Raw genomic sequence first — 55977 nt, 5'->3', positions numbered from 1 at the left:
CTTAGCGGCACCCAACTTTGGCGTGCAGGAATGGTCTGGGATCGAACCGCCCAATTTTGTGATTCAGAATTTAAAGGGACCTTACGGAGCACTGTTAGAAGTGTTTCCGGGGCTGCCGGAATTTAAAGATGGATATGTGTACGCCAACGATAAGCCAGGCCTGGGCGTGGACATCAATGAAAAAGAAGCTGCGAAATATCCCTGTGAAAACACGGTAGTTACCTGGACCCAGACCAGGCGCCGGGATGGAGCATTGCAGACACCTTAATAATAGAAGAAATAAGGAGGAGACAAACATGAAGTCTTGTGTGATTACCAGCCCATTTCATTATGAGATCCGGGAAGTACCTGTTCCGGAGCCGGGGGACAATGAAGTGTTGATTCAGATGAAGTCCGCCGGTGTGTGCGGAAGCGATTTACATATTTACAGGGGAGAAAATCCCTGTTCCAGCTATCCTCTGGTCCCTGGACATGAGAATGCAGGAATTGTGGCAAAAGCAGGAAAAAATGTTACCAGTGTCAAAGAAGGAGATCATGTGGTCGTGGACTTGATTATTACCTGCGGCCGGTGCTATCAGTGCACCCACGGAAGAGAAGAAGTGTGCGAGCATGTTCTTGTAAGGGGAAGCGGAACAGATGGCGGCTGGAGGGAGTATTTTACAGCGCCGGAGGATGACGTCTATAAAATTGATGAGAGCATCCCATGGAAGGACGCTGCCCTGATTGAGCCGGTTGCCATTGGCGCCCACTGCACCAGGCGGGGCCGGATACAGGCCGACGATACGGTGTTTATCCTTGGGACCGGAACCATTGGAACCATTATCCTTCAGGCGTGCAAGGTCATCGGTGCAAACGTGATCTGCTGTGACAATGATCAGGATTCCCTGGAACGGGCAAAAGATTTCGGAGCAGATCATATCATCAACAGCAGGACTGAGAACCTCATAGAGCGGATTGGGGAAATCACAGGCGGGCATGGCTGTACCGCAGCATTTGATTCCGCCTGTTTTCCCGGAAGCTTAACCATGCTGATGCAGCCTGGCATTGTCTGCAATGCAGGGAGAGTGATTCCCATGGGATTTTCAGATAAGCCGGAAAGCTTCAGTCAGGCGGACATCAATAAGCGGGAGCTGGATATCATCGGAAGCCGCATGAGCGCTTACCAGTTTAAGCCTGTGGCGGGAAATATGGCCGAAGGCAAATACCGGCTGGAAGGCCTGGCCACTACATTTGTTAAATTCAGCGAGATTGAGAAGGTCTTCCAGAACATGGAGAACCCGGATCCGGCTGTTAAGAAAACCGTAATTTTATTTGATTAAGGGAGGATAAATGATGATTTCCAGTAAATTTGATGTGACAGGAAAACACTGCATCGTAACAGGAGGGGCCCAGGGGCTGTCCCGCGGAATGGCAGAAGGTCTTTTAGAAGCAGGCTGCAAAGTGGTACTCGTGGATGTGCAGGAAGAAAAACTAAAGCAGGTGGTGGCTGAGTATCAGGCAAAGGGTTATGAAGCGTACGGGGTAGAAGGTAACCTGGCAGACCGGGAAGATTTAAAACGCATTTTCAATGAATCAATGGAAATTCTTGGAGGGAGGCTGGATGTACTCATCCCTGCAGCGGGAATCCAGAGAAGGCATCTGCCGGAGGAATTCCCCATGGATGAGTGGGATCTGGTTGTGGACATCAATTTAAATCATGTGTTCCTTATGATTCAAAAAGCCCTGAAGGTTATGCTTACACAGCCTGAAGGGGGAAAGATCATTACCATCGGTTCCATGGTTACCTGGTTCGGAGGGACTATGGTTCCGGCTTATACAGCCACCAAAGGTGCCGTATCCCAGCTGACCAAGAGCCTGGCCGTGGATTGTGCAGGGCGCAATATCAACATCAACTGTATCTGTCCTGGCTATATGGACACCGAAATGTGTGCCAATATGACTCAGGCAAGAAAAGACGAATGTACCGTAAGGATTCCGGCCGGGAGATGGGGAACACCGGAAGATTTGAAGGGACCGGTACTGTTCCTGGCTTCCTCCGCATCCGACTACCTAAATGGAACCACAATTCCCGTAGACGGCGGTTATCTTGTAAAATAAAAGAAGATTTCTTACAGGAAGCGGTATGAGAACCGCTTCCTGTTAATGTTAGTATCATATACAAATACCCCCTCTCTTTATAGGTGGCTCGTCATTTTACCCGCAGTACTTAATAGGTAATTTGACCAAAATACCATATATTTCCAATTAAAAATTTGGCTGACAAAATCCAAATATTAATAAAAATTAAGTTGAATTATAATGATTTGTTGCTATAATGAAAATGTCGACAAGTTTTTTACTTATAAAGTCTGAACAAAGAGGGGATAACCATGAAAAGGCTAAATAATTTAAAAATATCCACGCGATTAAACAGAGTTTTTATCGTGTTGGTTTTAATCATCTTTATTTCATCTACATTTTCACTCATTAGTTTTCGTACAATTGGAAGCAATATGAAAACTTTTTTTTATGTCCAGTATGAAACCACAAAGAAACAGATGGAAATCCGTAAAGACGTACAGACCATTAATAAAAGGCTTCTTTGGGTCATAATCAGCAATGATGCTTCAGTGACCCAGGAGCAGAAAAAAGATCTTGATGAACGTTTTGAAAAGATCAGCAGCTACATATCTGTGATCAATACCAATTTAGGAAAAGGAAGCGACCAGAGCTTTGTAACGGCATTTGAGCAATTCAAAGAAGATGCTTACAGTATGCTTGAGCTGTTGGAAAGCGGCAAAAATAAGGAAGCCATGAATTATTACAGCGCCACATTTAATTCCGCTTCCGAAGCGCTGGCAGATTCTCTTGATTTAATCGGAACTGCATCGGATAAGGATGCATTGGCGAAATATGAAACCAGCGTAGTTGTAGAGAATCTGGCAACGGCATTACTGGCTGTTTTTTCCATTATTTCTCTGGTTCTTGCCATATTCCTTGCTAAGCGCCTGACAAAGAGCATCGTAGTTCCATTACAGGAAATCGAGATGGCTACCAAAGATATCGCAGAAGGAAATCTGCATACAGTCATCACCTATGAATCCGGGGATGAGATTGGTCAGATGGCCCAGGGATTAAGAACCTCTATCAACAAAATCGCAGGTTACATCGAGGATATTGACAATGTAATGGAAAGCATGGCAAACGGGAATTTCAATGTTGGTTTTACCAATGAATTTATTGGAGATTTTAAGAATATCGAAAACTCCCTTGAACGTTTTACCCTTAAGATTTCCAGAAGCTTTGAAGAGATTGCCGTTTCTGTAAGTCAGGTTTCAGGAGGGTCCGCACAGATTGCAGAGTCTGCACAGTCACTTGCAGATGGCTCTGCCAATCAGGCAGGCATCATAAGAGAACTGTCTGAGACCGTAACGGATATCACCAGACATATTTCAGAAAATGCTCAGAATGCTGTAGAAATCAACGATGAAGTGGAAGAAGTTACCAGAAAGATTTCTTATGGGAATGAAAAGATGCAGGAGATGGTTGGTGCCATGGATTCCATCAGAAAGACTTCTCAGGAAATCAGCAAGATCATTCAGACCATTAATGAAATTGCATCTCAGACCAATCTTCTTGCCTTAAATGCTTCCATTGAAGCGGCAAGAGCAGGAGAAGCCGGAAAGGGATTCTCTGTGGTTGCCAATCAGGTCAGCCTGCTTGCCGGGCAGAGTACAGAAGCGGCAAACAGTTCCTCCCAGCTGATAGAGGCTTCCTTAAAGGCAGTGGAACAGGGAACCGTAGTGGCAGATGCCGCTGCAAAAGAACTTGGAATCGTGGTAGAAGGAACAGATTCTATTAAGAAGAAGATCGGCAGCATTGCTTCTGCATCAAGTGAGCAGGCTGAATCCATCATACAGATCGACAGCGGAATCAGCCAGATCGCACAGGTAGTTGATACAAATGCGGCTACAGCTGAAGAAAATTCAGCTGCCAGTGAAGAACTGACAGGTCAGGCTCAGACCTTAAAGGCCCTGACCGACCAGTTCCAGTTAAGGAATTAAAAAGCGAGTTAGCGACAAAGGTCTTTTGACTAGGGTACAGTCAAAAGTCCTTTGTTTATTTTTAAAATACCATAAAAAGACCGCTGCCCTGCTGATGTTGTTTGTCAGCCGGGCAGCGGTCCATTTAATCTATGTAAATTCCGGAAGCCCATTGCTGTACTCCGGCCTTTTTTTTAGGTTGAGCCGGCAAAGAAGCCATTCAGTGCAACTCCGCCGACTTAGTTAAAACATATGTATGGAAGCTCTCTGACCGCTTTGTGTTTTTTTCTATGTTTATGAAATTATCATACAGGAAAAATGTGAAGGAATTTTGACCAGGTTCTAAAGAAATTATGAAATGAATGAAGAAATTATGACAGAAATTGGAAAAGTATACATGACGCCGCTGCAGATACTATCCTATAGTAGAAAATTTCCCATTAAGCAAAATCAGTATTGAATGATAAAACAAAGTATGGTATTTATATAGTAGTTAGCTAAAACTAACTAAAGCGGCCATACCGAAAGTACTGCAGCCGTTCCGAAGGGACAATGGGAAACAAATTAAGACTGTGGAGGTACGGATATGTTACTTGAAAGGCAACTAATTGAATATTGTTCCCCAACATTAGCATCAATCAAGACAGCAGGCCTGTTCAATCATTCCTTTTCATCAGAAGAAGAACTGGAAAAGCAGCTGGCCGTCTTAAACAGCCAGCTGGGAGAGAAAGGGATCGCGCTGTTGTCGTTATCCAGGCGCAGAAACAAAGCGCTTATCTATGTCTATCGGAAATCCCATCTTGAGGCTGATTTGAATCGGCCGGGGGTAAGTAAGTTTCTTCGGAAATACGGTTATGAGCACATGGAAATAGAATATGTACTCGGCAGGCTTATTGAGCGGCTGAAGCAGGAAGGGGCATTTCCCCATGAGATCGGGATTTTCCTTGGTTATCCGCTTGGCGATGTGATCGGATTTATCCGGAATGCAGGAAAAAACTGTAAATGCATCGGCTGCTGGAAGGTATATTGCAATGAGTGCGAGGCTGTTAAAACATTTGCCAGGTATCAAAAATGCAGGGCTGTTTATGCACGCCTTTGGCAAAATGGAAGAACTGTCTGGCAGCTTACCGTAGCTGCCTGAACAAATAAATAAAAAGAAAGAGGTAGGATAAGATGAGTAAAGTTGCAGTTGTTTATTGGAGTGGTACCGGAAATACAGAGGCAATGGCCCAAAAGGTTTTAGAAGGTGCAAAAGAAGCAGGAGCAGAAGCTTCTTTATTTACGGCAGCGGAATTTGGCGCAGATATGATGGATGAATATGACAGTGTGGCATTCGGCTGCCCTTCCATGGGCAGCGAGGAATTGGAAGACAGCGAGTTCGAGCCCCTGTTTCAGAGCTGCGAATCTAAGCTTCAGGGAAAGAAAATCGCATTATTTGGCTCTTACGGCTGGGGAGACGGAGAATGGATGCGAAATTGGGAGGAAACCTGCAAAGGAGATGGTGCAGCATTGGTTCATGACAGCGTGATCTGCAATAATGCCCCCGATGGAGACGGAGAGGCCGAATGCAGGGATCTTGGAAAAGCATTGGTTTAATATCAAAAAAATAAGAAATAAAAGAAACATGGGTGTAAACCGGATTTCCGGCGCTTCACCCATGTTTCTTTATTTTTCTGTTATAAAAATCAGGTTTCAAAACGCATTCTATGACCTATCCGGGAATCGAACCCGGGTTTCCGCCGTGAGAGGGCGGCGTCTTGACCGCTTGACCAATAGGCCGTTTTTCTGTGCCATTTCTGACAGCCTCATTATAATACCATAGGAAATTCCATTTGTCTACACCTTTTTTTATAAAATAAAAAATTTGTCAAAACCGGAATTTATATGCTATACTTCTTCATAAGCAGGAAGGAAGCAGGGAGGGCATTAAAGTGGAACTTAAAAAACGTGAAATTCAATACGATTACTTAAGAGCTCTGGCGGTCTTTGCCATCATTATGGTTCATGCCATTCCGGCTGAAACGCTTAATTCCAGGCAATGGCTGTTATCGGCAGCCCTTATGCCTGTGCTCCTGGCTTTTGTCGGCATTTATTTTATGCTCAGCGGCATGTTCATTCTGAAATCCGGAACAGAGGATATTCCGAAGTTTTACCGGAACCGGTTCCAGACTATTTTTGTTCCCTTTGCATGTTACAGCGGAATCTATTACTGGTATTATAAGTTATATCTGGGAGAAGAGAGCCTTTCGTGGCAGGAGCACCTGGCGGCTTATATGAAGGGACTTCTGACGGGGACCATCCCCATGGCCTCCCATATGTGGTTTATGTATGTTATTCTGGCATTATACCTTTGCGCCCCTTTCCTGGCCCGCATGCTGAAGGCCATGAGCGACAGGGAATTAAAGATTTTTCTGGGCCTTATGCTGGTGGTTCAGGGCCTTTGCACTTATCTGCCGGCTTTGGGCCTGGAAGTGGGAGAGAGTCTGCAATACATGGTATTCAAGGGCTGGGTTATTTATTTCATCCTTGGCTATGCATGCAGGAGACTGTATCACAGCGGACATTATTTGCCTTTTGCGATCCTGGGTATTGCAGGTTTTGGTATAACCATGTTCCAGAAATGCTTTATGCCGGACTTTACCCCAGGCATCCATGACCTGGCCCCGGCTATGATTGCCATGGCATTGGCCATCTTTCTGTTTTTTGAATCTTTCGGGAATGTCAGGATACCTGTCCTCGTAAAGGCCGCCGGCTTTGTAAGCCGGTACAGCTATTCCATTTATCTGATCCATTATCTGGTTTTGGGACAGTTTGTGAGGGGGCTGGTGGAGAGGACTTCCATAAGGCATTATTATGTGCCAAGAATCCTTTGTGAGACAGCCCTTACGTTTCTGGTTTCCCTGATTGCTGCCTGGATTCTTGATGAAACGATCGTAAAGCTTCTCAAAAAGGCAGTTGGCGCAGGTTATTATAATAGGAAAAACGGATAAGAAGGGGGCGTGGATATGGCTCAGAGAAATAGCTGTGAATATTGCATGTATTATCATTATAATGAAGAATATGAATGCTATGAGTGTGAGATCAATCTGGACGAGGATGAGATGATGCAGTTCTTAAGTAATTCTTATCACGGATGTCCTCATTTTCGGTTTGGGGATGAATATACGATCGTAAAAAAACAGATATAGAGGGGAAAGATCCATTTGGACCCCTAAAAAAGGGAGGAGCCGGTATTCCCTCGAGAAATACCGGCAATTATGAAAAAAATTTTATCTCAAAGTATGTTGGCAACATCTTTTTCTGATGGTTTTAGTATATCGGTTAAATATGAAGAATATTTGGCCAGGTTGTAAAAATATTATGACCAGATTGTGAACAATGGACAGGGAAACCGATATCCGGATAGATTTATTAATCCCTGAAATGGTAGCTGTCCAACAGCTGATTCTTCATATGCCAAAGCTCATTGGACAGATCCACATGAACCTCGTGGGGATTTACGAGGCGGCGGGATTCATCCCAGAGTGTAGCCAGCTCCTTTCTGCAGTAAGACTGGATGTTCATTACCGAAGGAGATGGATAAACACACTCCCCGCCTTTGAATACCTGGACCAGGAGATCCCGGATGGTATAGGTGTTGGGCGCCAGATGGGTTTTCTTCCATGTCTCAATGGGGTCAAAGAGGAGCATGGAATGATTTTCTTTGAAGATTTCCCCTTCCAGACAAATTAAATCTGCAATAATCTTGCCGGTTTCCCGGCTGTAAATCCTCTTGATTGCCTTGTTGCCCGGGTTGGTGATCTTCTCGGCATTTTCGGAAAGCTTGATTTTAGGGGCAAATTGGCCGGTCTTTTTATCCATGACAGCTGCCAGCTTATAGACGCCGCCAAAGGAAGGACAGTCCTTGGAGGTGATCAAATTGGTTCCGACCCCCCAGGAGTTTATGGCAGCTCCCTGGATTTTAAGGCTGTTAATCAGGGTTTCATCAAGATCATTGGAAGCGGAGATGACTGCATCCGGGAATCCGGCCGCATCAAGCATCTTCTTAGCTTTTTTGGAAAGGTAAGCCAAGTCTCCGCTGTCTAGACGGATGCCGTAAGTGGAAAGAGGAATGCCGGCATCCCGCATCTCCTTAAATACTTTAATGGCGTTGGGGACGCCGGACTTTAATGTATCGTAAGTGTCTACCAGCAGAATGCATGCGGCAGGGTAGAGCTTTGCATAGTTCCGGAATGCGGTCAGTTCATCCGGAAAGCTCATGATCCAGCTGTGTGCGTGGGTTCCTTTTATGGGAACACGAAACATCTTGCCTGCCAGAACGTTGGAGGTACCGATACAACCGGCGATCATGGCAGCGCGGGCACCGTAAATTCCGGCATCCGGTCCCTGGGCACGGCGAAGGCCGAATTCCATAACACCGTCACCGGCTGCCGCGTATACCACCCGTGCTGTTTTGGTTGCTATCAGGCTCTGGTGATTGATGATGTTTAATAAGGCTGTTTCAATTAACTGGGCTTCCATAATAGGGGCGATGACTTTTACCAGGGGTTCACGCGGGAATACGACTGTTCCCTCCGGGATGGCGTAGATGTCGCCGGAAAATTTAAAATGATGCAGATATTCCAGAAAATCCTCTTCAAACAGGCCGGTGGATCTAAGGTAATCCACATCGTCCCGGTCAAAATGGAGATCTTTGATGTATTCAATAACCTGTTCCAAGCCTGCGCAGATCGCATACCCGTTACCGCCTGGATTATTGCGGTAGAAGGCATCGAATATTACGGTCTCGTTGGCATCTTTCTCTTTGAAATACCCCTGCATCATGGTTAACTCATAGAGGTCAGTTAATAAAGTTAAATTGCGCTGGCTCATAATTTCTCTCCTTTTACTAGTCCTTTTCGCACATTATACCATAATTTTACAAAAACACAATGGGATTGATAAAAAAATAACGATCAGAATTGAAATATTTGTGACATACAAATTTTGCTAAATAATTAAATAATCAAAATAAACTAATACAATTAGATAATTAATAAATAATTTATTGTTTATTAATAAAAAAGTCTTGCAAAATAAAGCCGGATGATATATAATAAAGCCATCAACAAAAGAAAACAAAATCAAAACCATTTTCAGATTGTGTCGGAAGATGGCAGAAAAAAGGAGGTCGATTCCACCAAAACCATAAATTCCGCCTGATTTACCGAAAAAGTAAGTTCAGGCAACAGATCCGGCCGTTAAACTTTAGCAGCCAACCATATCAGGCGATGGATAAATGCGAAAGCATGGATGAAGCCGGGATAAAAAGTCTAACAATCTCTTATATGCCTATAGTTTGTTATAACTTCAGAGGAATATTCATCGTATGAGTCATTTGATTCATCCGGATTGGATTTTCATTCGGTAGCTGTTAACATGATAGAAGAATGAAAGCGACGACGCAGAGCACCAGATTGTAGAGGACGGTTTAAGCCAGAGGAAACGGAAAAAATTCATATAGAGCATCCAAAGAATGCCGCAGTAAAATACAATTAAGAGAGGTATTTCGAAACCAATGGATGAAAACGTGTAGAACGGGTACCGAATTTCATGAAAATATGTCGGTACCCGTTCTTACTGGTCATACCTGACCGGGAAAATAAAAATAACCTTGACATTTCATTTCTTAATCCCTATAATTAGAAGACATATACGAATACAATAACCATATTTAATAGGAAGAAAAACTTTGATGGAGACAGTAGGTCTGTGCGAAATTTCAAGAGAGCCGGGGAGGGTGGAAGCCTGGTAAGAGTAGCATGGATTCGAATATCACTCCGGAGTTTCCGGCTGAAGGCGTTGGCAATAGGTCAGGACGTATTTTCTGCGTTAAGGGAAAGCATATGTTGGTATGCGGTAATAGGTGGTGTAACGAAGATAAGTGCAGCTTTCGTCCTGATTACGGGATGGAAGCTTTTTTATTTTACAGGAAAGTTCTCCGAACTCCCCTGTAAAATAAAAAGCACTCTGTGCAGGATGCACATGACGCTTAAGAGGAAGGTGTCACTGACGTGACAGCGCGTCAGCGCCAGAGTCTGATAAGTCAGACTCTTTATTATATGAAAAAGAAATGGAGGTCGCTAAAGATGTACAGGAAAGTCCCTGCAGACTTGAATTTTGTAGCGAGAGAAAAAGAGGTTGAAAAATTCTGGGAGGACCGTGACATTTTTAAAAAGAGCATGGAAAACCGGAAGGAAGCGGAAACGTATACGTTCTATGACGGTCCGCCGACTGCCAATGGAAAACCCCATATCGGGCATGTGCTGACCCGCGTCATCAAGGATATGATTCCAAGATACCGCACAATGAAAGGATATGACGTTCCCCGTAAGGCCGGCTGGGATACCCACGGACTTCCGGTCGAGCTGGAAGTAGAAAAGATGCTGGGCCTTGACGGCAAGGAACAGATTGAGCAGTACGGTCTGGAGCCATTTATCAAGTATTGTAAGGAAAGCGTCTGGAAATACAAGGGCATGTGGGAGGACTTTTCAAAGACCGTAGGCTTCTGGGCCGACATGGATGACCCATATGTAACTTATGAGAATGATTTTATTGAATCCGAATGGTGGGCTTTAAAGCAGATATGGGAAAAGAGCCTTTTGTATAAGGGCTTTAAGATCGTTCCCTACTGTCCGCGCTGCGGTACCCCGTTATCCAGTCATGAGGTGGCTCAGGGATACAAGGATGTAAAAGAACGTTCTGCCATTGTACGGTTCAAGGTAAAAGGAGAAGATGCCTATATTCTGGCATGGACAACAACGCCATGGACCCTGCCTTCCAATGTAGCTCTCTGCGTAAATCCGGATGAGACGTATGTGAAGGTACAAAACGGAGACTATACCTATTATCTTGCAGAAGCTCTGTGTGAAAAGGTTCTGGAAGGAGACTATACCGTATTAGAGAAATACGTCGGTAAGGACCTGGAATATAAGGAATATGAGCCGTTATTTGATTTTGTAGAACCGAAAAAGAAAGCCCATTATGTAATCTGTGACCATTATGTTACGCTCACCGACGGTACCGGTGTGGTTCATAACGCTCCGGCCTTTGGTGAGGATGACTTGAGGGTATGCAATAAATACGGTCTCCCATTTATACAGCTGGTAAATGCAGCCGGAGAGATGACCAAAGAAACCAAGTGGGCAGGAATTTCCTGTAAGAAGGCCGACCCAATGATATTAAAGGATCTGGAAGAGAGAGGACTTTTATTCTCCGCACCTGTGTTTGAGCACAGCTATCCACACTGCTGGAGATGTGATACTCCTCTGATCTACTATGCAAGAGAATCCTGGTTCATCAAGATGACAGCAGTTAAAGAAGATATGATCCGTAACAACAACACCATCAACTGGATTCCGGAAAGCATCGGAAAAGGCCGCTTCGGTGACTGGCTGGAGAATATTCAGGACTGGGGAATCAGCAGAAACCGTTACTGGGGTACTCCTCTTAACGTGTGGGAATGTGAATGCGGACACCAGCACCCCATCGGAAGCATAGAGGAATTAAAGAGCATGTCCCGCAATTGCCCGGACGATATTGAGCTCCACCGTCCCTATATCGATGCGGTGACCATTACCTGTCCGGAGTGCGGTAAGCAGATGAAGCGGGTTCCGGAGGTGATCGACTGCTGGTTTGATTCCGGTTCCATGCCATTTGCGCAGCACCACTATCCATTCGAAAACAAAGAACTGTTCGAGCAGCAGTTCCCGGCAAACTTTATTTCCGAGGCTGTGGACCAGACGAGAGGATGGTTTTACTCCCTCCTAGCCATTTCAACCCTTATTTTCAACAAGGCGCCTTATAAGAACGTAATTGTTTTAGGACATGTCCAGGATGAGAACGGGCAGAAGATGAGCAAATCCAAGGGAAATGCGGTAGACCCGTTTGAAGCGCTGGAAACCTACGGAGCAGATGCGATCCGCTGGTATTTCTATGTCAACAGTGCGCCCTGGCTGCCGAACCGCTTTCACGGGAAAGCTGTAATGGAAGGCCAGCGTAAATTTATGGGCACGCTTTGGAATACCTATGCATTCTTTGTGCTTTATGCGAATATTGATGAATTTGACCCGACGAAATATACATTGGAATACGGGAAGCTTCCGGTTATGGATAAATGGCTTCTATCCAAGTTAAATACCTTAGTCAAAGACGTGGATGCCTGCCTGGACGGATACCAGATTCCGGAAGCAGCACGGTCGCTTCAGGAATTTGTTGACGATATGAGTAACTGGTATGTCCGCAGAAGCAGAGAGCGTTTCTGGGCAAAGGGCATGGAGCAGGATAAGATTAACGCTTATATGACTTTGTATACCGCTCTCGTTACGGTAAGCAAGGCGGCTGCTCCGTTTATTCCGTTCATGACCGAGCAGATTTATCAAAACATGGTATGCAGCGTGGATAAGACCGCACCGGAGAGCATCCATTTATGCGATTATCCGGCTGCAAATGAGGCCCATATTGATAAGCAGCTGGAAAGCGATATGGATGAGGTTTTAAAAATCGTAGTCATGGGCCGTGCAGCCAGAAATACGGCCAATTTAAAGAACCGCCAGCCGATCGGCCAGATGTTCGTAAAGGCTCCTCATGCCCTTCCTGTGTTCTATCAGGAGATCATTGAGGAAGAGTTAAACGTGAAAAAGGTGGTATTTACCGATGATGTGAGAGATTTCACATCCTACAGCTTCAAACCCCAGTTAAAGACCGTGGGACCGAAATACGGCAAGCAGTTAGGCAGCATCAAAAAAGCCCTGGGAGAGATTAACGGCAACGAGGCGATGGACACCCTGAATGAAAAAGGCGCCCTTACCTTTTTATTTGACGGAACAGAAGTTGTGCTCACCAGGGAAGACTTACTGATCGATACCGCACAGATAGAGGGCTATGTATCCGAGGGAGACAATACGATTACCGTTGTGCTGGATACCAATCTGACAACAGAGCTTGTGGAAGAAGGCTTTGTCCGGGAGCTGATCAGCAAGATTCAGACCATGCGCAAGGAAGCGGGCTTTGAGGTAACAGACCACATTCTGGTATCCTGCAGGGACAATGAAAAAATAACCGATATATTAAAGGCTCACGAGGAAGACGTGAAAGGGGAAGTACTTGCGGAGAGCATTGCATTTGAAAGAACGGCCGGATATGTGAAAGAATGGAACATCAACGGCGAAAATGTGACCTTAGGCGTGGAGAAGTTTCAGTAACGGTTAGGAGGCTTAAGTGGAATGAGTATGGGATTTGACAAGGAAACCTTTAAGAAAAGCGTTCTGTTCAATATGAAGAACGTGTTCCGCAAGACGGTTGAGGAAGCGGCTCCGGAGCAGATGTATCAGGCGGTTGCGTATGCGGTAAAGGATGTCATCATTGACCAATGGATCGCGACCCATAAGGAGTATGAGAAGCAGGACGTGAAAACCCTGTACTACTTATCCATGGAATTCCTGATGGGCCGTGCCCTTGGCAACAACATCATAAGCATTATGGCGCAGCAGGAGGTAAGGGAAGTTCTCGATGAGCTGGGCTTTGACTTAAATGCCATTGAGGACCAGGAGCCGGACCCGGCTCTCGGTAACGGGGGGCTGGGCCGCCTGGCGGCCTGCTTCCTGGACTCCCTGGCCACGTTGGGATATCCGGCCTATGGCTGCGGCATCCGTTACCGTTATGGCATGTTCAAGCAGAAAATTGAGAATGGTTACCAGACCGAAATCCCGGATAACTGGCTGCAGAATGGTTATCCATTTGAAATCCGCCGTGCGGAATATGCAACCGAGGTAAAATTCGGCGGCTATGTAAACACCGTATGGGAAAATGGAAGACAGCGGTTTGTACAGGAGGGCTATCAGTCCGTCCGCGCCGTTCCCTATGATATGCCGGTCGTGGGGTACGGGAACAATGTGGTGAATACCCTGCGCATCTGGGATGCGGAAGCCATTCATACCTTAAACCTTGATTCCTTTGACCGGGGCGACTATCAGAAGGCCATGGAACAGGAAAATCTGGCCAAGACCATCGTAGAAGTCCTCTATCCCAACGATAACCACGATGCAGGAAAAGAACTCCGCTTAAAACAGCAGTACTTCTTTATCTCCGCCAGCGTGCAGAGAGCGGTTATGAAGTACATGGAAAAACACGACGATATACATAAGTTCTGCGAAAAGGCCGTTTTCCAGTTAAACGATACCCATCCAACGGTAGCGGTCCCGGAGCTTATGAGAATTCTTTTGGATGATTACGGCTTGAGCTGGGAGGAAGCATGGGAAATAACCACCAGGACCTGTGCCTATACCAACCACACCATCATGTCGGAAGCTTTGGAAAAATGGCCCGTAGAGCTCTTCTCCAGGCTGCTTCCGAGAATCTATCAGATCGTGGAGGAAATCAACCGCCGGTTCCAGCAGCAGATCCAGCAGATGTATCCGGGAGACCAGGAGAAAATCCGCAGGATGTCCATCATTTATGACGGGCAGGTCCGAATGGCCTGCCTGGCAATTGTGGGAGGTTTTTCGGTAAACGGCGTTGCCAGGCTCCACACCGGGATTTTGAAGAACCAGGAATTAAAGGACTTCTACCAGATGATGCCGGAAAAATTCAACAACAAGACCAACGGCATCACCCAGAGACGGTTCCTGCTTCACGGAAATCCGCTGTTAGCTGACTGGGTTACGAAAAAAATCGGCAATGGCTGGATTACCGATCTGCCTCATATCCACCGCCTGGCCGATTATGCAGAAGACCCTAAGTGCCAACAGGAGTTCATGGATATCAAATACCGGAATAAGGTGCGCCTTGCAGACTATATTAAGGAGCATAACGGCATTGAGACAGACCCCGGATCCATGTTCGATGTGCAGGTCAAACGTCTTCACGAATATAAACGGCAGCTGATGAATATCCTGCATGTGATGTATTTATACAATCAGCTGAAGGATGATCCGAATCTTGATATGGTTCCCCGGACCTTTCTGTTCGGAGCAAAGGCAGCAGCAGGCTACAGGCGTGCAAAGCTGACCATCAAACTGATCAATGCAGTGGCTGATGTCATTAATAACGATAAAAGCATCGGCGGTAAGATCCGGGTGGTTTTCATAGAAGATTACAAGGTATCCAATGCGGAGATCATTTTTGCTGCGGCTGATGTCAGTGAACAGATCTCCACGGCCGGCAAGGAGGCCTCAGGGACCGGAAATATGAAATTTATGTTAAACGGTGCCCTGACCCTTGGAACCATGGATGGGGCCAATGTGGAAATCGTAGAGGAAGTGGGAGAAGAAAATGCCTTTATTTTTGGCATGTCTTCCGATGAGGTGATCCGTTACGAGAACGAAGGCGGTTATAATCCCATGGAAATTTTCAACAGCAGCGATGAGATCCGCAGGGTACTGATGCAGCTCATAAACGGCTACTATTCCCCACAGGATCCGGAATTGTTCCGTGATATTTATAATTCCTTATTAAATACCCAGAGCAGCGGCCGCGCGGATGCTTATTTTATTTTAAAGGACTTTCCTTCCTATGCGGAGGCCCAGCGCCGGATCGGTCAGGCGTACCGGGATGAAGCGGGGTGGGCAAAGGCGGCCATTTTAAATGTGGCGTGCAGCGGCAAGTTTACTTCAGACCGCACCGTTTTAGAATATGTAAGGGATATCTGGCACCTGGAAAAAGTAAAGGTGGAAACGCTCCGGAAGTGATTCCGGGGCGTTTTTTTGCATATATTGAACAAGGGGGTGATGGTTTGCAATGGTAAAAAAAGCAGTTATGATGTGCATTCTGGCGCTGTTATTTCCATATATTATTACCCTGGCCTGGACCGGAAAAATTGAGGAGCAGAAAAAGGTTCCTATCATGACCAGCGGAAAGAAAATTATTCTGGACCGGAAGGGCGGGCAGTCTTATATGGATGTGGAGGAATATCTGCCGGGAGTGGTGGCAAAGCAGATGCCGGCCGATTACGGAAAGGAAGCACTGAGAGCCCAGGCAATCATTGCCCGGACATACATATACGGGAAAATGAACGGTCAGAATGAGATAAAGGAATCCGGGCTCCACATGGAATATTTAGAGGAAAAACAGATGGAAAAGCTGTGGGGAAGCGAGTCTTTTATAGCCAGCTACCAGGCGGTGGAGGATGCGGTCCGCTCTACGGCTGGGACAGTCATGATGTATGACGGGAAGCTGATCGATCCCTTGTTCCATAGAGCCAGCACAGGGAAAACAAGGGCCGGTGATGAGAACCATCCCTACCTGCAGTCCGCAGACTGCAGTAGAGATGTGGAAGCCGAAGGATTCTTGACGGTGGCAGCCTTTAGCCGGGAAGATTTTGCCGGTAAAATCAATCAGATTTCAGGGGCTGTTCCGGTAACGGCAGAACAGATACCGGAAAGCTGCCAGATCATTCTTCGGGATGAAGGCGGATATGTGGGGCAGGTCCAGATTGGAACCAAGGTTTACACAGGCGAAGAAATCCAGTATGCACTGGGTCTTCCATCCCCGTCCTATGGGTTTGAGGAATACGAAGGGGGAGTCCGTGCGGTCTGCCAGGGAATCGGCCATGGATACGGGATGAGCCAGTATGGGGCCAGATGCAAAGCAGAGGAGGGATGGACGGCGGAAAAAATTCTCCCTTATTTTTATAAAAATATTGTTTTGATTTCTGAATAACTCTTTCACTCTTGGTAAGAATATTATCGAGGTGATAAACGTGAAGGAGAAAATAAGTCAATTGTTCAAGGATAAAGTATTCCTTGTCCTGTTGGTTCTAGGCCTGCTGACTATAGTAGCTGCAGCAGGAGTCATTACCGTTCAAAGAGGAAATGGTGGAGGAGAGAGTCCTTATCTGGAAGTGCCGGATCAGGGCGATATGATTGCTGAAGAAACCGTCCCCCAGGAAACACAGGTAGCCGTTGCAGGGGATTCCAATGCAGCGCAGAATATGGAAGAGGAAATGCAGGAGGCAGATTCCCCGAAGGCCACTGCACAGCAGGAAACAGAAGCGCCGGCGGTGAAGGCCGGAACAGACAAGAGCTCGGCTAAGTCTCTGGTACTTAATTTTAACGATGCGACCAGAATGGCCTGGCCAGTACAAGGAAATGTTATTTTAGACTACAGCATGGAGTCCACGATTTACTTCCCGACTCTGGATCAGTATAAATGCAATCCAGGTTTAGTCATTCAGGGAGATGTAAGCACTCCGGTTGTAGCGCCTGCCAATGCCAAAGTGCAGGAAGTCGGTTCCAATGAAGAAATTGGAAGCTATGTTGTCTTAAATATGGGCAACAATTATACGGCCGTCTGCGGTCAGTTAAAAGAACTGCAGGTCGTGGAAAATGAGTATGTCAAAGAGGGTCAGGTTCTGGGCTATGTGGCTGAGCCTACCAAGTATTATTCCGTCGAAGGTGCCAATGTATTCTTTGAATTAAAGCACGAAGACAAAGCCATTGATCCGCTCGATCATATGCAGTAAGCCAAAACAGGAAACCTCAGGAAAAAAGTTATAAAAAAATAATAAATTGTTCATACGTGATTAAGAGTCATCTGCTATACTAAAACCGAAAAATCTACGGGGAGTGTGGCTATGAACATATTGTTTTTTTTAACACCTAAGAATGAGGTGGCTTATATTTATGAGGATGAATCTCTGCGCCAGGCGCTTGAGAAGATGGAGTATCATAAATACTCCGCAGTACCTGTTATTAACAGACGGGGCAAATATGTAGGAACCATCACCGAAGGGGACATGCTTTGGGGGATCAAGAACAAATTTAACCTAAGCTTAAAGGAAGCGGAGCATGTGACGGCAGCGGCAATCGACAGAAGGTCAGACAACCGACCCGTATATGCGGATTCCAATATGGAGGACTTGATTGACAAGGCATTAAACCAGAATTTTGTACCGGTGGTGGATGACCAGAAGAATTTTATTGGAATTATCACCCGTAAAGATATCATTCGGTATTTCTACAATAAGTCCCAGGAGGTGCAGCAGCAAGTGGTGAACTGCCAGGCTGTTGCCGGTAACTGAGATTTGAAATAAAAAAGCGTTTCCTGCCCATTACCTGGCGGGAAGCGCTTTTTTACTTCATTTACGCGGGCAGCGAGCCGGGCGTGTTTCTTCCGGTTTATGTACGTCTCATTTTTTCTTTTTCTTCTGCCAGGAGCGGAAGGGATTCGGTTAAGGAAGCGCCAATAACTTTAAGAAGCGTGTCTTTTTCCAAAGTGGGGGAATAGTAAAATCCCTGCTGGTAATTGCAGCCGGCGGCCGTTAAGGTCCGGACCTGGTTTTCCGTCTCCACACCTTCTGCTATGATATTTAAATTTAAGTCTTTTGCCATGCGGACCAGACCTTCCATGACGTAACGGGACTTCGGGTTTGTTTCAAGCTGCCAGACGAACAGGCGCTCAAGCTTTAAGGAATTCACCGGAAGTTCCAGGATGGTGGAAATTCCGGAATAACCGGAACCGAATTCATTGAGAATCAGTTCCACTCCCATTTCCTGCAGTTGCTGAAGCATGACATTGATATTTAAATACGCCATGGTCAGTGCGCTTTCCTGGAATTCCAGGGCCAGTTTGCCTTTTGGAATCCCATAGGACGCCATGATTCTCTTCATTTCATCAGGAAAATCCTCCTGCAGAAAGAGAACCGGGGAAACGGGAAGGGCGATGGAATCAAATTCCCTGCCCATTTCAAGCAATTCTGAGATGCATTGGGCCACCTTTTCCAGTGCATAGTATAAAATGGCGCGGATCTGTCCGGAATCCTCTGCCACAGGCAGGAACTCACCTGCACCGATCAAACCAAGTCCCTTGATGAAAATCCGCATATAGAGTTCTGCTCTGGGAAAGGTTCCGCTATCCGTATGAAACGTAGGCCGGTATCGGACTTCCACTTCTTCTTTTTCCAGAGCGGTCTTTAAGTACAGGGCAATGGTCTGCCGGCGTTTTAGCTGCTTCTGCAGGGTGCTGTCAAATACAACCGCCTGATTGGGTCCGATATCCTCTGCTTTTAATACGGCTAAGTCTAAACATTTTAACATCTGGTCCGGATCAGCTGCGTGACCGGGATAGGAGCAGATGCCCATCTGAACGGAACACAGACAGTCAGTCCCATTGACCTTCCAGGCACGGTCAAATTTTCCTGCGATCTCCTCGGCAAGCTCCAGGGCCTGCCCCTGCGTATATTGATCCAGAATGATGAAAAATTCCACTCCGATATAGTGATACACATTTTTACCGGTCAGTACTTTTAAATAGGTAAGGATCTGATCCAGAAGGTTTTCACAGTAATCATAACCGAATACCTGATTCAGCCGTTTGAAATTTTCGATGTATAGCTTTAACACGGTTCCGCGGCCGTCCGAGTTTAAGTCCGAGCTTAAATGTTTATAAAAGGCATCCCGTTCCAGCTTGTTTTTTAAAGCTGTCTCCTCAGTCTTTTGTATATCCGGTTTGACTGGGGGAACCGGATCTGTTTTTTTATGAAACCAACTCAAATGGATTACCTCCTGTTCATTGGCTCTCTGATTTCATTGTATTATAAAAGCAGGGTGAAATCAAGAAATAATTGGAAGGAGAATAAGAGGCATTATTCTGAAAATAGAGAGAATAATATGATTAATGCAAGTGATAAAGAACGTTTTAAGAAAAAATAAGAGGTGAAAAGAATGAAATCGATTTGGACAGAAACAACTGTCATTCCCCGGCGTAATCCGCTGGCCGGAAATAAGAGGACTGAGGTTGTGGTCATAGGGGCAGGATTGGCAGGGATACTGACGGCTTATTATCTGCAAAGGCATGGACTCCATGTGGTCGTCCTGGAAGCCAACCGGATCGGAAGCGGACAGACCGGATTTACAACGGCAAAGATCACGTCCCAGCACAATCTGATTTACCAGAAGCTGGAGCGGACGATAGGAGAAGAGACTGCAAGGCTGTACGGAAAGGCAAACCAGCTGGCAGTAGAGGAGTATGGAAAACTGATCAAACGCCATTCGATCCAGTGCCATTATGAGACAATGGATGCGTATCTGTATTCCGTGCAGGAGTCAGAAGTGCTGTTAAAAGAGGCAGAGTGTGCTGCCAGGCTCGGGCTGCCCGCATCCTTTGTCAGGGAGACCGGCCTTCCTTTTCCGGTTCACGGAGCGGTGCGTTTTACCAGGCAGGCACAGTTCCACCCTTTGGAATTTATAAGGGATATATCGGCAGGCCTTACGGTCTATGAACGGACAAGGGTCACAAAGGTACAGGGGCATGAGGTGGTGACGGACAGAGGAGTGGTAAAGGCGGAAAAGGTGGTATTTGCCTCCCATTATCCTTTCGTTAATATTCCGGGATTTTATTTTGCAAAAATGTATCAGGAAAAGAGTTATGTTCTGGAGCTTGAGCCGGTAGCGTCCCTGCACGGTATGTATCTCGGAATTGATTCCAGGGCTTATTCGTTCCGAAAAGCCGGTGATAAGCTGCTTTTGGGATATGGAAGCCACAGGACCGGAAAGGCGCCCGGTGAGAATCCTTTTACTGCTATGAAGCGGGCAGGGGAGCACCTGTTCCCAGAGGCCAGGGAATTGGGAAGATGGACTGCACAGGACTGCATGACTTTGGACGGGATTCCTTATATAGGGACCTTTTCCTCCATCAGGCCGGATTGGTACGTTGCTACCGGCTTTGGAAAATGGGGCATGAGCTCATCCATGGTGGCAGCAAAAATGTTAAGCACTCAGATTACAGGAAAAAAGACGCCGTATGATGGGGTATTTTCCCCACAAAGACATCATCTCCGGGCATCTGCCGGAAGACTGGTTTCCCATGGCCTGGAATCCGTAAAGGGGCTTTCGTCCGGCGCAATGCCTGGAGCAGTGAATTGTCCCCACATGGGCTGCCGTTTGACCTGGAACCGGTATGATAAACGCTGGGAATGTCCCTGCCATGGTTCTTCTTATGAGATTGATGGAAAAATATCAGCTGGCCCTGCACAACAAAGCATTCCTTTCATAGATTGATATTAGAAACTTCCCAAAAATGAAAGGAGTCATACATCCTATGGAGTGTTATACAAAACAAAGGTGTCCTGAGTACCTGGCCGGTACCGGTACATCCGGCTGGGAACCTGCCATGGGGCTGGATATGTCTGCGAGCCCCGGTACGGTGATTCGTCCCGATATGCCGCTTGGTTCCGGTCCGGCTAAGAATGAGGGTATGTCAGTTGAACCTATGTCCATGAAATACCCGGAGATGCCAATGGGCCCCTGCCCCTGGATGCCGCCTAAAAAGACGGCGGGTTCAGATACAAAGGAGTGTCCGGAAAAGCGTATGGGGACATTACCTGACAGTGATAGAGATATGACAACATTTCCAAAACCCATGAGGTGTCCTGCGATGCCCAGGGAATCCGCTCCCATGTCTATGAGACGCCCCGCAATGCCAAAAGAATCATTTCCAATGAGATGCCCCACAATGCCATCAGAATCATTCCCAATGAAATGCCCCACAATGCCAACAGAGTCATTTCCGATGAAATGCCCCACAATGCCAATAGAATCATTTCCAATGAAATGCCCCGCAAGGGCAAAGAAATCAATGCCTGAGAAGTGTCCGGAAAGAAAGAAGGAAGAAGTTCCTATGAGGCGTCCGGATATGTCAATGAGGCCAGGCCGGATGAAACGGCCGGAAATGCCCATGGGCTTTGCACCAGCCAAATGCCCCAGGACTGCACCGTCTGCCTCTTATGAAAATATTGACAAATTTCCGGTTGCAATGGCCTATGTGCCATGGCAGCGATGGCAGCAGGTCTATCCTGTTGAAACTGCCTTAGGCAGGGGAACCATTTTCCCTGATCTGGATAAACCATTTATTATGGAGGGGTGCCGGTGATGAAAGATTCGAATATTAATTGTGATGTTTTGCTGCAGCAGGTGTATGTATACAGCTTTGCCATGGATGATGTGGCTTTGTTTCTTGATACCCATCCGGATAATCGGGAAGCCCTGGACTATTTCTTTTACGTATCAGATCTGCGGGAGCAGGCGATGGAGGCCTATGAGGAACAGTGCGGTCCTCTGATGGTTGAAGGTGTAATGGATGAAAATTACTGGACCTGGATCAATGATCCATGGCCATGGGAAGGAGTGTGCGGCTAATGTGGAGATATGAAAAGAGATTACAGTATCCGGTCAATATTACCACTCCAAATCCCAAGGCTGCTTCATTTATTATGAGTCAGTATGGTGGGCCTTACTGCAAAAACAGATAACCGGATGGGAGGTCGGTAAACGCCCTTCCGTTTGATTATATTGGGATATAGTAGAAGAATTTGAGCTTGTTTTCCTGTTTGTCATAGACAATTTTTTTCACAATGCTCCTTAGGGCGTTTCCCTTGGCTTCGCAGCTCATACCCGGATCGGAAATGATGTCATAGGCATTTTTTATCCTGGTCATCAGCTCGGTTTTATCAAGAGCTTTGTCGCGGGTCCTGCCCTCCAGAAGATTTTGTAACCGGTTTTCCAGACTGTTTTGCTCGCTTTTAAGTCGTTCCCTGTTAGTCCGGTATTCTTCCAGGGTATCGATCCCATTTTCATACGCAGCCCTTACACGCTGTTTCTTAGCCATAAGTTTTGTTATGGCATTTTGGATATTTTCTTCTTCGGCCTGGCTGTCAGTGGAATTTCGCACATATTCATATCTGATTTCTTCGGTAGCAAGCGCTTTGTAAAGTGATTCCAGGATAAGCTCTTCCACCCGTTTAACCGTGATGCTGCAGGATTCATCATGAAATCCTTTGGTGTACCGCCAACACTGGAAATAGCAGGGGCGGCGGTCTGTGTCCGCAGTTTTATTAAAGCTCAGGCTTGCGCCGCAGTATCCGCATTTTAAGAGGCCGGAGGCCCAGTGCATGCAGCTGGATGCCTCCCGCCGGTTTCGGGGCCTGTATTCTCTCTTAAGACGGTTCTGGTTTTCATCAAAGATTGAGGCTACAGAATCCCGGATCTCATGGGAGCCCTGAAAGGATATGTCTTTCCAGGTCACGATCCCGTTGTAGAACCGGTTCTTTAATATGCGCTCGATGGCCCGGCGGTCAAAGGGATTTCCTCTCCTGGTGAGAAATCCCAGTTCATTGGCGCTTCTTGCGATGGAGGATACATCCATGCCGTCATGATAGGATTTATGTATGTATTCCACTATTTTATATTCTTCTTCGTTGATCAGATACGGCTTTCCTTCCCCGACTGCATTGTAACCCAGGCAGGGGGGGGCCTGATAACCTTCACGCAGGGCCTTTTCCGTCATGCCCCGGGTGACCTCCCCGGATAAGTTGATGGAATAATATTCATCGAACCACTCGATAATGCTTTCAATAAGACGGCCGAACATGCCTTCCATTATAGGCTCTGAAACGCTTTTGATGGTGACTCCGCACTTTTTCCGAAGTATGCCTTTGTAGAACATGCTCTCTTCCTGATTGCGGGCGAAGCGGGAGAATTTCCAGAGATAGAGGTACTGAAAGGGAGAGGGCTGGGACTTTGCGACGGATATCATCTTTTGAAACTGCTTTCGATTGTCCGCACGGCGGCCGCTGACGCCTTTTTCTTCAATGAAAATAAACTGTTCGGGAATAAAAATGCCGTCGGCCATGGCTGCCTTTTTGATTTCTCTAAGCTGGGCGTCCGGTGATAACTCGGTCTGGTCGTTTGTGCTTACGCGGATGTATGCGGCTCCGATCTCCAGTGTGCTGTTTTTTATCATATCACATCACTTCTTTCCGGGCTTTAGGTAGGAAATATCAGGAAACAAGTACAATCTGTGTCACATACATTTTACAGGGGAGGAGATGGAAATATGAACAAAAAGCCAATTATTGAAAATTACATTGAAATTAACGGCAAAGATGTTCTTATGGATTCTCTGCCTGAGGAAAAACGCAGGGAAATCTCGGTTATCATTCAGGACAGGATGATGGAATCGATTGGATTTAAACGGGTATCCTCAGAATATGGGGAGGAGGAATTGACATAATAAAGGGCAGGCAGAAGCTTTTACCGCACAGACTGATACGAGGAGGGAAAAACGTGAAAAGAACAGTGGTATTTGATTTTGACGGAGTGATCCACAGCTATGTCAGCGGCTGGAAGGGAGTTGAGGTCATACCGGACGAGCCGGTGGAAGGAATCAAAGAGGCCATAAGAGAAATACGAAAAGCAGGATATTATGTGACGGTCGTATCTTCCAGGGCGGCACAGGCAGAAGGAGCGGAGGCGATCCGGAAGTATCTTGATAAGTATGGCATTCAAGTAGATCTGGTATCTTCTGTTAAGCTTCCGGCCATCTGTTACATTGACGACCGTGCCATTTGTTTTGATGGAGATGCTTCATCCTTGCTGGCGAAGATACGGTCATTTAAGCCATGGAATAAATAATGCCGTAAAAACTGGCCGGAGTCTGGGATTCCGGCCGAAAATCTTAAGTTGCAGTCTGAGAGGGANAATGCCCCAGGACTGCACCGTCTGCCTCTTATGAAAATATTGACAAATTTCCGGTTGCAATGGCCTATGTGCCATGGCAGCGATGGCAGCAGGTCTATCCTGTTGAAACTGCCTTAGGCAGGGGAACCATTTTCCCTGATCTGGATAAACCATTTATTATGGAGGGGTGCCGGTGATGAAAGATTCGAATATTAATTGTGATGTTTTGCTGCAGCAGGTGTATGTATACAGCTTTGCCATGGATGATGTGGCTTTGTTTCTTGATACCCATCCGGATAATCGGGAAGCCCTGGACTATTTCTTTTACGTATCAGATCTGCGGGAGCAGGCGATGGAGGCCTATGAGGAACAGTGCGGTCCTCTGATGGTTGAAGGTGTAATGGATGAAAATTACTGGACCTGGATCAATGATCCATGGCCATGGGAAGGAGTGTGCGGCTAATGTGGAGATATGAAAAGAGATTACAGTATCCGGTCAATATTACCACTCCAAATCCCAAGGCTGCTTCATTTATTATGAGTCAGTATGGTGGGCCTTACTGCAAAAACAGATAACCGGATGGGAGGTCGGTAAACGCCCTTCCGTTTGATTATATTGGGATATAGTAGAAGAATTTGAGCTTGTTTTCCTGTTTGTCATAGACAATTTTTTTCACAATGCTCCTTAGGGCGTTTCCCTTGGCTTCGCAGCTCATACCCGGATCGGAAATGATGTCATAGGCATTTTTTATCCTGGTCATCAGCTCGGTTTTATCAAGAGCTTTGTCGCGGGTCCTGCCCTCCAGAAGATTTTGTAACCGGTTTTCCAGACTGTTTTGCTCGCTTTTAAGTCGTTCCCTGTTAGTCCGGTATTCTTCCAGGGTATCGATCCCATTTTCATACGCAGCCCTTACACGCTGTTTCTTAGCCATAAGTTTTGTTATGGCATTTTGGATATTTTCTTCTTCGGCCTGGCTGTCAGTGGAATTTCGCACATATTCATATCTGATTTCTTCGGTAGCAAGCGCTTTGTAAAGTGATTCCAGGATAAGCTCTTCCACCCGTTTAACCGTGATGCTGCAGGATTCATCATGAAATCCTTTGGTGTACCGCCAACACTGGAAATAGCAGGGGCGGCGGTCTGTGTCCGCAGTTTTATTAAAGCTCAGGCTTGCGCCGCAGTATCCGCATTTTAAGAGGCCGGAGGCCCAGTGCATGCAGCTGGATGCCTCCCGCCGGTTTCGGGGCCTGTATTCTCTCTTAAGACGGTTCTGGTTTTCATCAAAGATTGAGGCTACAGAATCCCGGATCTCATGGGAGCCCTGAAAGGATATGTCTTTCCAGGTCACGATCCCGTTGTAGAACCGGTTCTTTAATATGCGCTCGATGGCCCGGCGGTCAAAGGGATTTCCTCTCCTGGTGAGAAATCCCAGTTCATTGGCGCTTCTTGCGATGGAGGATACATCCATGCCGTCATGATAGGATTTATGTATGTATTCCACTATTTTATATTCTTCTTCGTTGATCAGATACGGCTTTCCTTCCCCGACTGCATTGTAACCCAGGCAGGGGGGGGCCTGATAACCTTCACGCAGGGCCTTTTCCGTCATGCCCCGGGTGACCTCCCCGGATAAGTTGATGGAATAATATTCATCGAACCACTCGATAATGCTTTCAATAAGACGGCCGAACATGCCTTCCATTATAGGCTCTGAAACGCTTTTGATGGTGACTCCGCACTTTTTCCGAAGTATGCCTTTGTAGAACATGCTCTCTTCCTGATTGCGGGCGAAGCGGGAGAATTTCCAGAGATAGAGGTACTGAAAGGGAGAGGGCTGGGACTTTGCGACGGATATCATCTTTTGAAACTGCTTTCGATTGTCCGCACGGCGGCCGCTGACGCCTTTTTCTTCAATGAAAATAAACTGTTCGGGAATAAAAATGCCGTCGGCCATGGCTGCCTTTTTGATTTCTCTAAGCTGGGCGTCCGGTGATAACTCGGTCTGGTCGTTTGTGCTTACGCGGATGTATGCGGCTCCGATCTCCAGTGTGCTGTTTTTTATCATATCACATCACTTCTTTCCGGGCTTTAGGTAGGAAATATCAGGAAACAAGTACAATCTGTGTCACATACATTTTACAGGGGAGGAGATGGAAATATGAACAAAAAGCCAATTATTGAAAATTACATTGAAATTAACGGCAAAGATGTTCTTATGGATTCTCTGCCTGAGGAAAAACGCAGGGAAATCTCGGTTATCATTCAGGACAGGATGATGGAATCGATTGGATTTAAACGGGTATCCTCAGAATATGGGGAGGAGGAATTGACATAATAAAGGGCAGGCAGAAGCTTTTACCGCACAGACTGATACGAGGAGGGAAAAACGTGAAAAGAACAGTGGTATTTGATTTTGACGGAGTGATCCACAGCTATGTCAGCGGCTGGAAGGGAGTTGAGGTCATACCGGACGAGCCGGTGGAAGGAATCAAAGAGGCCATAAGAGAAATACGAAAAGCAGGATATTATGTGACGGTCGTATCTTCCAGGGCGGCACAGGCAGAAGGAGCGGAGGCGATCCGGAAGTATCTTGATAAGTATGGCATTCAAGTAGATCTGGTATCTTCTGTTAAGCTTCCGGCCATCTGTTACATTGACGACCGTGCCATTTGTTTTGATGGAGATGCTTCATCCTTGCTGGCGAAGATACGGTCATTTAAGCCATGGAATAAATAATGCCGTAAAAACTGGCCGGAGTCTGGGATTCCGGCCGAAAATCTTAAGTTGCAGTCTGAGAGGGATAGCAGATGACGGAACCGGGAGGGCAGCTTACAAAAGGGATGAAAAATTCCGGGATGCCGCTCGCGTATGGCGCGATGTCATATTGCTGATAATAGATGACAATGCCATCCGGCTTTAAATAAAAACCGTTTATGTTAAAATTGCCGCGCAGGAGAGCTGCATAGTCGTCAAAATATGAGGAAGGAGAGGTTTTTAACTGCTCTGCGATCTGCTGTTCAATATTTTTAAAGATGACTTCTGTAAATTGGGGGTTGTTGGGAAAAAAGTCGCTTAGTTTTAACTGATTGCCGGTATTAAAATCCCATGTTTGGGATTCCCGGACTGTACTCCCATGAGCCCCTCCCAGAAAACTGTACTGTTCTATATAGAGACTGGCGATGCAGAGATTATTGTAGGTAATCCGATAGTCTGATATGAATTCAAAGCTGTGAAATGGGAACTGGTTTTTTTGTACATACCTTGCCTGTTCTGCAGCCTGGGGGTAGAGTTCATTGCGGCAGTAGAGCTCCGCACTTTTTGCATGAAAGGCATAGAAGCTGTTGATGCTCTTCGCTGCATCCTGGCTGCAGGTTGTAGTGAATTCCGGGTAATGGATTGTATAGGTCAGGACAGGGATATCATTATATCGCATGATATCCGTCAGTGTATTTTGGGAGATTGTCTGCATGGGGCCTCACAAAAAGTACCATTTTTATAATATATGGGAGAATTCTGCCAAATATGTAAGGGCAGTCGGGAGTTGATGAAAGTCCACATAATTTTTTCCTCATTGGAACATACTAATCCGGAGGTGATAAACATGGAGAAAAATGAAAAAAATAAAAAGAGCGGCAAACCAGAAGAAGATTCAGATAAAAAACCGGAGACCTTTCATAATCACTGGGAAACAGGCAAGTTTCTGGGGCCAAATACTTTAAGATACGAAGAAAACATAAAAATTTACGAAGAAGAGAATGAATGATGGCTTTATTGAAGATCATAGGTTTTTGAACTAAGGAGGGCCTTACTGCAAAAACAGATAACCGGATGGGAGGTCGGTAAACGCCCTTCCGTTTGATTATATTGGGATATAGTAGAAGAATTTGAGCTTGTTTTCCTGTTTGTCATAGACAATTTTTTTCACAATGCTCCTTAGGGCGTTTCCCTTGGCTTCGCAGCTCATACCCGGATCGGAAATGATGTCATAGGCATTTTTTATCCTGGTCATCAGCTCGGTTTTATCAAGAGCTTTGTCGCGGGTCCTGCCCTCCAGAAGATTTTGTAACCGGTTTTCCAGACTGTTTTGCTCGCTTTTAAGTCGTTCCCTGTTAGTCCGGTATTCTTCCAGGGTATCGATCCCATTTTCATACGCAGCCCTTACACGCTGTTTCTTAGCCATAAGTTTTGTTATGGCATTTTGGATATTTTCTTCTTCGGCCTGGCTGTCAGTGGAATTTCGCACATATTCATATCTGATTTCTTCGGTAGCAAGCGCTTTGTAAAGTGATTCCAGGATAAGCTCTTCCACCCGTTTAACCGTGATGCTGCAGGATTCATCATGAAATCCTTTGGTGTACCGCCAACACTGGAAATAGCAGGGGCGGCGGTCTGTGTCCGCAGTTTTATTAAAGCTCAGGCTTGCGCCGCAGTATCCGCATTTTAAGAGGCCGGAGGCCCAGTGCATGCAGCTGGATGCCTCCCGCCGGTTTCGGGGCCTGTATTCTCTCTTAAGACGGTTCTGGTTTTCATCAAAGATTGAGGCTACAGAATCCCGGATCTCATGGGAGCCCTGAAAGGATATGTCTTTCCAGGTCACGATCCCGTTGTAGAACCGGTTCTTTAATATGCGCTCGATGGCCCGGCGGTCAAAGGGATTTCCTCTCCTGGTGAGAAATCCCAGTTCATTGGCGCTTCTTGCGATGGAGGATACATCCATGCCGTCATGATAGGATTTATGTATGTATTCCACTATTTTATATTCTTCTTCGTTGATCAGATACGGCTTTCCTTCCCCGACTGCATTGTAACCCAGGCAGGGGGGGGCCTGATAACCTTCACGCAGGGCCTTTTCCGTCATGCCCCGGGTGACCTCCCCGGATAAGTTGATGGAATAATATTCATCGAACCACTCGATAATGCTTTCAATAAGACGGCCGAACATGCCTTCCATTATAGGCTCTGAAACGCTTTTGATGGTGACTCCGCACTTTTTCCGAAGTATGCCTTTGTAGAACATGCTCTCTTCCTGATTGCGGGCGAAGCGGGAGAATTTCCAGAGATAGAGGTACTGAAAGGGAGAGGGCTGGGACTTTGCGACGGATATCATCTTTTGAAACTGCTTTCGATTGTCCGCACGGCGGCCGCTGACGCCTTTTTCTTCAATGAAAATAAACTGTTCGGGAATAAAAATGCCGTCGGCCATGGCTGCCTTTTTGATTTCTCTAAGCTGGGCGTCCGGTGATAACTCGGTCTGGTCGTTTGTGCTTACGCGGATGTATGCGGCTCCGATCTCCAGTGTGCTGTTTTTTATCATATCACATCACTTCTTTCCGGGCTTTAGGTAGGAAATATCAGGAAACAAGTACAATCTGTGTCACATACATTTTACAGGGGAGGAGATGGAAATATGAACAAAAAGCCAATTATTGAAAATTACATTGAAATTAACGGCAAAGATGTTCTTATGGATTCTCTGCCTGAGGAAAAACGCAGGGAAATCTCGGTTATCATTCAGGACAGGATGATGGAATCGATTGGATTTAAACGGGTATCCTCAGAATATGGGGAGGAGGAATTGACATAATAAAGGGCAGGCAGAAGCTTTTACCGCACAGACTGATACGAGGAGGGAAAAACGTGAAAAGAACAGTGGTATTTGATTTTGACGGAGTGATCCACAGCTATGTCAGCGGCTGGAAGGGAGTTGAGGTCATACCGGACGAGCCGGTGGAAGGAATCAAAGAGGCCATAAGAGAAATACGAAAAGCAGGATATTATGTGACGGTCGTATCTTCCAGGGCGGCACAGGCAGAAGGAGCGGAGGCGATCCGGAAGTATCTTGATAAGTATGGCATTCAAGTAGATCTGGTATCTTCTGTTAAGCTTCCGGCCATCTGTTACATTGACGACCGTGCCATTTGTTTTGATGGAGATGCTTCATCCTTGCTGGCGAAGATACGGTCATTTAAGCCATGGAATAAATAATGCCGTAAAAACTGGCCGGAGTCTGGGATTCCGGCCGAAAATCTTAAGTTGCAGTCTGAGAGGGATAGCAGATGACGGAACCGGGAGGGCAGCTTACAAAAGGGATGAAAAATTCCGGGATGCCGCTCGCGTATGGCGCGATGTCATATTGCTGATAATAGATGACAATGCCATCCGGCTTTAAATAAAAACCGTTTATGTTAAAATTGCCGCGCAGGAGAGCTGCATAGTCGTCAAAATATGAGGAAGGAGAGGTTTTTAACTGCTCTGCGATCTGCTGTTCAATATTTTTAAAGATGACTTCTGTAAATTGGGGGTTGTTGGGAAAAAAGTCGCTTAGTTTTAACTGATTGCCGGTATTAAAATCCCATGTTTGGGATTCCCGGACTGTACTCCCATGAGCCCCTCCCAGAAAACTGTACTGTTCTATATAGAGACTGGCGATGCAGAGATTATTGTAGGTAATCCGATAGTCTGATATGAATTCAAAGCTGTGAAATGGGAACTGGTTTTTTTGTACATACCTTGCCTGTTCTGCAGCCTGGGGGTAGAGTTCATTGCGGCAGTAGAGCTCCGCACTTTTTGCATGAAAGGCATAGAAGCTGTTGATGCTCTTCGCTGCATCCTGGCTGCAGGTTGTAGTGAATTCCGGGTAATGGATTGTATAGGTCAGGACAGGGATATCATTATATCGCATGATATCCGTCAGTGTATTTTGGGAGATTGTCTGCATGGGGCCTCACAAAAAGTACCATTTTTATAATATATGGGAGAATTCTGCCAAATATGTAAGGGCAGTCGGGAGTTGATGAAAGTCCACATAATTTTTTCCTCATTGGAACATACTAATCCGGAGGTGATAAACATGGAGAAAAATGAAAAAAATAAAAAGAGCGGCAAACCAGAAGAAGATTCAGATAAAAAACCGGAGACCTTTCATAATCACTGGGAAACAGGCAAGTTTCTGGGGCCAAATACTTTAAGATACGAAGAAAACATAAAAATTTACGAAGAAGAGAATGAATGATGGCTTTATTGAAGATCATAGGTTTTTGAACTAAGGAGGGCCAGATGGAGAAATGGGAGCATCCATGCGTTATCTCTCCCAGCGCTATGCTATGCCTTATAAGGAGTGTAAGGGACTTTTAACAGATATTGGAACAGAGGAGCTGGCCCATCTTGAGATCGTAGCAACCATTGTTCACCAGCTGACCAGGAACTTGACACCGGAGCAGATCGTAGAATCAGGATTTGGCCCGTATTATATCGACCATACCACCGGCATCTGGCCTCAGTCAGCAGGAGGAGTTCCGTTTAATGCCAATCAATTCCAGTCCAAGGGAGATCCAATTACCGATTTGGTGGAGGATATGGCAGCAGAGCAAAAGGCCAGGAGTACTTACGACAACATTTTACGTGTTATAACCGATCCTGAGATTTGTGATCCGATTCGTTACTTGAGAGAACGGGAAATCGTTCATTTCCAGAGATTTGGGGAGGCATTGAGAATTACCCAGGATAATCTGGACAGCAAGAATTTCTACGCCTTTAATCCCAGCTTTGACATCAAGAATGAATGCTGACAAAAATATGCTGCAACATGAAATATCGTGTTGCGGCATATTTTTATGTGCCTTAATGCGCGTTTTTTCCGCAAAAGTTTCCTTTATTCGATTGACGGAGACTGTTTATACTAGTAGAATAATAGGTAAATATACAAGAGAATGGGGCATTATTTATGGATAAAAGAAATAGCATTTTGACAGATACTCTTCCGGAACAGGCTATTTTCGCGCTGGATATTGGAACCCGCAGCATCATCGGCATGGTGGGGATGCCGGATGGGGACAGAATTCATATCGTTGCCATAGAGAGAGCCGAGCATACAAAAAGGGCGATGATCGACGGCCAGATCGAGGACATCGACCAGGTGGCTAAGATTGCAGGCCAGGTCAAGGACAAGCTGGAGAAGAAGCTGGGATGCAGACTTAATAAGGTCTGTGTGGCGGCGGCGGGAAGAGCTCTGCGTACAGAAAGCGTGACCTATGAAATGGAGCTTTCCAGAGCTCAGAAGATTGATGCGGAATCGGTCAGCCGTCTGGAAGCCGGAGCGATCAGTGAAGCGGAAAAGGTATTTATGAATAAAGAAGGAAGGGAATCAGACCGGCAGTTCTATCTGGTCGGTTATACGGTAAGCCGCTATTACCTGGATAATTATATGATATCCAACTTAATAGACCATCATGGCCGGGTCTTAAAGGCGGATATCATCGCAACCTTCCTTCCGACGGAGGTGGTAGAAAGCCTTTATGCAGCCATGACCAAAATCGATCTGGAGGTTGCCAGCCTTACTCTGGAGCCTATTGCGGCCATCAATGCGGCAATCCCTCAGAATATCCGTTTATTAAATCTGGCCATGGTAGACATTGGGGCAGGTACTTCCGATATTGCGGTCTGCCGGGATGGAAGCGTGACCGGTTATACCATGGCGATTCTGGCAGGTGACGAGATTACCGAGACCATCATGAAAGAGTATCTGGTTGATTTCGATACGGCAGAGAAAATCAAATCAGAGATTGATGAAGCAGAGGAACTTCATTTTACAGATATCCTTGGATTTGAGCAGACGATTACACGGGAAGCAATTTTTGAGAGCATCAAGGAGGCTTCCTCCAGGCTTTGTGAGGAGATTTCCGCGAAAATCCAGGAGGTAAACGGCGGAATGCCGTCGGCGGTCTTCCTGGCAGGGGGAGGAAGCAGGCTCTCCGGCTTAAAAGAGGGGATTGTAGAGCATCTGAAAATTGATCCCAAACGGGTTGCTATTGCCGGTAATAATTTTAAGATCAATGCTTATTCGGATGAATACGACCTGGAGAATCCGGAATATGCCACTCCCCTTGGAATAGTCATATCCGCAGGATTCAACATCGTAAGTGACAGCTTCCGTGTCATTTTAAATGACAGGCCGGCGAAGCTCTTCCGAAACGGAAGCTTTACCGTAATGGATGTTCTGATGATGAACGGCTACAATTACCAGGACATGATCGGGCGGTCCGGCCAGAATCTGGTGGTGAGCGTAAATGGAAAAAGGACCGTTTTTTATGGAGAGAAAGCAGAACCTTCTGTCCTTAAGCTGAATGGAGAGGATGCGCAGCTTTCTGATTCTGTAAATGCGGAAGATTGGATCGTGTTCATTCCTGCCAGCCATGGAAAGAGCGCTGCGGCTATGCTTTCCGACGTGACGGAGACCGGGAAGGATAAAAGTGTGCTGGTAAACGGCGAAGAGGTGAAGGAAGATGTGCCTTTAAAGTCCGGTGACAGCATTGTTACCGGGAGCTTACCGGTCGAAACCCGGGAAACTCTGCTGCAGGATGGGGAGGAAGACTTAACGGTGAAAACAGGATCAGGAGTCCGGACCGCACCTGCAGAGATGGCTTCGGTGAACATAAACTTAGGCTCTGTACATACGAATCCTGAGAAGGATACAATTACCTTTTATCTGAATGATAATCCTCTGACCCTTTCTGTAAAACCGGATAACCAGCCTTATTATCTGATGGACATGCTGGAATATTCCGGCCTGGATTTCAAGAACCTGACCGGTCAGGTGGTTTTAGAAGTAAATGGAGAAAGCGGATATTTTCAGCAGGAATTACACAGCAGGGACCGGATCATGATTTACCAGGTAAAATAGTGTTTGAAGGAGAATAATCGGAATGTTGAAGGTGATAAAAAGGGATGGTGCGGTAGCAGGCTTTGATTTATCCAAAATAGCGGATGCTATGAAAAAGGCATTTACAGCAACGGGAAAATATTATACGGATGGGATCGTGGATCTGCTGGCTTTCCGGGTGACTTCCGATTTTAAGGATAAGGTGAAGGAAGACCGGATCGCTGTGGAGGATATCCAGGACAGTGTGGAAAAAGTGCTGGAAGAGACCGGGTATACCGATGTGGCAAAAGCATATATGCTGTACCGGAAACAGAGAGAGAAGATCAGGAATCTGGGAACTACAACCCTTGATTATAAGGATGTAGTAGACAATTATGTGAAGGTAGAGGACTGGCATGTGAAGGAGAATTCCACGGTGACCTATTCCGTGGGAGGTCTGATCCTCAACAATTCCGGAGCGGTGACTGCGAATTACTGGCTTTCTGAAATTTACGATAAGGAAATTGCCGATGCCTATCATCAGGGCGAGATCCATATCCATGATCTGTCCATGCTTACCGGATACAGCTGCGGCTGGTCTTTAAAAAGGCTTTTGCTGGACGGGCTTGGAGGAATCGCAGGAAAGATTACGGCTTCCCCTGCAAAGCATCTTGCCACGCTGTGCAACCAAATGGTTAATTTTCTCGGGATCATGCAGAATGAATGGGCGGCTTCCCAGTCCTTCTCCTCCTTTGATACCTATCTGGCAGCGTTTGTCAGAGCCGACGGCCTTTCCTATGAAAAGGTAAAGAAATGCATGGAGGCTTTTGTATTTGGAGTGAATACGCCCAGCCGCTGGGGGACCCAGGCTCCCTTTTCCCATATTTCCCTGGATTTAACGGTACCGGAGGATATGAAGGATGAAAAGGCCATCGTTGGCGGTAAGTTTATGGACTTTACCTATGGGGACTGCCAGAATGAAATGGATATGATAAACCGCGCGTTTCTGGAGACCATGCTGGCCGGAGATGCGGGGGGTATGGGATTCCAGTATCCGATCCCGGTTTATGGGCTGTCAAAGGAATTTGACTGGTCGGACTCAGAGAATAACCGGCTTTTGTTTTCCCTGGCTTCTCATTACGGAACGCCGTATTTTTCCAATTATATCAGGGGCGGACAGCTGCCTGGTGATGTGAGAATCTCTTATCAGGGAGTGACGCCGGATCTTACAGGGCTGCGGAAAAAAGCGGGCGGATTTTTCGGATACGGAGAGAACACCGGCTCCATTGGCGTGGTCACCATAAATCTTCCAAGAATCAGTTACTTATCTGCAGATGAAGCGGATTTTTATAAGCGTCTGGACCGGGTAACGGATATTGCGGCCAGGTCTTTGAAGATCAAGCGGGATATCATTACCAGGCTGTTAAAGAAAGGGCTTTATCCTTATACGGCATGTTATTTAGAGAGCTTTGAGAATCATTTTTCCTCCGTTAGCGTTATTGGAATGAACGAGGCGGGCTGGAACGCTCCCTGGCTGAAGGCCGGAATGGAGTCTGAAAAAACCCGGAATTTTGCGTTGGACGTGTTGAACCACTTAAAAAAGAGGCTGATCGGCTATCAGCTGGAATACGGAGACCTATACTGCCTGGAGGCGGCTCCGGCGGAATCGGCTGCTTACCGTCTGGCAATGATCGATAGAAAAGAGTTTCCAAAGATCCGGACAGCGGGAAAGGCGGGGGATGTCCCTTACTATACGAACAGCACCTGGCTGCCGGCTGATTTTGAAGGAACGCTTGCAAGAGCTCTTATAAACCAGGAAATGGTCCAGCCGCTTTATACGGCAGGTACCGTATTTTCCATCTGTATGGAACGGGAAGAGGCTGATTGGAAAAGGGTCCGGGATTCCCTGCGAAGGATAACAGAAGGGTATGATATTCCCTATCTGACCTTTACGCCTTTGTATTCCATCTGCCAGACCTGCGGCTACCTTTCCGGAAGGGAAGAAACCTGCCCGAAATGCGGGAAGCCGGCAGATGTTTACAGCAGGATCGCAGGATATTACCGTCCGGTCCATGATTGGAATGAAGGAAAAGCACAGGAATTCAAGAACCGGAAAATGATGGATCTGGAGGAATAGTGCGGACGAAGGCCACACACAATTGAATGGCGGACTGCGGAAGAAATTATGGTCCCGGTTTCCCTTGCGGAAGCCGGGGCTTTTGTGTAGAAAATTATAAAAATTCTTACCGGCTGGATAATCAGGCTTTATTTGGAAAATAATAACTAAATAAGATATATATTGTTTGGTAAATATTTATATTGAAAAAAGATATACAATATGCTAGCATATATACAAGCCATTGAGTTTGTATACAAATTTCGGCATTTGGATACATTCGGAAATGTGGTAATGACGAGATAGCTGACCGCTAAAAAATCAAGTAAAGGAGAAATTGAATCATGAATAAGGATTACTTAGCAAACCAGTTTTCCCTTGATGGAAAAGTTGCATTAGTCACCGGTGCTTCCTATGGTATTGGATTTGCCATTGCAAAAGGTCTTGCAGCAGCAGGTGCAATCATTGTTTTTAACGATATCAAACAGGAATTAGTCGATAAGGGAATTGCTGCCTACAAGGAAGAGGGAATTAAAGCCCATGGTTACGTATGTGACGTTACGAGCGAAGAAGGCGTTAACGCTATGGTAGCTCAGATTGAAAAGGAAGTCGGCGTCATTGACATCCTGGTCAACAATGCGGGTATTATCAAACGTATTCCTATGTGCGACATGACCGCGGAACAGTTCAGACAGGTCATTGATGTTGACTTAAACGCTCCATTTATCGTAGCTAAGGCAGTTATTCCGTCTATGATCAAGAAGGGTCACGGAAAGATCATCAACATCTGCTCCATGATGTCCGAGCTTGGCCGTGAGACCGTATCCGCATATGCAGCAGCTAAGGGCGGACTTAAGATGTTAACCAAGAACATCGCGTCTGAGTACGGTGAGTTCAACATCCAGTGTAACGGCATTGGACCTGGTTACATTGCTACCCCGCAGACCGCACCGCTCCGTGAGACTCAGCCGGATGGATCCAGACATCCATTTGACCAGTTCATCATTGCCAAGACTCCGGCAGGACGTTGGGGAGAAGCAGAGGATTTAGCAGGCCCGGCCGTGTTCCTTTCTTCTGACGCTTCCAACTTTGTCAACGGACATATTCTGTACGTAGACGGCGGCATTTTAGCTTACATTGGCAAACAGCCACAGTAATTACCGGATTTAAGGTTGAAACCTAAACGGAAAAATATGGCCATGATGTCTGCTTTCAGGGCGGAGGTCATGGCATATTTTTTAACCGGATCAAGTAGCGAAGCGGATTGTGAATATCCGCTTGACCATGTCTGATATAGAGGACGGAGAGGGTTCAATGGAAGGAAAAACCAAAACCTATAAAAACCGTGGCGAACTGGTGTTTGAAACTTTAAAGCAGGAGATTCTGGACCTGGAATTAAAGCCCGGACAGATCATAAGCGAAAACGAAATCTGTGAGCGGTTCGGCGTATCCCGGACCCCTGTCAGGGAAGCGGTCAGAAGGCTGCAGGAGCAGGGGTTTGTCAGATCGGTGCCATATTCCGGTACACAGGTAACGCTTTTGAATCTGGATAATATTAAACAGATGATTTACATGCGCGTTGCAGTGGAAACCATGGTCATGCGTGATTTTATGGATATGGCAACGCCTCTTTGGATGGAGGAAGTGCGGTATATGATCCGCAAGCAGCAGGCTCTGATCCAGGAAAAAGGGTTTGAGCCGGAGCAGTTTTACCGCATTGATGCGGAAATGCACGCCATTTGGTATCGGGCTACCGGTAAAAGGAAGCTCTGGGATATGATACAGGCCCAGCAGCTGCATTATACCAGATTCCGCATGCTTGATTTTGTAACCGAAACAGACTTTACGAGAATCATCAGGGAACACACAGAGCTTTTTGAACTGCTGGAGAAAAAGGACATCAAAGGCCTGGAACGGTCCCTCAGGGAACATCTGTATTATAGCATGAAGAGAATGAAGTACCAGATAGAAGTAGAGTATAAAGACTATTTTGAACAGGAAGAACAGGAGGATTGATCATGGCGAATGTATCAATTGCTGTAAAGGACCGGGATGGCGGAGTGAAGGCATCCGCATGCGGAGAGAATCAGGCAATCCTCGTATTGGAAGGCGAATACGAAGAAGGGGATACCATTGCATTTGGAACGGATAAAACAGATGCTCATTATGTGATGCGTATTGATGACTGCATGGATGAGTCATTTGTCTATGTAACAAAGCCGGAAGTGGTTTATTCCATCCCATTTGGGGAGAAAAAGGTTTCCTATAATCCCAAAGCCTTTACCGGAAAACGGCATTATCTGACCATGCGGGAAGCCTTTGCTCATGAGAAATCCGCTTACCGGAACATTGGAAAGAACGTCATGGACCAGCATGGGGATACAGGTTGTTTCCCCCATGCCTCTGCCAATGTGGAAACCAGGGGGGAAGCGGTGTTTGCGGCGCGCAATGCCATTGATGGCGTTCTGTCCAATGAATCCCATGGCGAATGGCCTTATGAATCCTGGGGAATCAACCGCCGGGATGATGCGGAAATGACCCTTGATTTCGGCCGTCCCGTGGATTTTGATAAGATTGTTCTGTACACACGTGCAGATTTTCCTCATGATAACTGGTGGGTAAAGGCTTCCTTTACTTTTTCAGACGGAACCGCAGAGACTGTGGAAATGGAAAAGAGCGTAAAGCCTCATATCTTCTCCGTGGAAAGGAAGAATATCACCTGGGTGAAATTAACCAATCTGGTAAAAGCAGATGATCCTTCCCCATTCCCTGCGCTTACCCAGATTGAGGTATACGGAAAAGATTCAAAAATATAATAGAAATACCTCTTTTCCTTTTCCCTATATTCAGGTAAAATAAGGGCAGTGAGCATAAATCGCCACATAAGGAGGAAAACAGATGGAACTTTTGTTTCTTGAGCCTGTATTTAAGGAGGCCATCTGGGGAGGCACCAGGCTTCGGGAGGTATTCGGATATGGGATACCAAGTGATATCACCGGAGAATGCTGGGCAATCAGCGCCCATAAGAACGGAGAATGCAAAATTGCGGGAGGCATGTATGACGGAAGGCTGCTTGGCAGCCTGTGGAAGGAAAAGCCGGAGCTGTTTGGCAATTATCCCGGAAACCAGTTCCCGCTTTTGGTTAAGATTATTGATGCAAAAAATGATTTAAGCATCCAGGTTCATCCGGATGACTGCTATGCAAAGCTCCATGAGAACGGTTCTCTTGGAAAGACAGAATGCTGGTATATTCTGGATTGTGAGCCGGGGACGGAAATTGTAATCGGCCATCATGCCAAAGACCGGGAAGAGATGGAATCCATGATACGAAATCATCAGTGGAAGGAATTTATCCGGACCGTTCCCATTAAAAAAGGAGATTTTTTTCAGATCGATCCTGGCTGCGTCCATGCCATCAAGGGCGGAACCCTGATTTTAGAGACCCAGCAGAGCAGCGATATCACATACCGTGTATATGATTATGACCGCTTATCCGATGGAAAACCAAGACAGCTTCATGTGGAGCAGAGCATTGAAACCATAAGGGCTCCCTTTAGGGAAGATAAGACCATCCCGGGGACTGAAAAGGTGCCGGGTGCAGTCCATACCCATCTGGTGACCTGCCAGTTCTATTCTGTGGATAAATATGATATAGAAGGCGTGTTTACGAAGGAATTTAAGAAATATTTTACGAATATCAGCGTAATAAGCGGAAAAGGGTCGGTAAACGGAATTCCTTTGGAAGCCGGGCAGCATTTTATTGTACCGGCAAAAAGCGGGGAGTGCAGATTAGAAGGAAAGATGTCTGTTATCTGTTCCAATCCGGAATAAGGCAGGAGGAAAATGATATGAGACTTGGAGCATTAGAGGCGGGCGGCACAAAGATGGTCTGCGCCGTAGGCAATGAAAACGGTGAGATATTTGAACGCGTTTCCATCCCCACGGAAACACCGGAAATTACCATGCCGAAGCTGATCGGGTATTTCATGGAAAAGGAGATCAATGCCCTTGGAATAGGCTGTTTCGGCCCCATTGATTTAAACAGAGGCTCTGATACTTATGGTTACATCACTACCACGCCGAAGCTTGCGTGGATCAATTATAACATTGTAGGCGCCTTTCGGGAAGCCCTTAAGGTTCCGGTCGGGTTTGATACGGATGTAAACGGATCCGCGCTGGGAGAAGCTACCTGGGGGATCACAAGAGGGCTTGATAACAGCATGTACATAACCATTGGTACCGGCGTCGGGGCGGGAATCATTGCAAATGGGAAACTGCTTCACGGTATGCTGCACCCGGAAGGCGGGCATTTGCTGCTTTCTAAGCATCCGGGAGATACCTTTGAAGGAGCGTGTCCTTATCATAAGACCTGTCTGGAAGGCCTTGCTGCAGGACCGGCCATAGAGGCGCGCTGGGGGAAAAAGGGCGCAGAACTGGCCGGTCGGAAGGAAGTATGGGAGTTGGAGGCATTTTACATCGCCCAGGCCCTGGTTGATTATATTATGGTTCTTTCCCCGCAGCGCATTATCCTGGGCGGAGGCGTCATGCATCAGGAGCATATGATGCCTCTGGTAAGGGAAGAGGTAAAGCGCCAGCTGGCCGGATATATTAAGACAAAAGAGCTTGAGGATATAGAACATTACATTGTCCTTCCAAGCTTAAATGATGATCAGGGCATTATGGGAGCCTTAAAGCTGGCAATCGACGAATACGAACTGGAAAACAGAGGATAATTGCCATTTTTCTACTAGTGAAATTCCATTTCCTGTATGTTATGATACTTTTTGTAACAGAAAAGTAACAATTACGTAACAAATAAGGAGGATATTACCATGAGAAAATTACCAGTATTCGTATTAGCAGCAGCTACCGCACTTACCGTAGCAGGTGTCCCAATGACCGCTCAGGCAGCCACCTGTCCGTTGTCATCCAATAACTTCAGTACATCAAGCTGCTTTGGACAATCTGGAGATATCAACAGCATTTTAAGTAAGCTTGGCTGTAAAAACGGTACGACCTGCATCACTGGTACTAACTGCACAAAGGGATCCAACTGTTCTGGCAGCAACTGCTCAAGCAGCAAGAACGGCAGCTCCTGTTCTAAGACCAAGGCAGCAGCCACAAACAATACCCGTCAGTGCAATTCCATTTCCAAATGCTGGAAATAATTATTTTTACGTTTTTTAATGGGTCGGACCGTTCTGGTTCGGCCCATTTATCATGAAAAACAGCCATAAAACCGGTCCCGGTTTGTGGCTGTTTTTGGGAAAAATGTTATTTTCCTTCGTCTACGATTTCCTCCAAAATACGGATCAAATCATAAATGGTATTAATTTGAACATTCCGTTCCAGGATTTCATTTTTTAGATCAATCGAAAGAGTTTCGAATTTTGCCTGGACTGCCGGAGCTATATATGACATAGTCATCACCTCTTTTTTATAGTGCGCAGCCGAAGAGCGGATTATGCGTGAAAACTGTGATTTTACATAAATCTTTTCTCTTTCAGCCATACTAATCCTGAGGTGATGGAAATGAAAAAGGATGAACAGGAAAAGCTGAACCGGAAAAAGTCAAATGAAATGTTTAACAGCATAACGCAGAAGGTTAAGCCGGAGAACCAAAACCAGACCCATAATTCCCGCCGGGAAGGTATGGGTCCCAATACCAAAAGAAAACCGGGCTGATTCTTTTAAGGGGTGGAAACCAGAATGACATGGTTTCCACCCCTTTGAGGTATCATACTTATGATCGGGCAGTTTTACAGAACCTCTTATCAAATTAAAAGTTAAGATCAGACAGCGCATAATATGAGTTGTTTGTCATTGGTAATACTGTAAAGCGGCGGCTATGCGTTTCCAAAGCTCTCCTTCCTGCATTTCTCTGATAATCCGTTCTGTAATAATAATATATGTATTGATAAAAAAAGTGTGAACAAGCTGCAGGGAGTGCATTGGGGATGGACGGAAGCAGAGCAAAGGAGAACTTCCGCCCGTATGATGACACATATATAATAACGGAAAAATTTCAGTTTTGTGACGCAAATTAAAAAACTTATCATTATTTAACCGGAGACTTACATATGAGCGAGGTTTTCAAACAACCGAAGTGTTTAAATTGTTGTGCATGCAGTGGAATCCTTATTATGAGAGCGGTGATTACCTGGAACGGGGCAAATATTGTATAATAATCATGGATAAACAGTATCACATGTACAGTGGCAGGAGTATTATATTTATATACTACTTTTCCTATTTAAGGGAAAAGTTTTTAGGAGGTACAACTATGCTTTCCAAGTGTGAATTTATCACACTATCCTTAGACTTAAATATTTTTTTCTTAAGGATTATGAAGGAACACTCATTATTTCTGGAACTTGGATTTACTCCAAAAGATATGAAGGCAGCTTCGGAAGCCAGGAAATTAAGAGATAGCTTTGATAATCTTCTCTCAGAGGCAGTAGAATTAGCCTGTGGTAATGTCAGCCGGCAAGCGGTAGCGTCAAATCAGTTTGTAACCAGATTTACTGTTAATGCAGAAAAACTTACAAATTTCTACACCGGGGTTCCGATCAATGTTGATCTGACCCGTAAGGAATTAATGTTAACGCCTGGCACAGGCTGCATGCATTCGTTAGAAAACAACGTCGACAGTCTCAACCGCAAAGCATATCGTCTGACGGCTTCTCTTGTAAACTTTAAGGAGAGGTTACTTTGCAATGTATTATCCTGTAAGATGTTTACCTTTAATTACCCGCTTTTAATAGAACATATACTGAGAGAAGCCAGGCTGTTTATGAAAATGCTGGTTGATTTAAGCGAAAGAAGGAATATCGTAAGACCGAATGATTTGATTAATCTGGAAGAATTCTGGAACCGCCAAATGGCAGAGCATGCAAAGTTTATTGCAGGGCTGCTCGATCCGAGTGAAGAAGAACTTATTGATACTGCAAGATTATTTGGGAAAGAATTTGATCAATTGACAATTGAAGCAAAACAGGCCACAAAGAAAACGCTTGATGATACAGACGCTACGTCAGATAGCATTGAAGCAATGCTGCGTTTACAAAACTTTAAAACTGCTGGTACGCAGGGCATATTGAACTGTAAGATCAGATCAATCATAATTCCATTGCTTGCAGATCACGTGCTGAGAGAGGCCAACCATTATTTATGTGTTCTGGGCGTATGCAATGCATGACAATTCAATGGAAATCTTTATTCCTCCGCAAAAAAGGAGGGGCCGGCAAGATCGTGGGAATCCTGCCGGCTGTATGAAAAAAGTTTTATTTAAAAGCTGTTCTGCAAGGTGGAATCAGGGGTTCTCGTCCTCTGAACCGTATTCCATGCATAATTAGGAGGGGCATAGAAAGAGGATATTTTAAGTGGTACATTACCGATATTAAGGATGTTATGCCATATGCCAGCCGGTACAAAAACTACATAATTAGTAAATGCGAGATATTGTCCGTACAATGAGAATTTATCTTCACCCAGCTGAACTAAGCCAAAACCTTCTTCTATTCGCAAAATCTGATCGTGATCAGGGTGGACTTCCATACCGATATTCTCATGGACAGGAATGCTCATGAGAGTGACCTGTAAATGGGATCCTGTCCATAAGGCCGAACGAAAGTTATCGTTTTGTTGTGCTGCTTTGTTAAGATCAATAATAAAAGGGTTCGGGCCATAGTCAAGAGGGAAGGTTGGTATGTTAATAGCATCTTGATTTGAGTTTTCAGAATTAGGCATGAGATTAATCACCGTTTTTATGTTTTATATTAATATATGTTTCATATAAAAACGTTGTTATCAAAATTTAGGAATTTCAGAAAATTACACCCTCAATTTCTCTTTAACTACCTTCAAATATTTACGGCTTATTGTAACGCATTTACCATACTTCAAAGTGACTTCGTTTTTATGAACCTTGTCAATATATTTGCTATTTATAATGGTGCCTTGATTAATCTGCCACATGAAATCATCTAATTTTGGTAATAAATTTTTAATTGATGTATAAATAGAAAATTCGTGTTCTGATGTTTTGATATTACATTTATTTTTATACTTTTCAATATATAAAATGTTATTTTGGCATATTCTTTTTTTATCCCTGTGTACATTGAAAGTCAAAGCCGTGTTATGGTTTTCCTTGTAAGCCTGTACAATCGTGATAACTCTTCTAAAAACATATTTGAAATCGTAGTATAATATGGGTTTAATGACATATCCGGCAGCACCAATTCGAAATGCATCTAAAGCATAGGATTTATTGAAAGTCAGAAAAACTATTTCGATATTCTGATTTAAAGACTTTAACTTTTTTCCAATGGTTATACCATCTATTTCCGGCATATCTGTTTCTAATAATACTATATCAATATTGTTTGATATGGCATGCTTTATAATTTCTTTCGATTTATTAAAAATTTTGACATCAAGATGAATGTTTAATTCATGTGATATCTCGCATAGTAATTTTTGTATTTTTAAATCTATTTTGTTATTATCGCAAACACAAATATTAAATATTTTTCCGCCCCCCTTGCTATGGATATAATATCACAATCAATTCATGCTTTTTTTGCTATGTAAAAAAAGGAAACTACATGTAATTTTTTCTGTTTTATGAGAAAAGCAACCTGCAGTTTACAAATGCGCGCGTTAGTTGGTTGATATTTATGTTTAGCAGACTTATAATTACACAATAAAAAGGAGCGAGAGGAATGACAAAAAATATGAATATTGGTGATAAATTAAGTTATCTTAGAAGAAAAGAAGGATATACTCAGGAACAGATTGCAGAGGTATGTTCGGTTAGCCGTCAGTCGGTTTCAAAATGGGAAACGAATGCAGTATATCCAGAGCCAGAAAAAATACTTATTCTTAGTAAATATTTTAATGTTACTACAGATTATTTAATGGATGACACATCCGATAATGTAAATGAAAAAGTAAGTGACAGTCGAATAAATGAGGATACGTATACTTCCTGCTTTAATAAGGTATGCAATATCGAATTAAAGGGCTGGGATACTCCATATCTGGAAGTTATACCGATTGCAGATAAAGAAAAAGTGCTCTTTTTTCAAAGTAAGTTTCAAAAATTAGGCTGTATCAGAAAAGAGTATATTGATTCTTTTTTGGTTCTTAGAGATGACTGTGGAGCAACAAGTGTTTCTATTAGAAGTAACAAACAGAACCCTTTTTTGGAATTCGTCGATAAAAAATGTACGATTCAAATGCATAGCCCGGGAATTAAATCATTTATATTCGATGATGATGGATATCAAGGTGTGATAATCAAGTCTTGTAGCGAAACGTCTTTGACCATTGAGGAGAATGGAAACGTGCTATCGATACCGATGGAGAAGATTGCTGGAATAGAAGAGATTTAGATGATATTAGCCGCCAGTTGATTTCTGGCGGCTAATACTATAAGGTCTTTTTAATAATTTTTGAAGATAATTTCAACGGACCGGAAGATCCAAACTACTGCGTTTTGCGATTTAAGACAGATCGTTACAATCTACTTGTTGATTGGAAGGAAGCAAAGGGTACTTTATTAAGAGATTTTTGATTGGCGGCTCCACAAATACGGGAACAGGCAACACGATGCAATTTTGTTTGCCACCCTTGAGGGAATTGTACTGGTAAATCGATGGTATTGCACATAAACGGGTCCTTTAATAATTATAAACGTATAGCCAGCTATCAATATTCGGTAGTTGGTTTTTTGTTGCCATAAATCAGATAAACTGAAATTTCATTGATAAGTGATGATATAAAGAAAAATGCCCCAAAAATGAATTTTGGGACATTTTTCGAACTAAGATGTTTAAGCTGTTAACAATACTTCGCTAACAGCTAACTGTTATTTCCGCATTGCCATCCATAGCTTGACACCTCCGTTTATAATGATGTGTTATTGAACACAATATTATTATGAGCATAATCTGAAAAAATATTATGGAAATATATGGAAAATTAAGATTTTATGGATTGCTGTACATTGGAAACTTAATATTGATAGTTAAGCATTTACCAGGGTTTATAAAAAATGGAGACAACAGGACTCGAACCTGCGACCCTCTACACGTCAAGCAGATGCTCTCCCAGCTGAGCTATGTCTCCATAAAAGCATTGTAACTGAAAACCTGAAAAAAGGCAAGAGGAATTATTCCATAAATCAGAAGTCCTGCGTTAACCAATCCGCTTGATCGCACCTGTTCTGAAGCCCGGTGAAAAATTTCGATATGTGGTATCCATCCATGAGTGCGTGATTGGCAAGGACCGATACCGGTATTTTAAGGCAGCCTTCCGATTCAAAATACTTTCCCCATGTAATGCGGGGATTGCTGTCTGCCGGCATTGGCACCGGCTGGATAATGGCTGTATAACTTGTCCATGGAATGCTGGAAAAGAAAAAAAGCTGATCTTCATTTCCGCCGTCGGTAATGGTCTGCGCCCGTTTGGCTTCCTCCTGTTTTAGTTTTGCATCCGTTAGATAATCCGGAAATGGAAGCCGGTCATCTGCAGTGCAATAGCAATAGCTTTCATTTTCTAATGCAAGGGTATAGGAGGGGATGCAATGGTCATACTCGATAATTCTGTCTTCATGGAGACGGTGGCGGAATTCCGGGATGGCGTTTGCACTCCCCGCCGCTGCGTAAAGAAATGTTAAATAAAAGGACAGTCCTTTTTCCTTTATGCATTTCATCAGATATGTAATATCAAGATTTACGGTCATTCCTACATATGGATAAGCAAAATTGCGAAAAAGGTCAAACTGGCCTTTGCGCAGATAGTGTTCCATGTCAAGCTCATGATAACTCATAAAAATACCTCCTGATTTTATAAGCTGATTATAGCATAAACCCGGCAGGAATGAACATTTAAATTGTATGTTTCTCCAATAAAAAATACCGGAATCCTTATCTGTATAGGGATTCCGGTAAGAATCATGTGTTTTGCCAATCGGAGTAACAGGATTTGAACCTGCGACCTCTCGGCCCCCAGCCGAGCGCGCTACCAAGCTACGCCATACTCCGTTCTCTTGACACTATGACATTATAGCAGAAAGTTTTGAATTGGTAAAGTATATTTCTTGAAAATTTTTCAAATTTAAGATATTATGGTAAGGACAAGATAATTTCAGGAAGAATAAACAGGTGAAATAGATGAAGTCAATCGTAAGCTTTGATGTAGACATGACATTGATAGACCATAAGGACTGGATGATTCCGGACAGCGCTTTGGAGACCATAGAAAAGCTGCGGGAGAATTATATCATCGTTCTGGCTACGGGAAGAGATATGGATTCCGCCTTCAGTACTGTGATACGGGATCAGATAAGGCCTGACGCGATCATTCATCTCAATGGGACCAAGGTAACCGTGGGGGATAAAGTTATTTATGAACACACTTTTGACAAGCATCTGCTAAAGCAGATTCTGGCTTATGCAGAGAAAACCCCATACAGCGTTGGGACTACCATCGGAGACCGGGATTACTATGTTCATCCGGAAGTGGTAAAAAAGCATGATGCCAGCCTTTGGGGAGAATGCGGAAGAAGATTTGAAGACCCGGGAAAGCTTGCGGAGTTGGAAGTGAGAACCATGGCCTATATTGGGAATGAAGAAGGAGCAAAGGCTATGGAGGAAGCGTTTCCGGAAATCCATGTACATATGTTTGCTGATAAACGGGGAGCGGATGTGGTGGAACGGAATGCAGGAAAAGCCATGGGCCTGGTAAGGCTTTGCGAGTATTACAGGATACCTCTTTCCGAAACCGTGGCTTTTGGAGACAGCATGAATGATTATGATATCATAAAAGCGGCCGGAAAGGGGATTGCCATGGGAAATGCCATGAATGAGTTAAAGAAGGCTGCCGATTATGTAACAGATTCCATTGATCAGGATGGAATTAAGAATGCCTGTCTGCATTTTGGGCTGATCCGGTAGACAGGCGGAAAAAATGGGACAGGGCCTGAAAGGCCGGAATCCAGGTGAAATGGGAGGATTCAAATGGCATTACATTATGATATCATAGTGGTCGGCGGCGGGCCGGGCGGATATACCGCCGCCCTAAAAGCAGCAGGACTGGGCCTTAAGACCGCTTTAGTAGAAAAGCAAAAGCTGGGAGGAACCTGCGTCAATAAGGGCTGCATTCCAACAAAATCCCTGCTTCATGCTTCCAGCATTTTTGAGGCCCTTCGGAACAGCGATGAATTCGGGGTATCCACGGATTTTATTTCCTTTGATTTTAAAAAGATGCAGAATTATAAGAAACGTTCTGTAAAGGCGTACCGCAATGAGGTAAAGGAACTTGTTGCGGCATCCGGAGTCACCGTCATTTATGGGACAGCTACCATACGCCGTGGACACACCATAGAGGTTAACGGTCCGGAAGGCAAGGATTATTATGAAGCGGATCATATCATTATCGCCACCGGAGCCAGGCCGGTTACATTAAAGATACCGGGAGCAGACCTTCCGGGAGTATTGACCAGTGACCGCCTTTTGGCCTCTGATACATGGAATTATGACCGCCTCACCATTATCGGAGGAGGGGTGATCGGGGTGGAATTCGCCACCGTTTTCAATGCCCTCTGCTCCCATGTGACCATACTGGAGAGCAAAGAGCATCTGTTAGGGCCCATGGATTCCGAGGTGTCACAGGCCCTTCAAGAGGAACTGAGCAGAAAAGGGATCACCATATACTGCAATACAAGAGTAAAGGAAATACGGGAAGAGCTAAACCAGGGGCTGGTCTGTGTCTTTGAAGTCAATGGGGAGGAACAGGCCATCCGTTCCGGCCAGGTTCTGATGGCTGCGGGACGGACTCCCTGCATGGAAGGACTGATCGGCCAGGATGTGGAACTTGAGATGGAAAACGGACACATGAAAGTGGATTCTGAATTCAGCACCAGTGAACCGGGGATTTATGCCATCGGTGATGTGGTAGCGGATAAGAAGCTGGCTCATGTGGCGGCTGCCCAGGGAACCTATGTTGTGGAAAAAATAGCAGGAGTACAGCACACCATCCGGCTTTCCGTTGTGCCAAACGGCATGTTTGTAAAACTTCCTGTGGTTCCCAGCTGCATCTATACGGAACCGGAGATCGCATCTGTCGGGATCACAAGGGAAGCTGCCATTGCCTGCAGCATGAAAGTGTGCTGCGGCCGTTATTCCATGAGCGGAAATGGAAAATCCATTATTACGAAGGAGCAGAGCGGTTTTATCCATCTGGTTTTTGAGGAGTATTCCGGTACGCTTGTAGGAGCTCAGATCGTGTGCTCCAGGGCGACCGATATGATCAGCGAGATGGCAACCGCGATTGCAAATGGGCTGACTGCAGAACAGCTTATGCTTGCCATGCGTGCCCACCCGACCTACAGCGAGGGAATAACGGCGGCCATAGAGAATTATTTTGAAACGAAAGGAGAGATTAAGCAATGATTCAGGAAAGATTGGAACAACTCAGAAGCCTGATGGCAGAGCGCCATATAGATGCTTATATGATCCCCACATCGGATTTTCATGAATCCGAATATGTAGGAGAATATTTTAAATGCAGAGAATTCATGACCGGATTTACAGGATCCGCCGGTACGGCTGTAATCACCAGGGATGAAGCCTGTTTATGGACTGACGGCCGTTACTTCGTACAGGCTGGAAAACAGCTTGATGGAACCGGTGTCATCCTTCAGAGGATGGGACAGTCAGGTGTTCCGGCGGTTGAAGAATATTTGGACCGGGTTCTGCCGGAAGGCGGCAGCCTGGGATTTGACGGACGGGTAGTGAACTGTCAGCTTGGACAGGAATTGGAAGAGCTGTTGCAGGAGAAGCATGTGACTTTATCCTACCAGGAAGATCTGGTGGATATTATATGGAAGGAACGTCCGCAGCTGTCGGCAGAACCGGTTTGGATTCTTGAGGAGAAATATGCGGGAAAATCTTCCGCCCGGAAGATACAGGAACTTAGAAGTCAGATGAAGAAGGAGAAGGCTTCCATCCATGTTCTCACCACACTTGATGACATTGCATGGCTTTTAAATATCCGCGGAAATGATGTGGACTGCAATCCGGTGGTCCTTTCCTATGCCATGGTAACGATGGACCGCTTCTATATTTTTATCAATGACCGTGCATTAAAAAAAGAAGTGAAAAACTATCTAAAAGAGCTGGAAGTTACCGTCTGCCCATACAATGACATTTACATGGCTGTAGGGCAGTTAAGAGACCAGAAGGTTCTATTAGAGACTGCTAAGACCAATTATGCCATTTATAGAAGCATCGATGGTTCCAACAAAATCATTGATAAGATGAATCCCACCGCACTGGCAAAGGCCATGAAAAATCCGGTAGAAGTGGAGAATATGAAAAAGGCCCATAAAAAGGACGGCACAGCCATGGTGAAATTCATTTACTGGCTGAAGCGGAATGTGGGCAGGGAGGTTATTACTGAGGTCAGCGCCCAGGAGCATCTGGATCATCTGCGCTCAGAACAGGAAGGAAACCTTGGGGTAAGCTTTGATACCATATCCGCTTACGGGGCCAATGCAGCCATGTGCCATTATAAGGCCATTGCAGAAAGTGATACGAAATTGGAGCCGAAGGGACTGTATCTGGTGGATTCCGGCGGACAGTATTATGAAGGAACAACCGATGTGACGAGAACCATTGCAATGGGGCCGTTGACAGAAGAAGAACGGGAGCATTTCACGCTGACCGTCATCAGCATGCTGCGTCTGGGAGCAGTAAAATTCTTGTATGGCTGCCGGGGGTTGACACTCGATTATGTGGCAAGAGAGCCATTTTGGAGCCGCGGCATAAATTTTGATCATGGGACCGGCCATGGAGTGGGCTATTTGCTGAATGTTCATGAGCGGCCCAACGGAATACGCTGGCGTATGGTTCCGGAGCGGCAGGATAACTGTGTTCTGGAGGAAGGCATGGTCACTTCCGATGAGCCTGGGGTGTACATGGAAGGAAGCCATGGTGTCCGCACCGAAAACCTGATTGTCTGCAAAAAGGCGGAAATGAATGAGTACGGCCAGTTTATGGAATTCGAGTTCCTGACCATGGTTCCCATTGATCTGGAGGCACTTGATAAGTCCATTATGACGGAACGTGACGTTCAGCTGTTAAATGATTATCACAAGGCTGTTTATGAAGCTATTTCTCCATATCTTTCGCAGGAGGAAGCTTTGTGGCTTAAGGAAAATACAAGAGCGATTTAACCTTATCAAGGAAGTCCCTGGCGAAGCGGATTGCGAATATCCGCTTGACGAAGTAAAAACAGGCAGAACCACAAATCTATGGTTTTGCCTGTTTTTGATTGTCCGCCTTTGCTCTGAGACGAAGCAGTATAGGGAAAACAGCCTCTAAATCTTCTTTGGTCAAGTCTTTCATCAGCGCAGCGGCCTCCCTTAGAAGAGGCTGTTCTTTTTTTTCTGTGTAAAAAAACTCTATGGGAGTAATCTCAAGATAATCGCAGATTTCAAAAAATTGTTTCATAGAAGGCATGGAGCGGCCTGAAGAAATGCCCTGGATATAGCTTTTGTTTTTCCCTAAGTCCAGGCTCATTTGATATTCGGAAATATCTTTTTTCAGGCGAAGCTCCGTGATTCTGTTCCTGACAAACTGTTCATCCATCATTATCACCTCTTGGTTAATCATAAAGGATATTTTATACAAACATTACGTATTATATGCGTAATAATGGCTGAAAAACAAGTTGCATATACGGATAAAAAGCGTTATCATGTATGATATACAAATGAAAATGATGCGGAATGAAGGATTCCAGAAGGTACAGGGGGAAGTATCATGACAGGAAATTCAGGAAGGCGGTTAGAAGGAAGGAGCACAATAAAAGGGCACGAGCCCATCCGTTTTAGCCAGACGGAGCAATTGTACAGGAACTTGAGTTTTTTTACGGATACGGTTATATTTGAATACTCCTATCCGGACAGGATAATGTATCTGTCACCAAATGCCGAGGGACAGATCGACCTTTCGGCTTTGGAACGGGTTTTTGCAAAGCACAGAGAGAATGCTCCCGGGGATGGGGAGATTCGGTCGTTTGAATTCTGTCTTGGGAAAATGGGAGAACCATATCACTGGTGCAGCTGCAAGCTTACCGCTCAATGGGGAGACCGGACACGCGGGCCGGTTAAGCTTATCGGAAAGCTTCAGGACATTACCGGGCTGAAAGCGAGGGAAGAACAGCTTTTACTTCAGTCCATAAAAGACGGTCTTACCGGTGTATACAACAAGACGGCTTTTGAATACCGGGTAGAGGAGAAGCTGAGAGAAGGGAGACGGGGCTGGCTTTGTATGATCGATATTGATAATTTCAAGGAGATCAACGACTGTTTCGGCCATCCGGCAGGAGACCGGATTCTGATGCAGGTAGGCGGAATGCTTTGCGACATTTACCCGGAGCCGGATCTGGTAGGAAGGGTAGGCGGTGATGAGTTTGTGATCTTTACATCAGATGCAAACGTACATGAACGGGCGGCAAATCTGTTGGATGAGGTAGAAAAAATAGTACCGGAAGAGGAGGGGCGTCTTTCTGTCAGCATCGGAATCGTTCCCAGTACGGGAAAGAGCGGAGAGGGATATCAAAAGCTGTTTTCCAGGGCAGACCGGGCCATGTATCATGCAAAGCAGGCCGGAAAGAACCGGATCGCTTTTTTTAAAGACAATATCTGGCATTTGACTTAGGGCATAACTGTAAAATAACAGAAAGAAAATGGGGCAGGAGATGAAGATCCTGTCCCATTTTGGTGCCTGGTAAAGGTGGTATTGCGGTTAGCGGCAGAAGGGCAAAGCGCTTAATCCTGGCTCAAAGGAAGATCTACCAGGGTATATTCATAACCGATGGCTGGGAGAAACTTGTCCAGAAGGTCTGCTGTCTTAAGCCTTAAGCTGGAGGTATTTATGCAGGGATGGCAGCCGAAAAACTCATGGGAAATCACATCCTTATCGATTAGCAGCCTGACGCGGCGGTTTTTATCGTTCATAAGCCCCAGTACGGAGACGGAGCCTGGAGTAATATCCAGGAATTCAGCCATAAATTCCGGTTCTGCAAAGGAAAGTCTGGCAGATCCGATCTGTTTTGAGAGAACAGCTGTGCGGAATTTTTTCCCGCCTGGCAGCAGAAGAAGATAGAAATCGGTTTTTTGGGCATTGCGGAGAAATAAATTCTTGCAGATATCAATATCCAGCAGTGCATCAATATCCCGGCATGCCTCAATAGTGGGGAGCGGTGAGTGGTCCAGCCGGCTGTAGGGAATTTTCAGTTTGTCTAACAGGTCATAGGTGCGGATTTCTTTCGGGAGACGCCCGGCGGTATCCGCGGGGCGCCCGCTATAGATGGTTCTGTCCAGGTAAAAAGTATCGCATATCTCAGCCATGATGTCACACTTCCTTTTGTCTTCTTAGGATTTATTATATCCGGGTGAACAGAAATTGCAAGTATTTTTTGAATGGAGGCCGGATTTCTGTGGTTTTCCCGGGAAGAATGTATTATAATAGCTGTGAATATCAGAGCAGACGAAAACCCCGGCAGTTAAACAGGAATGAAAATGGTTTTACTGAATTGCCGGGCATTGTTATGGAAAGAGATCAGAAATAGAAGAGGTGGAATGGAGTTATGATAGATAACCGGTTAAAAAAAGAGAGATTTCGTGATAACAGGGAAGTGCGGAAGAGTGAAAGCGGGAAAAGGGAGGTACAGAACGGTAAGGACCGCAGCAGGGAACCCGGGAAGCGTTCTTCCCAATGTCCGGTGTCCCATAAATGCGGCGGCTGCCAGCTTTTGGACATGCCTTATGAGAAACAGCTGGGACAGAAACAGAAGCAGCTTGAGAAATTACTGAAGCCTTTTTGCAGTGTAGCGCCGATCATTGGAATGGAGAATCCCTACCATTACCGCAATAAGGTCCATGCGGTGTTTGATCACGACAGAAAAGGCAATCCCATTTCCGGCGTTTATGAGGCGAATTCACACCGGGTTGTTCCGGTGGAAAGCTGTCTGATCGAGGACCAGAAGGCAGATGAGATCATCGGGACCATCAGAGGTATGCTCAAATCCTTTAAGATACGCACCTATGATGAGGATACCGGGTACGGGCTGCTGCGCCACGTTCTCATCCGGCGGGGATATGTTACCGGTGAGATCATGGTCGTCCTGGTAACTGCTTCACCGGTATTCCCGTCAAAGAATAATTTTGTGAAGGCATTGCGGGAAAAGCATTCGGAGATCACTACGGTCATACAGAATGTGAACGGACGGGTGACCAGTATGGTACTGGGGGATAAGGAGCATGTATTATATGGAAAGGGATATATTGAGGATATCCTGTGCGGTTTTCGTTTCCGCATCTCTTCCAGATCCTTTTATCAGGTGAATCCGGTACAGACAGAGGTCCTTTATAAAAAGGCGATCGAGGCCGCCGGGCTTACCGGCAAGGAGCGGGTGATTGATGCTTACTGCGGAATTGGCACGATTGGGATCGTTGCCAGCAAGCAGGCAAAAGAGGTTATCGGCGTAGAGCTAAACCGGGAAGCGGTCCGGGACGCAGTGGAAAACGCCAGGATCAATGGAATTAAGAATGCCAGATTCTTCTGCAATGATGCAGGGAAATTCATGGTGAATATGGCGGAGAACGGGGAGCATGTGGACGTGGTGTTTATGGATCCGCCGAGGAGCGGGAGCACGGAGGAGTTTATTGATTCCGTAGCAAGGATGAGGCCGGAAAGGGTTGTCTATGTGTCCTGCGGGCCGGAGACGTTAGCAAGGGATCTGGGGGATTTTAGGAAGAAGGGGTATGAGGCGAAGAAAGGGTGGGGGGTTGATTTGTTTCCTTGGACGGGGCATTCAGAAGTTGTAGTCCTGTTGCAACGGAAAGGATAACGCAAAAGAGATGAGCATGAGCGATATCAAGAAGCTAAAATGGGAGAAAATATTGAAAAATAGTATACAATGTAAATACTGCGGTGATATTATTGAATCAAAAACTGTGCATGATTTTGTAACGTGTTCTTGTGGCAAATGCAGTGTAGACGGAGGCAAGGAATATTTACGTCGGTCGGCCGAGAAAGGCAGTTATGTTGATTTATCAATAGTTGAAAATGAATAAAGGTTACTTTGAGGCGTAAGAGTTTTTTACTTTTACGCCGTTTCTATATTATTAAGTCACAAAAAGGAGTTGAATGATCTCTCGGAATCTTGAGGGATTATGCCGGTAGGGCTGGCAAAGTGAACTTTGATAAGTAAATATTATCCAGATGAGTAGAAAAGTAATGGAAATTTCGAAAAATGGGCATGAGAAATAGACATAGCTGCCGCTATGGTTTAAAATAGAGATGCAGATTATGCGACCTGCAAAATAAGTTTTTTGAGATCTGACTCGTAAGGCAGATCCCATGCATCGAGATGCTGTAACATCACGATGTGATAGAGGCGGCAGTACCACATCTTAGTAGAGCGGTGTCTGCCGTTTTCTAATAAGAAGTCTAATTTCTCACGTTTATTGGAACGTTCTACAGAAGTTCTTGCATGATACTCAGTTTTCCATTTTTTACTATCCCTTGGAGGTATGTTGATTAGTCTGGGATTGTCCTTCATAGCCAGATGAACTGTTCTGCCATACTTGGAATCAGAACAGGGCTCTTTACATGAACAGCCATATTTTCTAC

Annotated in this window: 57 protein-coding genes, 3 tRNA genes and 4 pseudogenes (1 of these 64 running past the window's edge); 46 read left to right on the top strand and 18 right to left on the bottom strand. The window is 45.4% G+C overall.

The features are described 5' to 3' along the window. From BQ9856_RS14515 to BQ9856_RS14490, 6 genes are all read left to right on the top strand, one after another. Positions 1–268: the 3' portion of an enolase C-terminal domain-like protein gene (locus tag BQ9856_RS14515; RefSeq protein WP_077611664.1), read on the top strand. Its footprint begins 980 nt before the window's first position; only the last 268 of its 1248 coding nucleotides appear in the window; its start codon lies off the left edge, out of view; it ends in the stop codon at positions 266–268. Positions 269–296: 28 nt separating this feature from the next. Further along, entirely contained in the window at positions 297–1319 is a 1023-nt protein-coding gene (locus BQ9856_RS14510) for an alcohol dehydrogenase catalytic domain-containing protein (RefSeq protein ID WP_077611663.1), read from the top strand. A 10-nt stretch (positions 1320–1329) separates the two neighbouring features. Then, positions 1330–2097, top strand: coding sequence for an SDR family NAD(P)-dependent oxidoreductase (locus tag BQ9856_RS14505; RefSeq protein ID WP_077611662.1), 768 nt, complete (start codon positions 1330–1332; stop codon positions 2095–2097). Between the two features lie 272 nt (positions 2098–2369). Next, entirely contained in the window at positions 2370–4043 is a 1674-nt protein-coding gene (locus BQ9856_RS14500) for a methyl-accepting chemotaxis protein (RefSeq protein ID WP_077611661.1), read from the top strand. A gap of 565 nt (positions 4044–4608) precedes the next feature. After that, the gene (locus BQ9856_RS14495; RefSeq protein WP_077611660.1) at positions 4609–5163 is read left to right on the top strand and encodes a DUF3793 family protein; all 555 of its coding nucleotides are present in this window, start codon (positions 4609–4611) and stop codon (positions 5161–5163) included. A gap of 32 nt (positions 5164–5195) precedes the next feature. Next, the gene (locus BQ9856_RS14490) at positions 5196–5618 is read left to right on the top strand and encodes a flavodoxin (RefSeq protein WP_077611659.1); all 423 of its coding nucleotides are present in this window, start codon (positions 5196–5198) and stop codon (positions 5616–5618) included. Positions 5619–5729: 111 nt separating this feature from the next. Here the strand turns inward: BQ9856_RS14490 and BQ9856_RS14485 are convergent. Next, positions 5730–5801 (bottom strand) — tRNA-Glu (locus BQ9856_RS14485). A 152-nt stretch (positions 5802–5953) separates the two neighbouring features. Between BQ9856_RS14485 and BQ9856_RS14480 the strand changes: the two genes are divergently transcribed. Both BQ9856_RS14480 and BQ9856_RS14475 read left to right on the top strand, forming a co-directional pair. Continuing rightward, positions 5954–7012 carry an acyltransferase gene (locus tag BQ9856_RS14480; RefSeq protein WP_077611658.1) on the top strand — a complete coding sequence of 353 codons (1059 nt, stop codon included), beginning with the start codon at positions 5954–5956 and terminating at the stop codon, positions 7010–7012. A 15-nt stretch (positions 7013–7027) separates the two neighbouring features. After that, on the top strand, positions 7028–7210 hold the full coding sequence (locus BQ9856_RS14475; protein WP_077611657.1) for a DUF6472 family protein: 183 nt from the start codon (positions 7028–7030) through the stop codon (positions 7208–7210). A gap of 223 nt (positions 7211–7433) precedes the next feature. Here the strand turns inward: BQ9856_RS14475 and BQ9856_RS14470 are convergent, their stop codons facing one another. After that, positions 7434–8894 carry a nicotinate phosphoribosyltransferase gene (locus tag BQ9856_RS14470; RefSeq protein WP_077611656.1) on the bottom strand — a complete coding sequence of 487 codons (1461 nt, stop codon included), beginning with the start codon at positions 8892–8894 and terminating at the stop codon, positions 7434–7436. Between the two features lie 1256 nt (positions 8895–10150). Between BQ9856_RS14470 and ileS the strand changes: the two genes are divergently transcribed. The 5 genes from ileS to BQ9856_RS14440 all read left to right on the top strand — a co-directional run bounded on the left by ileS (position 10151) and on the right by BQ9856_RS14440 (position 18078). Beyond that, the gene (gene ileS / locus BQ9856_RS14460) at positions 10151–13264 is read left to right on the top strand and encodes an isoleucine--tRNA ligase (RefSeq protein ID WP_077611654.1); all 3114 of its coding nucleotides are present in this window, start codon (positions 10151–10153) and stop codon (positions 13262–13264) included. Positions 13265–13285: 21 nt separating this feature from the next. Then, positions 13286–15748 (top strand): glycogen/starch/alpha-glucan phosphorylase, encoded by a 2463-nt coding sequence (locus BQ9856_RS14455; protein ID WP_077611653.1) that lies wholly within the window; start codon positions 13286–13288, stop codon positions 15746–15748. A gap of 49 nt (positions 15749–15797) precedes the next feature. Further along, positions 15798–16718, top strand: a complete 921-nt coding sequence (locus BQ9856_RS14450) for a SpoIID/LytB domain-containing protein (protein WP_077611652.1) — start codon at positions 15798–15800, stop codon at positions 16716–16718. A gap of 40 nt (positions 16719–16758) precedes the next feature. After that, positions 16759–17520 carry a peptidoglycan DD-metalloendopeptidase family protein gene (locus BQ9856_RS14445; RefSeq protein WP_077611651.1) on the top strand — a complete coding sequence of 254 codons (762 nt, stop codon included), beginning with the start codon at positions 16759–16761 and terminating at the stop codon, positions 17518–17520. Between the two features lie 111 nt (positions 17521–17631). After that, positions 17632–18078, top strand: coding sequence for a CBS domain-containing protein (locus BQ9856_RS14440; protein ID WP_077611650.1), 447 nt, complete (start codon positions 17632–17634; stop codon positions 18076–18078). Positions 18079–18175: 97 nt separating this feature from the next. On the opposite strand, the gene BQ9856_RS14435 is transcribed toward BQ9856_RS14440, so the two are convergent. Next, positions 18176–19549 (bottom strand): bifunctional diguanylate cyclase/phosphodiesterase, encoded by a 1374-nt coding sequence (locus BQ9856_RS14435; protein WP_077611649.1) that lies wholly within the window; start codon positions 19547–19549, stop codon positions 18176–18178. Between the two features lie 171 nt (positions 19550–19720). On the opposite strand from BQ9856_RS14435, the gene BQ9856_RS14430 reads away from it, so the two are divergent. Then, entirely contained in the window at positions 19721–21055 is a 1335-nt protein-coding gene (locus tag BQ9856_RS14430) for an FAD-dependent oxidoreductase (RefSeq protein ID WP_077611648.1), read from the top strand. Positions 21056–21103: 48 nt separating this feature from the next. On the opposite strand, the gene BQ9856_RS25285 is transcribed toward BQ9856_RS14430, so the two are convergent. Continuing rightward, on the bottom strand, positions 21104–21733 hold the full coding sequence (locus BQ9856_RS25285; protein WP_235839218.1) for a hypothetical protein: 630 nt from the start codon (positions 21731–21733) through the stop codon (positions 21104–21106). On the opposite strand from BQ9856_RS25285, the gene BQ9856_RS25280 reads away from it, so the two are divergent. From BQ9856_RS25280 to BQ9856_RS14410, 3 genes and pseudogenes are all read left to right on the top strand, one after another. Then, complete coding sequence (locus tag BQ9856_RS25280) at positions 21711–21926, top strand: spore coat associated protein CotJA (protein ID WP_235839217.1); 216 nt, start codon at positions 21711–21713, stop codon at positions 21924–21926. The genes BQ9856_RS25285 and BQ9856_RS25280 overlap by 23 nt on opposite strands. Continuing rightward, positions 21926–22192, top strand: a complete 267-nt coding sequence (locus tag BQ9856_RS14415) for a spore coat protein CotJB (protein ID WP_077611644.1) — start codon at positions 21926–21928, stop codon at positions 22190–22192. The genes BQ9856_RS25280 and BQ9856_RS14415 overlap by 1 nt, the downstream gene beginning before the upstream one ends. Beyond that, positions 22192–22287 (top strand): annotated as a pseudogene (locus BQ9856_RS14410) (manganese catalase family protein); the annotation flags it as partial. The gene BQ9856_RS14415 and the pseudogene BQ9856_RS14410, both read left to right, overlap by 1 nt. A 53-nt stretch (positions 22288–22340) precedes the next feature. Here BQ9856_RS14410 and BQ9856_RS14405 read toward each other — a convergent pair. Then, complete coding sequence (locus BQ9856_RS14405; RefSeq protein WP_077611642.1) at positions 22341–23795, bottom strand: recombinase family protein; 1455 nt, start codon at positions 23793–23795, stop codon at positions 22341–22343. A 93-nt stretch (positions 23796–23888) separates the two neighbouring features. Between BQ9856_RS14405 and BQ9856_RS24905 the strand changes: the two genes are divergently transcribed. The 5 genes and pseudogenes from BQ9856_RS24905 to BQ9856_RS14385 all read left to right on the top strand — a co-directional run. Continuing rightward, a complete protein-coding gene (locus tag BQ9856_RS24905) occupies positions 23889–24065 on the top strand; it encodes a hypothetical protein (RefSeq protein WP_200801315.1) in 177 nt (58 codons plus the stop codon). 53 nt (positions 24066–24118) lie between these two features. Next, on the top strand, positions 24119–24466 hold the full coding sequence (locus BQ9856_RS14400; RefSeq protein ID WP_077611641.1) for a hypothetical protein: 348 nt from the start codon (positions 24119–24121) through the stop codon (positions 24464–24466). Between the two features lie 125 nt (positions 24467–24591). Continuing rightward, positions 24592–24708: a spore coat associated protein CotJA gene (locus BQ9856_RS25475; protein ID WP_077611645.1), complete on the top strand. Its 117-nt coding sequence runs from the start codon at positions 24592–24594 to the stop codon at positions 24706–24708. Next, on the top strand, positions 24708–24974 hold the full coding sequence (locus BQ9856_RS14390; RefSeq protein WP_077611644.1) for a spore coat protein CotJB: 267 nt from the start codon (positions 24708–24710) through the stop codon (positions 24972–24974). The genes BQ9856_RS25475 and BQ9856_RS14390 overlap by 1 nt, the downstream gene beginning before the upstream one ends. Continuing rightward, positions 24974–25069 (top strand): annotated as a pseudogene (locus tag BQ9856_RS14385) (manganese catalase family protein); the annotation flags it as partial. The gene BQ9856_RS14390 and the pseudogene BQ9856_RS14385, both read left to right, overlap by 1 nt. 53 nt (positions 25070–25122) lie before the next feature. Here BQ9856_RS14385 and BQ9856_RS14380 read toward each other — a convergent pair. Beyond that, positions 25123–26577 carry a recombinase family protein gene (locus tag BQ9856_RS14380; protein WP_077611642.1) on the bottom strand — a complete coding sequence of 485 codons (1455 nt, stop codon included), beginning with the start codon at positions 26575–26577 and terminating at the stop codon, positions 25123–25125. A 93-nt stretch (positions 26578–26670) separates the two neighbouring features. Here BQ9856_RS14380 and BQ9856_RS24900 point away from each other — a divergent pair, with 93 nt between their 5' ends. Both BQ9856_RS24900 and BQ9856_RS14375 read left to right on the top strand, forming a co-directional pair. After that, positions 26671–26847, top strand: a complete 177-nt coding sequence (locus tag BQ9856_RS24900; RefSeq protein WP_200801315.1) for a hypothetical protein — start codon at positions 26671–26673, stop codon at positions 26845–26847. A 53-nt stretch (positions 26848–26900) separates the two neighbouring features. Further along, positions 26901–27248 (top strand): hypothetical protein, encoded by a 348-nt coding sequence (locus BQ9856_RS14375; protein WP_077611641.1) that lies wholly within the window; start codon positions 26901–26903, stop codon positions 27246–27248. Positions 27249–27291: 43 nt separating this feature from the next. Here the strand turns inward: BQ9856_RS14375 and BQ9856_RS14370 are convergent, their stop codons facing one another. Continuing rightward, positions 27292–27981 (bottom strand): DUF3298 and DUF4163 domain-containing protein, encoded by a 690-nt coding sequence (locus BQ9856_RS14370; RefSeq protein ID WP_077611640.1) that lies wholly within the window; start codon positions 27979–27981, stop codon positions 27292–27294. A 132-nt stretch (positions 27982–28113) separates the two neighbouring features. Here BQ9856_RS14370 and BQ9856_RS24585 point away from each other — a divergent pair, with 132 nt between their 5' ends. Beyond that, positions 28114–28275, top strand: coding sequence for a hypothetical protein (locus tag BQ9856_RS24585; protein ID WP_159442002.1), 162 nt, complete (start codon positions 28114–28116; stop codon positions 28273–28275). A gap of 96 nt (positions 28276–28371) precedes the next feature. Here the strand turns inward: BQ9856_RS24585 and BQ9856_RS14360 are convergent, their stop codons facing one another. Then, positions 28372–29826, bottom strand: a complete 1455-nt coding sequence (locus BQ9856_RS14360; protein ID WP_077611642.1) for a recombinase family protein — start codon at positions 29824–29826, stop codon at positions 28372–28374. A gap of 93 nt (positions 29827–29919) precedes the next feature. Between BQ9856_RS14360 and BQ9856_RS24895 the strand changes: the two genes are divergently transcribed. Both BQ9856_RS24895 and BQ9856_RS14355 read left to right on the top strand, forming a co-directional pair. Beyond that, positions 29920–30096 (top strand): hypothetical protein, encoded by a 177-nt coding sequence (locus tag BQ9856_RS24895; protein ID WP_200801315.1) that lies wholly within the window; start codon positions 29920–29922, stop codon positions 30094–30096. 53 nt (positions 30097–30149) lie between these two features. Continuing rightward, positions 30150–30497, top strand: coding sequence for a hypothetical protein (locus BQ9856_RS14355; protein WP_077611641.1), 348 nt, complete (start codon positions 30150–30152; stop codon positions 30495–30497). A gap of 43 nt (positions 30498–30540) precedes the next feature. Here BQ9856_RS14355 and BQ9856_RS14350 read toward each other — a convergent pair whose 3' ends face one another. Beyond that, on the bottom strand, positions 30541–31230 hold the full coding sequence (locus BQ9856_RS14350; RefSeq protein WP_077611640.1) for a DUF3298 and DUF4163 domain-containing protein: 690 nt from the start codon (positions 31228–31230) through the stop codon (positions 30541–30543). A 132-nt stretch (positions 31231–31362) separates the two neighbouring features. On the opposite strand from BQ9856_RS14350, the gene BQ9856_RS24580 reads away from it, so the two are divergent. The 10 genes and pseudogenes from BQ9856_RS24580 to BQ9856_RS14300 all read left to right on the top strand — a co-directional run bounded on the left by BQ9856_RS24580 (position 31363) and on the right by BQ9856_RS14300 (position 41433). Further along, complete coding sequence (locus tag BQ9856_RS24580; RefSeq protein WP_159442002.1) at positions 31363–31524, top strand: hypothetical protein; 162 nt, start codon at positions 31363–31365, stop codon at positions 31522–31524. Positions 31525–31558: 34 nt separating this feature from the next. After that, positions 31559–32080 (top strand): annotated as a pseudogene (locus BQ9856_RS14340) (manganese catalase family protein); the annotation flags it as partial. Between the two features lie 155 nt (positions 32081–32235). Beyond that, positions 32236–34191 (top strand): cell division protein FtsA, encoded by a 1956-nt coding sequence (locus tag BQ9856_RS14335; protein ID WP_077611637.1) that lies wholly within the window; start codon positions 32236–32238, stop codon positions 34189–34191. A 22-nt stretch (positions 34192–34213) separates the two neighbouring features. Beyond that, positions 34214–36286 (top strand): ribonucleoside triphosphate reductase, encoded by a 2073-nt coding sequence (locus BQ9856_RS14330; RefSeq protein WP_077611636.1) that lies wholly within the window; start codon positions 34214–34216, stop codon positions 36284–36286. Between the two features lie 323 nt (positions 36287–36609). Next, entirely contained in the window at positions 36610–37422 is an 813-nt protein-coding gene (locus tag BQ9856_RS14325; RefSeq protein ID WP_077611635.1) for a gluconate 5-dehydrogenase, read from the top strand. A 157-nt stretch (positions 37423–37579) separates the two neighbouring features. Further along, complete coding sequence (locus tag BQ9856_RS14320; RefSeq protein ID WP_077611634.1) at positions 37580–38281, top strand: GntR family transcriptional regulator; 702 nt, start codon at positions 37580–37582, stop codon at positions 38279–38281. A gap of 2 nt (positions 38282–38283) precedes the next feature. After that, on the top strand, positions 38284–39081 hold the full coding sequence (locus tag BQ9856_RS14315; RefSeq protein ID WP_077611633.1) for a DUF7402 domain-containing protein: 798 nt from the start codon (positions 38284–38286) through the stop codon (positions 39079–39081). Positions 39082–39163: 82 nt separating this feature from the next. Next, positions 39164–40096: a type I phosphomannose isomerase catalytic subunit gene (locus BQ9856_RS14310; protein WP_077611632.1), complete on the top strand. Its 933-nt coding sequence runs from the start codon at positions 39164–39166 to the stop codon at positions 40094–40096. 17 nt (positions 40097–40113) lie between these two features. Continuing rightward, positions 40114–40998: an ROK family protein gene (locus tag BQ9856_RS14305; protein WP_077611631.1), complete on the top strand. Its 885-nt coding sequence runs from the start codon at positions 40114–40116 to the stop codon at positions 40996–40998. 99 nt (positions 40999–41097) lie between these two features. Next, positions 41098–41433, top strand: a complete 336-nt coding sequence (locus BQ9856_RS14300; protein WP_077611630.1) for a hypothetical protein — start codon at positions 41098–41100, stop codon at positions 41431–41433. 106 nt (positions 41434–41539) lie between these two features. Here BQ9856_RS14300 and BQ9856_RS24890 read toward each other — a convergent pair whose 3' ends face one another. Continuing rightward, positions 41540–41686: a hypothetical protein gene (locus BQ9856_RS24890; RefSeq protein ID WP_200801314.1), complete on the bottom strand. Its 147-nt coding sequence runs from the start codon at positions 41684–41686 to the stop codon at positions 41540–41542. A gap of 111 nt (positions 41687–41797) precedes the next feature. Between BQ9856_RS24890 and BQ9856_RS24885 the strand changes: the two genes are divergently transcribed. Both BQ9856_RS24885 and BQ9856_RS14295 read left to right on the top strand, forming a co-directional pair. After that, complete coding sequence (locus BQ9856_RS24885) at positions 41798–41950, top strand: hypothetical protein (protein ID WP_200801313.1); 153 nt, start codon at positions 41798–41800, stop codon at positions 41948–41950. A 598-nt stretch (positions 41951–42548) separates the two neighbouring features. Then, positions 42549–43463: a DUF2935 domain-containing protein gene (locus tag BQ9856_RS14295; protein WP_077611629.1), complete on the top strand. Its 915-nt coding sequence runs from the start codon at positions 42549–42551 to the stop codon at positions 43461–43463. Positions 43464–43552: 89 nt separating this feature from the next. Here BQ9856_RS14295 and BQ9856_RS14290 read toward each other — a convergent pair whose 3' ends face one another. Both BQ9856_RS14290 and BQ9856_RS14285 read right to left on the bottom strand, forming a co-directional pair. Next, positions 43553–44014, bottom strand: a complete 462-nt coding sequence (locus BQ9856_RS14290) for a cupin domain-containing protein (protein WP_077611628.1) — start codon at positions 44012–44014, stop codon at positions 43553–43555. Positions 44015–44098: 84 nt separating this feature from the next. Next, positions 44099–44788 (bottom strand): LytR/AlgR family response regulator transcription factor, encoded by a 690-nt coding sequence (locus BQ9856_RS14285; RefSeq protein ID WP_268875617.1) that lies wholly within the window; start codon positions 44786–44788, stop codon positions 44099–44101. A 203-nt stretch (positions 44789–44991) separates the two neighbouring features. Between BQ9856_RS14285 and BQ9856_RS14280 the strand changes: the two genes are divergently transcribed. Further along, the gene (locus BQ9856_RS14280) at positions 44992–45663 is read left to right on the top strand and encodes a helix-turn-helix domain-containing protein (protein WP_077611626.1); all 672 of its coding nucleotides are present in this window, start codon (positions 44992–44994) and stop codon (positions 45661–45663) included. Positions 45664–46326: 663 nt separating this feature from the next. On the opposite strand, the gene BQ9856_RS14275 is transcribed toward BQ9856_RS14280, so the two are convergent. From BQ9856_RS14275 to BQ9856_RS14265, 3 genes are all read right to left on the bottom strand, one after another. Then, positions 46327–46399, bottom strand: a tRNA-Val gene (locus BQ9856_RS14275). Between the two features lie 55 nt (positions 46400–46454). Then, positions 46455–47102, bottom strand: coding sequence for a CatA-like O-acetyltransferase (locus BQ9856_RS14270; protein WP_077611625.1), 648 nt, complete (start codon positions 47100–47102; stop codon positions 46455–46457). Positions 47103–47242: 140 nt separating this feature from the next. Next, positions 47243–47316: transfer RNA gene (locus tag BQ9856_RS14265), tRNA-Pro, on the bottom strand. A gap of 129 nt (positions 47317–47445) precedes the next feature. Here BQ9856_RS14265 and BQ9856_RS14260 point away from each other — a divergent pair. From BQ9856_RS14260 to BQ9856_RS14250, 3 genes are all read left to right on the top strand, one after another. After that, entirely contained in the window at positions 47446–48228 is a 783-nt protein-coding gene (locus tag BQ9856_RS14260; protein ID WP_200801312.1) for a Cof-type HAD-IIB family hydrolase, read from the top strand. Between the two features lie 63 nt (positions 48229–48291). Continuing rightward, positions 48292–49725, top strand: a complete 1434-nt coding sequence (gene lpdA / locus BQ9856_RS14255) for a dihydrolipoyl dehydrogenase (protein ID WP_077611624.1) — start codon at positions 48292–48294, stop codon at positions 49723–49725. Then, positions 49722–51509 (top strand): aminopeptidase P family protein, encoded by a 1788-nt coding sequence (locus tag BQ9856_RS14250; protein ID WP_077611623.1) that lies wholly within the window; start codon positions 49722–49724, stop codon positions 51507–51509. The genes lpdA and BQ9856_RS14250 overlap by 4 nt, the downstream gene beginning before the upstream one ends. Before the next feature lie 76 nt (positions 51510–51585). Here the strand turns inward: BQ9856_RS14250 and BQ9856_RS14245 are convergent, their stop codons facing one another. After that, a complete protein-coding gene (locus BQ9856_RS14245; RefSeq protein WP_077613383.1) occupies positions 51586–51924 on the bottom strand; it encodes a helix-turn-helix transcriptional regulator in 339 nt (112 codons plus the stop codon). Between the two features lie 174 nt (positions 51925–52098). Between BQ9856_RS14245 and BQ9856_RS14240 the strand changes: the two genes are divergently transcribed. Beyond that, positions 52099–52998 carry a GGDEF domain-containing protein gene (locus tag BQ9856_RS14240; protein WP_077611622.1) on the top strand — a complete coding sequence of 300 codons (900 nt, stop codon included), beginning with the start codon at positions 52099–52101 and terminating at the stop codon, positions 52996–52998. Positions 52999–53108: 110 nt separating this feature from the next. Here BQ9856_RS14240 and BQ9856_RS14235 read toward each other — a convergent pair whose 3' ends face one another. Beyond that, positions 53109–53690 carry a prolyl-tRNA synthetase associated domain-containing protein gene (locus BQ9856_RS14235; RefSeq protein ID WP_077611621.1) on the bottom strand — a complete coding sequence of 194 codons (582 nt, stop codon included), beginning with the start codon at positions 53688–53690 and terminating at the stop codon, positions 53109–53111. A 239-nt stretch (positions 53691–53929) separates the two neighbouring features. On the opposite strand from BQ9856_RS14235, the gene rlmD reads away from it, so the two are divergent. Together rlmD and BQ9856_RS14225 are read left to right on the top strand one after the other, a co-directional pair. After that, the gene (gene rlmD / locus BQ9856_RS14230; protein WP_442855532.1) at positions 53930–55192 is read left to right on the top strand and encodes a 23S rRNA (uracil(1939)-C(5))-methyltransferase RlmD; all 1263 of its coding nucleotides are present in this window, start codon (positions 53930–53932) and stop codon (positions 55190–55192) included. Between the two features lie 16 nt (positions 55193–55208). Next, a complete protein-coding gene (locus tag BQ9856_RS14225; protein WP_077611620.1) occupies positions 55209–55418 on the top strand; it encodes a DUF7695 domain-containing protein in 210 nt (69 codons plus the stop codon). 233 nt (positions 55419–55651) lie between these two features. On the opposite strand, the pseudogene BQ9856_RS24990 reads toward BQ9856_RS14225, so the two are convergent. After that, positions 55652–55977 (bottom strand): annotated as a pseudogene (locus BQ9856_RS24990) (hypothetical protein); the annotation flags it as partial.

Origin of the sequence: Clostridium sp. Marseille-P2415, from assembly GCF_900155545.1 — a bacterium.
Taxonomy (GTDB): Bacteria; Bacillota; Clostridia; order Lachnospirales; family Lachnospiraceae; genus Lacrimispora.
The sequence above is the reverse complement of the archived record's forward strand: the minus strand, read 5'-3'. Positions and strand labels throughout refer to the sequence as shown.

What these genes read in the sequence shown, in the direction of transcription:
- BQ9856_RS14450 (WP_077611652.1), top strand. Translation starts at nt 15,798, where the DNA reads ATGGTAAAAAAAGCAGTTATGATGTGCATTCTGGCGCTGTTATTTCCA.
- BQ9856_RS14225 (WP_077611620.1), top strand. Translation starts at nt 55,209, where the DNA reads ATGAGCGATATCAAGAAGCTAAAATGGGAGAAAATATTGAAAAATAGT.
- BQ9856_RS24905 (WP_200801315.1), top strand. Translation starts at nt 23,889, where the DNA reads ATGAACAAAAAGCCAATTATTGAAAATTACATTGAAATTAACGGCAAA.
- BQ9856_RS14330 (WP_077611636.1), top strand. Translation starts at nt 34,214, where the DNA reads ATGTTGAAGGTGATAAAAAGGGATGGTGCGGTAGCAGGCTTTGATTTA.
- BQ9856_RS14270 (WP_077611625.1), bottom strand. Translation starts at nt 47,102, where the DNA reads ATGAGTTATCATGAGCTTGACATGGAACACTATCTGCGCAAAGGCCAG.
- BQ9856_RS14490 (WP_077611659.1), top strand. Translation starts at nt 5,196, where the DNA reads ATGAGTAAAGTTGCAGTTGTTTATTGGAGTGGTACCGGAAATACAGAG.
- BQ9856_RS24585 (WP_159442002.1), top strand. Translation starts at nt 28,114, where the DNA reads ATGGAGAAAAATGAAAAAAATAAAAAGAGCGGCAAACCAGAAGAAGAT.
- BQ9856_RS14295 (WP_077611629.1), top strand. Translation starts at nt 42,549, where the DNA reads ATGCTTTCCAAGTGTGAATTTATCACACTATCCTTAGACTTAAATATT.
- BQ9856_RS24895 (WP_200801315.1), top strand. Translation starts at nt 29,920, where the DNA reads ATGAACAAAAAGCCAATTATTGAAAATTACATTGAAATTAACGGCAAA.
- BQ9856_RS14495 (WP_077611660.1), top strand. Translation starts at nt 4,609, where the DNA reads ATGTTACTTGAAAGGCAACTAATTGAATATTGTTCCCCAACATTAGCA.
- BQ9856_RS25280 (WP_235839217.1), top strand. Translation starts at nt 21,711, where the DNA reads ATGAAACGGCCGGAAATGCCCATGGGCTTTGCACCAGCCAAATGCCCC.
- BQ9856_RS14405 (WP_077611642.1), bottom strand. Translation starts at nt 23,795, where the DNA reads ATGATAAAAAACAGCACACTGGAGATCGGAGCCGCATACATCCGCGTA.
- BQ9856_RS25285 (WP_235839218.1), bottom strand. Translation starts at nt 21,733, where the DNA reads ATGGGCATTTCCGGCCGTTTCATCCGGCCTGGCCTCATTGACATATCC.
- BQ9856_RS14380 (WP_077611642.1), bottom strand. Translation starts at nt 26,577, where the DNA reads ATGATAAAAAACAGCACACTGGAGATCGGAGCCGCATACATCCGCGTA.
- BQ9856_RS14350 (WP_077611640.1), bottom strand. Translation starts at nt 31,230, where the DNA reads ATGCAGACAATCTCCCAAAATACACTGACGGATATCATGCGATATAAT.
- BQ9856_RS14300 (WP_077611630.1), top strand. Translation starts at nt 41,098, where the DNA reads ATGAGAAAATTACCAGTATTCGTATTAGCAGCAGCTACCGCACTTACC.
- BQ9856_RS14360 (WP_077611642.1), bottom strand. Translation starts at nt 29,826, where the DNA reads ATGATAAAAAACAGCACACTGGAGATCGGAGCCGCATACATCCGCGTA.
- BQ9856_RS14315 (WP_077611633.1), top strand. Translation starts at nt 38,284, where the DNA reads ATGGCGAATGTATCAATTGCTGTAAAGGACCGGGATGGCGGAGTGAAG.
- BQ9856_RS14390 (WP_077611644.1), top strand. Translation starts at nt 24,708, where the DNA reads ATGAAAGATTCGAATATTAATTGTGATGTTTTGCTGCAGCAGGTGTAT.
- BQ9856_RS14245 (WP_077613383.1), bottom strand. Translation starts at nt 51,924, where the DNA reads ATGGATGAACAGTTTGTCAGGAACAGAATCACGGAGCTTCGCCTGAAA.
- BQ9856_RS24885 (WP_200801313.1), top strand. Translation starts at nt 41,798, where the DNA reads ATGAAAAAGGATGAACAGGAAAAGCTGAACCGGAAAAAGTCAAATGAA.
- lpdA (WP_077611624.1), top strand. Translation starts at nt 48,292, where the DNA reads ATGGCATTACATTATGATATCATAGTGGTCGGCGGCGGGCCGGGCGGA.
- BQ9856_RS14510 (WP_077611663.1), top strand. Translation starts at nt 297, where the DNA reads ATGAAGTCTTGTGTGATTACCAGCCCATTTCATTATGAGATCCGGGAA.
- BQ9856_RS14260 (WP_200801312.1), top strand. Translation starts at nt 47,446, where the DNA reads ATGAAGTCAATCGTAAGCTTTGATGTAGACATGACATTGATAGACCAT.
- BQ9856_RS14250 (WP_077611623.1), top strand. Translation starts at nt 49,722, where the DNA reads ATGATTCAGGAAAGATTGGAACAACTCAGAAGCCTGATGGCAGAGCGC.
- BQ9856_RS14310 (WP_077611632.1), top strand. Translation starts at nt 39,164, where the DNA reads ATGGAACTTTTGTTTCTTGAGCCTGTATTTAAGGAGGCCATCTGGGGA.
- BQ9856_RS14430 (WP_077611648.1), top strand. Translation starts at nt 19,721, where the DNA reads ATGAAATCGATTTGGACAGAAACAACTGTCATTCCCCGGCGTAATCCG.
- BQ9856_RS14370 (WP_077611640.1), bottom strand. Translation starts at nt 27,981, where the DNA reads ATGCAGACAATCTCCCAAAATACACTGACGGATATCATGCGATATAAT.
- BQ9856_RS24580 (WP_159442002.1), top strand. Translation starts at nt 31,363, where the DNA reads ATGGAGAAAAATGAAAAAAATAAAAAGAGCGGCAAACCAGAAGAAGAT.
- BQ9856_RS14235 (WP_077611621.1), bottom strand. Translation starts at nt 53,690, where the DNA reads ATGGCTGAGATATGCGATACTTTTTACCTGGACAGAACCATCTATAGC.
- BQ9856_RS14290 (WP_077611628.1), bottom strand. Translation starts at nt 44,014, where the DNA reads ATGCCTAATTCTGAAAACTCAAATCAAGATGCTATTAACATACCAACC.
- BQ9856_RS14505 (WP_077611662.1), top strand. Translation starts at nt 1,330, where the DNA reads ATGATGATTTCCAGTAAATTTGATGTGACAGGAAAACACTGCATCGTA.
- BQ9856_RS14325 (WP_077611635.1), top strand. Translation starts at nt 36,610, where the DNA reads ATGAATAAGGATTACTTAGCAAACCAGTTTTCCCTTGATGGAAAAGTT.
- BQ9856_RS14470 (WP_077611656.1), bottom strand. Translation starts at nt 8,894, where the DNA reads ATGAGCCAGCGCAATTTAACTTTATTAACTGACCTCTATGAGTTAACC.
- BQ9856_RS14440 (WP_077611650.1), top strand. Translation starts at nt 17,632, where the DNA reads ATGAACATATTGTTTTTTTTAACACCTAAGAATGAGGTGGCTTATATT.
- BQ9856_RS14335 (WP_077611637.1), top strand. Translation starts at nt 32,236, where the DNA reads ATGGATAAAAGAAATAGCATTTTGACAGATACTCTTCCGGAACAGGCT.
- BQ9856_RS14240 (WP_077611622.1), top strand. Translation starts at nt 52,099, where the DNA reads ATGACAGGAAATTCAGGAAGGCGGTTAGAAGGAAGGAGCACAATAAAA.
- BQ9856_RS24900 (WP_200801315.1), top strand. Translation starts at nt 26,671, where the DNA reads ATGAACAAAAAGCCAATTATTGAAAATTACATTGAAATTAACGGCAAA.
- BQ9856_RS14475 (WP_077611657.1), top strand. Translation starts at nt 7,028, where the DNA reads ATGGCTCAGAGAAATAGCTGTGAATATTGCATGTATTATCATTATAAT.
- BQ9856_RS24890 (WP_200801314.1), bottom strand. Translation starts at nt 41,686, where the DNA reads ATGTCATATATAGCTCCGGCAGTCCAGGCAAAATTCGAAACTCTTTCG.
- BQ9856_RS14320 (WP_077611634.1), top strand. Translation starts at nt 37,580, where the DNA reads ATGGAAGGAAAAACCAAAACCTATAAAAACCGTGGCGAACTGGTGTTT.
- BQ9856_RS14305 (WP_077611631.1), top strand. Translation starts at nt 40,114, where the DNA reads ATGAGACTTGGAGCATTAGAGGCGGGCGGCACAAAGATGGTCTGCGCC.
- BQ9856_RS14455 (WP_077611653.1), top strand. Translation starts at nt 13,286, where the DNA reads ATGAGTATGGGATTTGACAAGGAAACCTTTAAGAAAAGCGTTCTGTTC.
- BQ9856_RS14500 (WP_077611661.1), top strand. Translation starts at nt 2,370, where the DNA reads ATGAAAAGGCTAAATAATTTAAAAATATCCACGCGATTAAACAGAGTT.
- rlmD (WP_442855532.1), top strand. Translation starts at nt 53,930, where the DNA reads ATGATAGATAACCGGTTAAAAAAAGAGAGATTTCGTGATAACAGGGAA.
- BQ9856_RS14415 (WP_077611644.1), top strand. Translation starts at nt 21,926, where the DNA reads ATGAAAGATTCGAATATTAATTGTGATGTTTTGCTGCAGCAGGTGTAT.
- BQ9856_RS25475 (WP_077611645.1), top strand. Translation starts at nt 24,592, where the DNA reads ATGGCCTATGTGCCATGGCAGCGATGGCAGCAGGTCTATCCTGTTGAA.
- ileS (WP_077611654.1), top strand. Translation starts at nt 10,151, where the DNA reads ATGTACAGGAAAGTCCCTGCAGACTTGAATTTTGTAGCGAGAGAAAAA.
- BQ9856_RS14280 (WP_077611626.1), top strand. Translation starts at nt 44,992, where the DNA reads ATGACAAAAAATATGAATATTGGTGATAAATTAAGTTATCTTAGAAGA.